Here is a 57671-nt window from a genome sequence, read left to right on the forward strand (position 1 = left end):
GCCCAACATTTAACGAGGAGAGAGAGGATGGATTTCGACACGCGCTACCGGAAGGTGCTCGATTTGCGGGAAAGCCTCAGGCAGCACCGGGAGCAATTGATAGAGCTGGCGGTGCGCAACCTGCAGTTCACCGTCAGAGACACCGAAAAGGAGGTGGATATCACCCTGGAGCGCCTGCAGATGTTGGAGCAAGTCCGAGATGAGCTGGCCCGGCGGGCTCCGCTTTGGGGCTCGGACTCCCAGGTGGCCCTGATGCTGTCCTACAACAGCAGCGCCTGGCTGAATACTGCCATCGCCTCCATCTTCGTGGCAGGAAACCGGGTAGAGGTGAAGTTCTCCTCCAAGGGCCGCGATCTGATGGAACTAACCGCCGCCATTTATGCCCCGATCTTCGGTCGCGAGATCAACTTTGTCAGGGTTCCGGGAAGAGCTTCATGGAGATGGCGCTGAAAGATCCAGCAGTAAGCGCCATCATCGTTTTCGGTTTCGACGCCAATATCTTGCCCTATGAAGATGCGATCAGGCAAAGCGGGAAAAAACTCTTTTTCGAAGGTCCCGGACAGGATCCGTTCATCGTTTTCGCCGATGCCGACATGGAGCTGGCTCTGGAGGATCTCATCGATGCCAAGTTCATGATGTCGGGAAAGACTTGCACGGCCCCCAAGCGGATCTTCATTCAGGCGGAGGTGTATGACACGTTCCTGGATGCGGTGGTGGAACGGGTAAAAAGGCTGGTAGTCGGGGATCCGGCTGACGCGCGCACGGACGTCGCTCCGGTCGCCAGCCTGGTGGCGGTGGAAAGGATCAAGGCCCAGCTCAAGGAAACCGCGGAGCGCGGCGCCGAAGTCATTGCCGGTGGGCGTATTCAGGGCCGCCTGGTAGAGCCAACCGTGGTCAAGAATGCCACTGACGACATGTTGGGGATGCGGGAGGAGGTATTCGGTCCGGTGCTTTTTACCACCAGCTTTCACACTGCAGCAGAGGTGCCGTGCAGGGCCAGGAACCACAAGTACGGGCTGCGAGCGGCGGTATTCGGCGGCGGGGAGGCGGCGTCGGTGGCCCAAGCGATCGCCGGAGAGCCATATTGCCATCAGGTCCCTAGTGATACCTTCGGGCGCTTCGGCACCGTGGCCTACAACCAGACCCGAAGCGAGTCCTGGCGCGGGGCGCTGATCACCAAACCCATCGGCGGCTACGGCTATTCCGGGTGGATCTGGGAGACCGATCCAAGAGGCTTCCGCCTAAAGCAGAGCCCCAAGCTCTTCAGCTTGGAGACGACGAAGCCGGCCTGAAGCGAGGCGCGGCACTATCGGTGGGCACCGACTGCGGGGAGCGACCCCGAGAGGCTTGCCAGCTTGTCCAGTGGAGGCGGATCGACGGTGCCGGACCCAGGTTTTTTCAGGACTGCGCGGCTCATTAATAATCCAGCCTTCTAGTATCACAGACGAACCACAAAGGGCTGAAAATTCATCGGTGGACCGGAAATTGATCGATGCCCATGCGGGCAAAGATTTTTTCCTGGCGGTAAAGAGCGGGGCATTGCAGAACTTTGCGATCACGATGGCCACAAAAGTGGACGCGGTGGCCATGGCCTTGGGAAGGATCTCGGCAGGGGCTGGAGCCATTTTACCGTCGACCCCTGGGTTTCCAGCCCTTCGCAGCCCTTGCAGGCATACCTGCAACCGACCTGTTGGATGGCCTTCACTTGAGCGGGAATGCTCTCCTGGTTTTCCGTAACCTCCTCGCCGACCTTTGTCAAAACGGCCCCACAGGCGCACATTTTTTCTTCTTCGGGAAGATCGTAAACGACCCTTTTGCGGGGCAGATGCTGCAGCAAAGGACGTTTCTTAGGTTTGCGGGATTTGTGGGGTGTGACCGCCACTTTGGGAGGAAGTTCTTTACCCGGAAAGCGGGTCTAACGTCTCCCACAACAATGACTCCGGCCACCTCTACCAGCGCCGAAGCACTTTCCTTTTCCTTGATTCGCCGTTTCCAGTAGCGGAACCGGCTTTCTGTCAAACCTCGCTTTCGGCAAAAAGCCGCCTGACTGAGCCCGCTGACTTGCCATGAAGCCATACGGGCCCGTCGCTGTTTCAGATGTGTGCTCTTGTACTTGCCGTTCCCCTGGTTCCTTGATAACCTTGTTAGGCTTTTCGGCAATCATGAACCAAAAGGCTAGGGACCGGAAGGTAGGATTCCCCGAGCGCCTACGCACAAAACAAAGCTCGGAGTCAAAGAACCCCGGATGATTTTGCCGTCCACAGCTTCGAGACTCTTTCACAACATCTCGGAACCCTTTGTCTGAACACGATCCGCTTCACGATACCAGGAACTTCAGGCTAAAAGGGATCGGGGTGGTGGTGATGGTCACTTCCCTGAGTAAGCGGGAGGGGGAACGGCTTCGAGAAGCCTTGGAGGGAAGAGACTAGGCCGAGGATCGCGACTCGGCGGGTGAACAAGAAGCCATAGGGTTTCAGGGAGGGTTGCATGAGGCATTTGGTGCTTCTCTTTTTGTTCGGTGTCGTTATGACAGGACTGGCGGGTTGCGGCAGTCGTGTGGGTGCTGTGGTGGGCGACGAGGTGAAAGTGGTCGAGGGGGGAGGACCTCCCCCGTGGGCGCCTGCCCATGGCTATCGCGCCAAGTACCGTTACCACTACTACCCCGATGCAGCCGTTTACCTGGATGTGGGAAGGGGCCTGTATTTCTACCTGCAAAACGGCCGGTGGATCGTGGCAGCCGCTCTGCCCAAGGGAATCACCATCGATCCGGGTCGGTACGTGGTTCTGGAGATGGACGCGGACAAACCTTATGTGTATCACCAAGACATCGTCCGAAAATACCCTCCCGGCCAGACGAAAAAGACGGGCAAACCGTCTGGCAAGACAAAGTGGTAGGCCCGGCGGGATAAACCCGCCTTTTCATTCCAGCCGCCGAACAGCCAGGTCTGATATCAGTTCCTGAAAAGATTCGGCGCGGACCTTAACCGAACCGGCCTGAAGCTTTCGTCCTCTCAATCGGTTTGGTGCCGTACTGCCCTACGAGGCGCTCAAAAAGCTGGGTATGGCGGGTCGAGGCGTTGCCGCAATGTTTTGTCCGAAAACACCCTTCGGATGCCCAGTGCCTCCTTGAACCAGTCACCGTCCGTGAATCCCTCTGCGGCTTCAAGGTCACTCCTGCCCAGACACAAGAGACCGAGATGGATCATCACCACATCTCCAAGCAAGACTCTCGGCTGTCTGGAAACTTCCTTTTTCTGCCGTTCGCCCAGGCTTGTGTCCCCGTTGATCAAATATCTTTACAGAGCCAAAATCGAGTGGCTGTTGTAGAAGGCTGCCGAAGACCGTTCGATCACGATTTTGGGCTTTTCGCCGTTTTATGTGGAAATCGCAAAGGAGGGGATCAGGGAGCTCACCATCATTTAGGTTGGGCGATCTCGTTTGGAAAGACGCTAACATGGGCAAAGGTGATGTCAAGAACAAACCTAAAGTAGATTCCATTGTCACGACAGGTATTGAAAAGATTTAAGGTGTCGTCTGGGTTCATGACAATTCCCTTTCCTGATTTTTTTCGGTGGTCACCGATTGAGGACCCGAGTTTTCTGTAGGCCTCAAGGGACCTACCCTTGTCGGAAAACCGAGCTGAGACAATCGGCCCCTGGAAACACTCCCTGAAGGAGCTGTGTGCTGTGCGCCTTCGAAACCAATCCCTGTAGGGGCGGACCTGTGTCCGCTCCTGTGCGATCCCATGCCAAGATTGTGGGGCGAACACATGGGTCCGCCCCTACGGACGAACATACGGCATACTTTTCCATATGGAGCGAGGACACAGGACCGCCCTTGCAGAGCACAATCCGGCATTCATTACCGAACGGACACCTGAAGCCTGTTCGAAGTTTCAGGCTACCAATGTATCGAAGGCCATTGGCACGGAGGGGCGAGGTGCCGCTTCGCCCCTCTTGTGATATGGCATTGAATGAAACGGTCCTTCTCATTTTCGGACAGCACGAGAATACGTGGTGGGTTGAACGCGAGGAACGACCCGTCTTTTTGCTTTCTTCACAAAAAGTGAAAACGTTCCCGAAGTCTTTGGCTCAGCAGTTGAATCACCTCGAAAGCTTTTTCCACCGTGCGCGTGCCGTCAGGGTTCACCAGGCAACAGGTTGCAGGAGACAACAGGCTACGCGAAACCAGCTCCTCTGTTTCAATTCCTCTTCGGGCCAATTTGTCCCACAGGCCCAGCAACCGTGCTTCCAGGGAATCCACCGATTCGGCTTCAAAGGGTTCTACGTTTGTCGGGACCATGCCCCATATCAGGATGCCCCCCCGATCCAGAAACCGACGAATGGCGCTGCTATAGGAAACGAAAATCTCACCGTTGGAATACATGTCCAACGATAAGACGTCCAGATCCAGGCTGAGGAGAAAGTCCCAGTCCGGATTGCCGCAGAGGTGAATGCCGCGCGGCCTTTCGATCCCGGCAAAAAAGGTTTCCATCTCCTGCCGTGCGGTAATGTGATTGTAGCCACTCAAGGCGCTGAAGACAAACTGCAGGCCGGGTTCGTCCACAAACATAAAGGCGTCGGGGTGCAGGGTTTTGAGCCGCCGAAGTTGCACGTTCACCCGCCGGGCCATGAATTCAAAAAGAAAAGGACGAACCGTGTCGTGAAACAGAATGGGACGATCGGATTCATCCTGCACATTGAAACCGAAACTTACGGGCCCTTCCAGTTGGCCTCGAATGGCTGCCCGATCGGAAAAGTCCATCTGCAGAAACCGATGATACACGGCAGAGTATTGAGGGCTGATGTCAAACAGAACGGGGTCGTCAAACCGGTTCAGGACATCCGGAAGTTCTCGAATAAATTTTTCTGTGGAAAACCGAAGGGACCTATTTTCAAGATCCAGAACGATACCCGGAAAATGCTCAGACGCTTGCACGTACATGTCTTCATAATAACTGAGCAAAGGCAGTTGCGGCCAGAATGGAATATCCAGGGACAAGGCCGCCTCGAGGGCACGGTCCACATCCCGATGCGGCATGACGGCCATAGCTGTCGTCAAAAGATTTCCAGGTATGGGCATTGGATTTTTCTCCGGGTTTTCCACAACAGAATCTTCACATTTTCGCACCGATAAGCTTGGCGGACACACAGGTCCGCTCCTACAGAAGGAAACCATGGCTCCCAATGCCACTTCATGGGTAGGGGCACGCCGTGCCCCCTGTGAGAGCGCCGATTTTCGCGGAAGCGCGGGAAGTTGCACTTCATGAGAAGCCGACTAAACGGCCGCACTCCCAGAGAACCATGGAGTGGCCTCGTTGTTGAACCGGCTCTTGAAGGGCTCCATCGCTGATCCGAGATCGGACCGCGAAGGGAGCCCGATTGTTCAAGAGTTCCGATCAGCCTTCCAAAATGGCCTTGAGATCCTCCTCGGGAGTGCTGATGGCTTTGATGTCAAAATTTTGCACCAGCACCTGCAACACATTGGGACTGATAAACGCGGGCAAAGACGGTCCCAATCGAATGTTCTTGATACCGAGGAAGAGAAGACTCAGAAGAATCGCCACGGCCTTTTGTTCATACCAGGACAGGACAAGGGAAAGTGGCAAGTCATTGACACTCACGTTGAACGCCTTGGAGAGGGCCAGGGCGATCTGGACCGCAGAATAGGCATCATTGCACTGGCCGACATCCATGAGTCGTGGCAGACCGCCGATGGTTCCCAGGTCCTTGTCGAAGAAGCGGAATTTACCGCAGGCCAAGGTCAGCACCACACAATCTTGAGGGACCAGTTCCACAAAGCGGGTGTAGTAATTTCGGCCCGGCTTGGCGCCGTCGCATCCGGCCACGAGGAAGAAATGGCGAATGGCACCGCTCTTAACCGCTTCAATGACCTTATCGGCGACCCCGAGCACGGTGTTACGGGCAAAGCCCACCAGAACATGGGTGCCGTTGACATCATCCGTGAATCCGGGAAGTTCCAAGGCTCTTTGAATGACCGGGGAAAAATCCCGACCCTTCACATGGCGCACGCCCGGCCATCCCACCACGCCGCTGGTAAAGATGTTGTCCTTGTAACTTTCCTGAGGCTTTTGAATACAGTTGGTGGTCATCAGAATGGCACCGGGAAAGGCCGCGAATTCCTTGGCTTGATTTTGCCAGGCGGTGCCGTAATGACCGTAAAGATGCTCATATTGCTTCAAGCCGGGATACCCGTGACACGGAAGCATCTCGCCATGGGTGTAAACCGTGATACCTTTACCTTCTGTCTGTTTGAGAAGCTCCTCCAGATCTTTCAGGTCGTGGCCCGACACCAAAACGGCTTTTCCCCGACGATGCCCCAAAGGCACCTTGGTGGGCACAGGATGCCCGTAAGTGCCGGTGTTGGCGGCATCCAACAGTTCCATGGCGCGAATGTTCACTTCCCCTACTCGAAGGACTCGACTAACCCAATCGTTCAAACTCAGGTCGAGGCGGACCGTGTCTGCAAGGATTTCCTGAAGCGCTGCATAAACCGCGTCATCTTCCTGACCGAGAATCTGGGCATGATCGGCGTAGGCGGCCACGCCGCGTAGCCCGAATATAGCCGTGTGCTTCAAGGAACGAATGTCCGGATTCGGTTCGGGATCCTTGTCAAAACCCACGGTTTCCCCTTGGCGTACCATTTCCGCCTGAGTGGATCCCGGCTGCAAAGTGGCAGGACCCTCGGTGAAATCCACGGCCCCACTCGCAGCCTTAACCTGCACTTTTAGCCTTTCACGGAGTTCCACGGTTTTTTGGATAAAGCGGACAAGGTCTTCAGGGTCGAAATTGACGTTGGTAAGCGTGCTGAAAAGAGCTTCACAGGTAAAAACATTGATGTCTCGGTCAATGACGCCGACCTTTCGACCTTCCACCGCCACCTGGCTTAAGCCTTTAAGCGCGTAGGTCAAAAGATCCTGCAAAGCCGCCACATCCGGTTGCTTGCCGCACACTCCCAGCTTAACACACGCTTCATTTTTGGCCGTTTGTTCACATTGATAACAAAACATGGGCGCCTCCTTTCGATTTAGGTTGCTCATGCAGCTGCGGGCAGCCGCCTTTCCTCGTTTCACGATCTCTCCATAAGGCCAGGGGGCACCCAAATCCTTGACCTAGGTCAATAGGCTTTCCTTTTTCACAAATACTGGCCTCCCAACTCCTCGATCACATCATCGATGGGTTTACCCGTTTCCTGTTCCAGGTCTCGACGGGCCCTTTCCAGGCGGGATCGGTAGGCCGAAAGATCTTGCACACATCGAAGGGCTCCCCCGTACCGTCCCAGCCGGTAAAGAATACGGTCATCGTCGGAAAGCGCGAGGTATTCGTCGATGACAGCCAGGAGCTTAGGTTTGTCGTGAGGGAACGTTCCTTCCAAGTTTTCCAATAAATTTCTCATGTGGTCGGAAGTGAGCGTGCTGTGAATGTTGTGAAGATTTTCAATCATGAGCCGAATTTCCTTCACCACGTCGTCGTCATTCAAGGTCTGGAAAGAACCCGAGGCAACATGATGCCAAAGGGGCGTGTTCGGGGGGACTCGCAACGTGCGAAGCCGAATGAAATGGGGATCAATGGCTTCCAACACTCGAGCCGTTTCCAAGGCATGCTCACGACTCCATTGAACACCGCCGAGCCCCGGCATGACATATTCCGAAAGCGTCATTCCCGCTTCCTTGACCTTGAGGCCGGCTTCAATGTGCTGGGCGGCGGTGGCGCCCTTGTCCATGAACTTTAAAACCGTATCGGATCCACTTTCCAGCCCGACATGCATGCGATCCAAGCCGGCCTCACGGATTTCCCGCAACTCCTCCAGACTTTTACGAGCCAGGGTGTTGCTGCGACCATAGGAGGTCACTCGAGTGATTCCCGGAACTCTTTGTCGAAGATAGCGCAAAGCTTCCACCAGATCCTGAGTGCGCATGATGGGATTGTTGGCGTCCTGAAGAAAAACGGTACCGTCTCCATGATAAAGCCATGCGGCTACGTGGCGTTCCCATGGGGTCCGTGTGGGATCCGTCAGGATACGATTGATGACCGGAGCGCTGATGAGCCCGGCTTCACCCATGGACCAGGAAAGGGCTTTGACGTCATCCACAATGGCGCGGACCGTATCAATGTCAGCCTTGATCTCGGCCAAAGATCGACGGCTGAAGGGTTGTCCCTTGTAGACTGGGCAGAAGGCACACCGATTCCAGGGGCAGTTTCTCGTGAAGCGAAGGAGCAGACTACGGGATTCACTGGGTGGTCGAATGGGCCCTTGTTCGAAACGAAAACGCATACCAAAACCTCCATGGCCGAACTGTCATTGCCCGTGGTTGAGATTCCACGACCGGGCGAGTATATTCTTAAGGTGTCGTGTTCGGGGAGACAAGCCCATTGATGGTGAGGAGTTCAGTACATGGCGGAAGAAAAATTCACGGCTGTCTATCTCATGGTTCGGCAAGAGGAACTGCGTCCCGAAGACCAAGGATCCTATGAAAGACCCTTGGCGGCGCAGCGGGAAGCTTGCCTCGCTTGGATTCGGGAAAAACTGCCTTCTGAGGAGCGGGAAAACATCAGTTTTTATACGAGCCGGTCCCAGCTCTTTATGGACATGGATCGAAAAAAAATCCAGAGGCTCGTGGTCTATGAACTGGACCGACTGGCTGCCAGCAAGGAGGAATTGGAAGGCATCCTTTTTGAGTGTCGATCGGCAGGGGTTCCCATCCTGTCCGTGCGCTAAAGGGAAAAGGGCCGGTGGAAACGCCACTGATCTTTTACATGGTGTAGGGGCTGACCTGTGTGTCCGCCCCAATAGATAGTGCCGTTCACAAGGCGATAGAAACCGTTGGAATACCGTTTAAAAGGAGGGTACGGCGCGCCGTGCCGCTACGTCCCAAGGCCCTTGATTTTTTGGCAGTGCAGACCTCTGGCCCGCCATTTGTGCGGCCGGAACTTCCATGCTTCCAGGGATAAATTGTCGGTGACCTTTCTTGGGGCTGCCCATGTGTCCGCCCTTAGGCCGTTGAGGCACGACAATCCTTTGGGGCGGGCACACAGGTCTGACCCTACAGATGGGGTACCGGCAGGAACCTTCGGGTTTGGCCTAGAAAAAAGACCATGGCTTTCCCGGACGATCGATTCCGCCCCGCACTTATTCCGGGCGCCCCGCACATCATGCGGGAGGAATGCCCGCGTTTCCAGGAAAAGACACGGTTTCAAACTCAGAGGGGCGAGGCACCGCCTCGCCCCTGCCATCAAGGGATGCACGCAAGGTTATCGTGTGTTTTAGGACAAAAACATAGGAATCGAAACGACTTAGCCTGTTTTAACTTCCACCTTTCGCGGTTTGGCCTTGTCCACTTTAGGCAGCGTGAGCGTCAAGACCCCGTTTTTCATCGAGGCTTCGATCTTGGATTGATCAATGATGCGCCCTAACGTGAATTGCCGAAAGTAATCGCCGACGCCATATTCCCGTAGCAGCACCGTTTCCCCCTCTCCTTCCAAGGTGACCGTGCCGCGAATGGTGAGCTGATCGTCTCGAATGTCAATGTCCACATTTTCCGGCGAAACTCCAGGCATATCGGCTACCAATGTCAAAGCCTCTTCGGTTTCAAGAATGTCCACCGCCGGCATGTAGACAGGAATGTTTCGAGTGGTTTCCGCTTGGGTCTGCACTTCCTGTTTTTCCCTCACCTGAATGTCCTTGTCGGTCATGCTCGTCACCCCCTTTTTCTTGCCTTGTGGATCATACCCTTAAGCGGTTTTGACCGTAATCTGTTTCGGTCGGGCTTCCTCGGCCTTGGGCAAAGTGATCTTGAGAATGCCGTTCTGGAAAACGGCTTCCACCTTGTCTACGTCAATGCGTGTCGGCAAGGTCAAGCTTCGGCGAAACCTTCCGAATTCCCTTTCACGGCGATGATAACTCACATTCGCCTCAGCCTCGGGACTCTTGCGCTCCCCTCGAAGGGTCAGAGTGTCCCCTTCCACTGAAATTTCCAGATCGCTGGGCTGAATGCCGGGCAGTTCCGCACGGACATGCAGGTTGTCTTTGTCCTCGCTAACATTGAGAAGCGGAAAAACGCCGACCCTCAGCGGCCGAAATCCTCGAAACCCCGTAAACAAGCGGTCCATTTCTCGGCGAAGACGTTCCATTTCCCGTTCCATTTCCTCAAACGGTCGGAAGAGATCCCCCTGGTCGGACCAGCGCAACAATGCCATGGTGAAATCCTCCTTTCCTATCGAATTTATTTACAAAAATCACATTGTTTGGTTCGCTCAAAAACTAAGTTCGGTGGGCAAACGTGTCAAGGTGTCCCTACGGACATTGACAAGGGCGAAGGAATCCTTTACGTGTGGAAGGGATGCGCTGCTGCAGTGAGGAGGGAGAGGGTTCGTGCGAACGTTTGAAAAGGAGGATCCGTGTCTAGAAGGAATAGGGTGGGTTCCCGATTCGGGGCCGTGTTCCGGTGTTTATGTGATCGATCACGGGCGAGTGTTGATTGACGCGGGGAACATGGTGGGGCTAGTGGATCACCTGGAAGAAATGGCCCCTTTGGATAAAGTGGAACGCCTGCTTTTGACGCACACGCATTTTGATCATGTGGGAGGCATGGCGGAAATCTACCAAAGGACAGCCCCCGATGTCCTGGTGCATCCCGTAGCGCGGGAATACGCTCGTTTGTTGAGGCCGCCCTTTCCGGAATTTTTTCAAGCCTTAGAAGATGCCGGTAAAATCCACAGTGTTTTGGACGAGCAGGAAATTGATGGGATCGGGTTGAAAGCTTTGCATGTGCCGGGGCACACGGCTGGAGACCTGTGTTTTTATCATGCGGAGGCCCAGGCCCTTTTCAGTGGGGATGCCGTGCTTCCCTATCAGCTGAGGTTTTCGGCGATTCTCTCCAAGCCGGATGATTTCTGCGGCGGTCGTATGCAGGATAAGCTCCAGAGTCTTCGTCGGCTTCTTCGTTTGCCCGTCAGGCATCTTTTTCCCGGACACGGCGAGCCCGTGCTTCACAAGGGATCGCATCAGATCAAGATCGCTCTTGTGACCCTTTATCAATCTCTTTACGAGAACCTACCCGAGAAAGCGTGGCTGCTCATGGCGCAGGACTTGGCAGCCGCAGGCCAGCCCGAAGAAGCCGAAGAATGTCTCAAAAAGGCGCGAGCCCTGGCTCCCACTTCGGAAGAAGTGGACCATGTGTGTGCCATGCTCGGCCGAAAAGCCTAATCCTGTTTGGGAACTTCTTACATGGCTCCCAGAAGCACAACAATCTGGGTTTTTTCCGAGTCTTTGGTCACCACTACGTGAACCGTTTTATCGTCTTTTTGCCAATGACCCTGAACCCCATCCTTATGGTTCATTTCCATCTGAACTTGCCAGCCGGCTTGGCTTAAGGCCTGCTTATAATAGGCGTAAACCTTTTCAGAGGAGTCTTGGGTGGAGAGCACCACGTGAGATCCCTGCTGTGTTTTCATGGCCATTTCCACTTGGGAACCCGGATATTGAGCCACCACCTTCTTAAGATCCTCGGGGTAGTCCACTTGGGCTGCGGCCGAGACGGCCATGAGAAAACATCCCAAAACCACAGTAATGCACCAAAGCCGACGGTTCATAAAAGCCTCCTGAATCCCGGGTTTTGATGGATTTCGGGCCCGTCTGAAAACGGGCCCTTACGGTCACGCCATCTTAGGATCCAGGAAGACTTCGTGCAATGAAAAACTAGACGGCAAAAGGACTACCTCCACCACAGATCAAATCTGTCAAGATTCATGACCTTGTTCCAAGCCGAAACAAAGTCTTGAACGAATTTCTCTTGTCCATCGGTGCAAGCGTAAACTTCGGCGATGGCTCGAAGCTGCGCGTTATGGCCAAAGATCAAGTCGACCCGAGTGGCCGTCCACTTTGGTTTTCCCGTTTGGCGATCCCGCCCTTCAAACAGGTTCGCGTCTTCTCCTATAGGATGCCATTCCGTACCCATGTCCAGCAAATGCACGAAAAAGTCATTGGTGAGCGCTTCCGGACGATGAGTGAAGACCCCATGAGGCGCCTTTTTGAAATTGGCATTGAGAACGCGCATGCCACCCACGAGCACGGTCATTTCCGGGGCAGTGAGGGTGAGAAGCTGGGCCTTGTCGACGAGAAGATGTTCGGCCGGAATGCTGTATGGGGCTTTGAGGTAGTTTCGAAAACCATCGTAAATGGGTTCGAGCACTGCAAAGGAGGCGACATCCGTTTGTTCTTGAAGGGCATCCATGCGGCCGGGAGCAAAAGGAACCTTCACATCAAAACCGGCATTTCTGGCGGCTTGTTCAATAGCAGCACATCCTCCCAAAACGATCAGATCGGCCAAGGAAACTTTTTTCCCGCCTGAAGCCGAAGTGTTGAACTCTTGCTGAATGCCTGCGAGAACCCCAAGCACCTTAGAAAGCTGTTCGGGCATGTTGACTTCCCAATCTTTCTGAGGCGCCAGACGAATGCGAGCTCCGTTGGCCCCGCCCCGCTTGTCGGAACCTCTAAAAGTGGAAGCCGACGACCAGGCCGTGTAAACCAACTGGGAAACCGTCAAGCCTGAGGCCAGAATTTTGGCCTTAACTGCGGCGATGTCCTTGTCGTCAACCAGAGGATGATCCACTGCGGGAATAGGATCTTGCCATATAAATTCTTCGGAAGGAACCTCAGGCCCCAGGTAGCGGCTGCGAGGGCCCATATCGCGGTGCACGAGCTTGAACCAGGCTCGAGCAAATGCATCGGCAAACTCTTCAGGGTGTTCCATGAAACGCCTTGAGATCTTTTCGTAAATAGGGTCAAACCGAAGAGACAGATCCGTAGTCAACATGGTCGGCGGGTGCTTCTTATTGGGATCATGGGCATCAGGCACCACCGCAGGAGCCCCTTTAGCGACCCATTGGTAGGCTCCGGCCGGACTCTTGGTCAATTCCCACTCATAACGAAACAGATTGAAAAAGAAGTTGTTGCTCCATTTGGTGGGCGAGACCGTCCAGGTGACCTCCAGCCCACTGGTGATCGTGTCGGGACCTTTCCCGGTGCCGAAGCTGCTTTTCCAGCCCAGTCCCTGCTGTTCAATGGGAGCCGCCTCAGGTTCCGGCCCTAAATGGGATGCCGGACCGGCCCCATGGCATTTTCCGAAGGTGTGGCCTCCGGCAATCAAGGCTACGGTTTCCTCGTCGTTCATCCCCATGCGGCCAAAGGTTTCCCGTATGTCCTTGGCTGCCGCGACGGGGTCCGGATTGCCGTTGGGACCTTCAGGATTGACATAGATAAGCCCCATCTGAACGGCAGCCAGTGGATTTTCCAGATCTCCCCGAGTCGAATGACGCCTGTCTTCCAGCCATTGCCCTTCGGACCCCCAATACACACTTTCATCGGGTTCAAACCAATCCACGCGACCGCCGGCAAAACCGATGGTTTTGGCCCCCATGGATTCCAAAGCCACATTTCCGGCCAGAATCATGAGATCCGCCCAAGAAATCTTTCGGCCGTATTTTTGCTTGATTGGCCACAAAAGCCGGCGCGCTTTGTCCAGATTCACATTGTCCGGCCAACTGTTGAGCGGCGCAAAACGTTGCTGCCCGGAACCGGCACCGCCTCGTCCGTCTCCGATACGATAGGTGCCCGCACTATGCCAGGCCATACGAATCAACAGAGGCCCATAGTGGCCGAAGTCGGCAGGCCACCAATCTTGAGAGGTCGTCATCAAATCCCGCAGGTCTTTTTTGACGGCCTCTAAATCAAGGGATAGGAATTCTTGACGGTAGTCAAAGTCTTCCCCCATGGGATTGGCCTTGGGACAATTCTGATGAAGCATCTTCAAGTTCAACTGGTTGGGCCACCACTCTTGAAGGGATTTGGCTTGGCCGGCTGCGACTCCAGAGGCCGAAGGTTTGGATCGATCGTGTTCCATGGTGTCTCCTTTCTTTTCAAAACATTCTTGAGGACGGGAAGACACCTTCGGATGGAATGGTCTCCTTTGAGAAACCCGTTTTTCCACCAAAGGCCTTCCAGTGCCTAGACATCTTCCCGATTTTGACACTCGGGGCAGATGCCGAAAAAATCCAGTCGATGGGAAAGGATGGTAAAGCCCGTTTTTCGAGCCATTTCCTCTGCCAAATCCGCGATGCCGACCAGTTCAGGGTCCATGATCTTTTTGCATCGAAGGCAGATCACATGAGGATGCGGGTAAGGCTTTAAACCGTCGTAGCGGTTGCTCATGTTTGGAAAACCCAATTCCAAAACTTCGTTGAGCTCCTTCAGTAAGGAAACCGTTTTGTAAACCGTGGCCAAACTGGTTGTGGGAAAACGGCGACTCACCTCCGTGTAAATATTTTCCACGCTGGGATGGGCCTCGGTGGACACCAAAGCCTGCACAATGGCCAGCCGCTGCGGTGTCATGCGCAACCCGTGCTCCCTGAGCTTATTCACCATGCATTGAAACCGCTCACCCGGATCATGGCCCAAGGCGGCTGGCATCATCCATCCCATCCTTCCTTGAAAGGCACCAAACATGTGGAGAACGATTGTTAAAAAAGAAAGAACATTTTTGGATAACCAAGTCAAGAAAAAAAACGGGCACGAAACATAGGCAATCGACGAACGAAGCACAGATTTGATAAAAACTTTGCATGCGAATAATATGCGTGCTAAGAGAAAGCCGTGACTTTAAATGGTGAAAGGAGTCGTCATGCTTTTTCAGGATTGCTTGTGTTTTCAGCTGGGTTCCATGAGTCGATCCCTGGCCCGCTACTACCGCGACCGCATCGCGCCCTATGGGCTCACGCACGCCCAGTTTTTTATGCTGATGGCTTTGTACGAAGAAGAAGGAGCCACCTTGAGCACTCTGGCGGAAAAAACCCATTTGGATCGGCCGACCGTCACCGGTTTGGTGGACCGTTTAGAGCGGGACGGGTGGGCGGCTCGGAAACCCGATCCCAATGATCGTCGATCGTCCCGTGTTTTTTTGACTCCCAAAGCCCAAGATCATCGAGAAGCCCTTCTTCGAATTTACCATGAGGTTAATGGGATGCTTTTGGAAAGATTTGGACATGAAGAATGGAGACGCTTTCGTTCTTTATTGGAACGTGTGCTGGGCGAGGACGATTATCAGGGGGCTTAGGAGTTTGTCCTAGTCCTAAAGGAATAACCCGGTTTCGGGATTTTAGGGGCCATGAGCCACCACGCCCAAGCTTTTATAAGGGTATTTAACGTACCGGTCATTGCGAGTTGCGGGACAAGCTCCTAAGAGATCTGAATTGTTGGCCGCTCGTTTGAGAGTATTGGACGACGCGAAAAGTTCTTGGAAAAGAAGGAGGGGTTTCAGAAACCCTTAGGGGCCGAAGGGAGGGTGTGTTCATGAAGATTCTTGCCCTGAACGGTAGTCACCGAAAAGGTGGAAATACAGCCATTATGCTACGAATCGTTCTGGAAGAAGCGCAAAAGGGTGGGGCAGAAACCGAACTTCTTGAACTTGTGGATTATCGCATCGATTACTGTCTGTCCTGTCACTGGTGTCTTCGCGAAGCGCGTTGTTCCATTCAGGATGACGAGATGCTCTTTTTGGCGGAAAAGCTGATGTGTTGCGACGCCTTGGTTCTTGGTTCTCCGGTGTATTTCGGTAACGTGACCGGAAGGATGAAGGTCTTTATGGATCGAACTCGGTTTCTGCATATGAGGGAAAATCTTTTGGCAGGAAAGCTCGGAGCCGCCGTGACTCATGCGGGGCTGCGCAATGGAGGCCAGGAAATGACCCAGATGATCCTCGAACGTTTCTTGGTCTTGCATGGTTTTCGGCTGGTGGAGCCTCGAGAGCCCGGCCGTCCCATTTACAATTCCGGAATTTCGGGAACCTTGTTTGAGACGGTGGATCAAGGACGTTTTCGGTGGAAGAAGAGTGTGCTTCAGGACGAACTTACGGTGGAAATGTGTCGAGCTTTGGGCCGCAATCTGCTTCGCTGCGGCGCCCTCCAACCAATCTGAACCCTGCCATATCGGAGGCGGTCATGGATCCCTTGTTTGATCCGAGATCGGTGGCTGTGGTCGGGGTTTCCCCGTCCCCGGAAAACTTGGGCAAAAACATTATCAAAAATCTGAGGTTGTTCGGGTTTAGGGGAACCATCTATCCCATTGGACCTCGAGGCGGCGTCGTGGAAGGCTACAGAGTTTATGAATCCGTTAAGGAACTTCCCGAACCGGTGGATGTGGCCGTGATTTTGACGCCGGCTCGTTTCGTCCCCGACCTGCTGGCTGAGTGCGGAGAAATCGGGGTGCGATGGGCCGTGATTCAATCAGGAGGTTTTCGAGAATCGGGTTTAGAGAGGATGGATCTGGAAAAGCAGGTTTTGGACACGGCCAGCCGCTACGACATACGCTTTGTGGGCCCCAACTGCCTTGGCGTGATGGACACAACCACGGGTTTTTCGGTTCCTTTCATTGCCCTGCCTGCTGTGTACAGAACCGGGCGCACGGCGATTATGGCCCAGAGCGGTGGCATGGGATTGTCCTTGGCCGAAGCACTGAGCACGGCGGGCGTTGGTTTCGGGAAATTCGTCAGTCTTGGAAACAAATTAAATCTGGACGAGGTCGATTACCTCACCTCTATGGTGGATGATCCCAAGACAGACATCCTTTATTTTTACCTGGAAGATTTCAAGCGAGGTCGGGAATTTTTTGAGTTCGCATCCCGGAGTCCCAAGCCCATAGTTCTCCACAAATCCAATACTTCCCCTCTCAGCCGAACCATCGCCCAGTCCCATACGGCAGCCTTGGCAGCCGATGACCGTCTGGTGGACCATTTGGCCAAGGAAGCCGGGGTTGTCCGGGTTCGTTCGGTGAGCGAAGCTGTCAAGGTTATCAAGGGTTTTTCTCTGCCAGTGCTTCGTGGCCGCAGGTTGGCGGTGCTTTCCCGTTCCGGAGGGCACGCCGTGGTGGCAGCGGACACCTGTGATGCCTTGGGTTTTACGTTTCCGCCTTTGGCCGACGAGGTCCTTAACGAGGTTCAACGACACGCCAGGGCTGGAGTCATCCGGCTTGGGAATCCACTGGATTTGGGTGATATCTATGACCTGAACGTCTATGAAGGTTTGGTGGAAAAGGTCATGAGACAGCCGGACATTGATGGTGTTGTGCACATCCATGTCTCGCACATGGCGGTGGAGCACGACGCCACCATGCGATTGCTGGATGACCTTAAGCGCCACGCCGCGGTTTACCGGAAACCCGTTGCCGTGGTTGTGGAAGTTCCTTTCAAGGATCGCGTGGCTTTGGAGAGAGAGGCTTCTTATCCTTTCTTTACGGATGTTCGTGACGCCCTGGAGGCCTTAAGCGCACAGCACTGGTATTATACGTCTTCAAAGAGGGCGAGACCTTCCATGGGGACGAAAGGGGCGAAACCGCCCTGGTTTGAAACCGCACAGGCATGGATTCAATCCCGAAAAGAGGCGGGGCGACAGCCGTTGCTCCATGAGTGTTTTGAACTCCTTGAAATTCTTGGCATGAGCGTGGCGCCATGGAGGCTGGTTAAATCCTGGAGCGAGGTGCAGAATGCCGCTGAAGCCTTGGGATATCCTGTGGCCCTCAAGGCTGTTGGGAGTGATCTTGTCCACAAGAGCGATCAAGGAGCGGTTGTCCTTGGCATCAACGACGCCACTGCGTTGGACAAGGCGTGGCGAAGCCTCTGGACTCGAGGCTTCAGCCTGGAAGGCATAGTGGTGCAAAAGATGATGGTCGGGAGTCGCGAGATGATTGTCGGAGCTCATCGAGATCCTGTTTTCGGCTCGGTGGTGCTGGTAGGAATGGGCGGCATTCTTGTCGAACTCCTCCACGATGTTTCTGTGTGCTTGACCCCCCTCTCTTCAGCGGAGGCTTTGGAAATGATCCATCATCTGCGAGGCGCTTCCCTTCTCAAAGGCTATCGTGGTCTGCGACCTCTAGATCTGACAGAAGTCGGCGAGGCCGTCTCACGTCTTTCTCTTTTTATGGATTGTTTTCCCGCCGTTCGAGAAATCGACATCAATCCCATTATCTTCGGTGACCAAGGGGAAGCGGGTGTCGCCGTGGATGGGCACCTTCTTCTTGAGAAGGTATGAGGCATGCAGGAATGAGCCAAAGTCGCCTGGGCTCGAAACAAGGAGGAATCCAGTGACCGGTCAACACCGAGATCCCTTAGAAGCGTTCGATGCCATGTTGTGTCCAGGTTCGGTTGCAGTGGTCGGAGCGTCCACCCATGGCGGAAAGGTCGGGAATTTCGTGCTGCGCTCGGTGTTGGCCTCCGGGGTGCAGCATGTCTATGCGGTCCACGCGGGCGGAGCCAAAGAAGTTCTGGGTGTGAAAGCTTACCCGTCCATCGGCACGATCCCCAAAGACAAGGTGGATCTTTTTCTTTTTGCGATCCCGCAAGACCACATCCTTGCTAATTTTCAAGACGCCATTGACAAAGGATGTCGAGGGGCCGTCATCTTTACGGCAGGTTTTCGAGAGGCTGGAGAGGAAGGGCTGCAAAAGCAGTTGGCGCTGCGACGTATGGCCGATGAAGCAGGTGTGAAAATCATCGGTCCCAACACCATGGGGTTCTATCGTTCCCACAGTCGCATGAATGCGACCTTCATGCCGGTTTTGTCAGACTTTTTTAAAGAAAAGGGTCGTATCACAGTCGTCAGCCAAAGCGGTGGTGTCGCAGGTTTTGCAGCCATTCGTTTTCTTGAGGACCACATTCCCATTGGAACGCTCGTGTGTCTGGGAAACCGGGCCAATGTAGAATTTGCCGACATGCTGGATTTTTGCGCTCAAGATACGGAAACTTCTGTGGTGGCACTTTTCATTGAAGGGCTGGACGATGTTCGTCGGTTCTACGAGTCGGCGGCCAATTGTGCTTCTCAAAAGCCCGTGGTGGTTCTCGGAGCGGGCTACACGGCCGCAGGCCAAAAGGTGGCGCGTTCCCACACGGGAAGCATGGCACAATCGGAAGCGATTTACGAAGCGGCTTTTCGTCAGGCAGGTCTGATTCGAGTGCGCACGGTCGAGGAACTGGTGGATACGGCGAAAATTCTGGATCTCAGTCCACGACCTAAGGGAAATCGAGTGGCCATCACCACGCATACAGCCGGACCGGCTGTTCTGGCTTCCGACGTCATGGCTCGAAAAGGTCTCGCCCTTGAGGATCTCAGTGACGAAACCAAGAAAGCTCTGGTGTCCCGGAAGATGCTGGCACCGTTCATGCCGCCGGGAAATCCTGTGGATCTCACCACGTTCGGTTACCTTGACCGACGTCTTTATGTGGAGGTTTTGGACCTTTTGGCGAAGGACCCCAATGTGGATGCCACACTTTCCATATGCATATCAGGTTTGGGGGATCCTCAAGTTGTTCCTTTTCCCATCGAAGCTTATGGTCAGACGCTGAAGACATCGGGCAAACCCGGAGTTTTCGTATGGGGAGCTCCCTCAGGGGCCAAAGAAGAATTTCAAGCATGGATGCGTGCTGGTGTTCCGGCCTATCCCACGGCAGAGCGGGCGGCTGCGGCTCTGGCGAATCTTTACGAGGCGACCCGCCCTAAGGTTCAAACACCTGGGGAGAGTTCTTTTGAACCGTTGCCAAGGGAAGTTCTTGGTCTTGTGGATAATCTTCGGGCTTCGGGACAAAAGTTGGTTTTGGAAGCGGAGGCCAAGCGTGTTCTGGAAAGCGCCGGTTTGCGCACAGCCCGCACACAGGTGGCAAGGAACGTAGATGAGGCCGTCATGGAAGCCGGAAGGACCGGTTTTCCTGTGGTGATGAAAATCGTTTCTCCAGACATTATCCACAAAAGCGATGTGGGAGGGGTTCGCCTGGGAATCGACGATGAGGCAGCTGTGCGACGGGCCTTTCAGGAGATGACCAAACAGGTGAAGGATTGCCTTCCTCAAGCCCGTCTTCTTGGGGTGGGTATTCAGCCCATGGTCCCTGAGGGGACCGAGGTGATTGTAGGCGGTTACAGGGACCCTCAAGCCGGACCGGTGGTCATGTTTGGTTTAGGGGGAATCTGGGTGGAGGTGTTAAAGGACGTATCTTTTCGTTTAGCTCCCGTTTCCGAAGCGGAAGCTTTCAGAATGATTGAAGACATCCGAGGAGCTCGGGTCCTGGAAGGGGTTCGAGGTCGAAAGCCTGTGAACAAAAGAGCCTTGGTTGCCTTGATTGAAACCGTTGGCCGCCTCATGGCTCAGGCACCCATTGCGGAAATCGATTGCAATCCTGTCATTTTTCATGGGGACACGTACACCATTGCCGACGCCCGCATGGTTTTGCTCTAATTCCAAGAACGACATTCTTCCTGGTTCAGGGACCGTGTCTGGAATGGGGCGGAATCGGTGGGGGCATCGAGGCTCTGTGGCCCCTTATTTTCTCGAGGATCACCTGAGGGTTCTGGACATGCCACGCTTACAATGGGAACTTCGCCGATGGAGGCTGGCCGTCAAACTATGGGTGAATCAGCCGGCCCATCGCCTCTGGGCGATTTTCACCGATGTTCGTCTCTGGCCTATGTGGGGTCCCAGCATTCGCGGCGTGAGCATCTTCGGATCGGGCTATGGGGTGTATGAAGGCTTGCAGGGCAGGGCGAAAACGATCCTGGGCTTTTCGGTCCCTTTTGTTATCGACCATGTGGATCCAGGACGTTCTTGGACATGGCGTGTCGCAGGATTTTCGGCCACGGGGCATGAAGTGCAAAGCGCCGGACTTCATGCCTCGTGGCTTGTGTTTACTGTTCCCTTGTGGGCGTTTTTCTATGTTCCCGTATGCCTTATCGCGGCCCGTCGCATTGCCTTGATAGCTCATCGGGGTTCAGGAAAAGACGATCAAGCTGAACCGATCAACGGCAGTTCTTTTTCGACGGTAAAAAACACTGCGAATTCTTTGGTGTCAGGATCTTCGGATCTGGTCGCATAACTTTTTCGACGCAAAGACTCAATCAGTTCGGGATCCTGAGACTCCTTTACCTTTTTTAGAAAAAAGCGCTTTCCTTTGTAGCCTCCGCCATCTTCACGGAAAAGATAAGCGGCTCGAGGATTCGATTGCAGGTTGTGGTGGGTCAGTCGATCTTTCATGATAAAGCCAAGGGTGCCGTCTTCCATGACGTGGGGTCGAGCGTAGACCGCCACATCCACCTTTCCTTCCGCATCCGCCGTCGCCAGAACACCGAAACCTTTTGTCTGATCGAAATAAGCCTTGAGATCCATGGTCTGCTCCTTTCAAAGATCGTGCATCCCAACAAATTGCGTGGTGTTTTTTCAGCTTCACAGAACTCCGCCTGCCATACGCCCCTTCTAAAATAAGGAGCTCTCACCGATGTGCCAGACCTCAAGGCCTTGAAGGAACCGTAGGCCTTCCCCTCAGGCCTATTCCACCTGGATGGGCGTGGCCTTTTTCTCGCCGCACTTTTCGGCTTTTTTCTTTTCCAGGTGATTGATATGTTCATCGATCAGGCTACGCACCGCTCGAAGGACTTCGATGCGTGCATTGATCAAATGATCCCAGAAAGGACCCGCTGGACCCTTGACGCTTCCCAAAGCCCGCATCATTTGGCACATGGGACAACGGCATCGGGTTCCTTGGCTTTGTTCATGTTCTTCATGCCGGCTCATGACCGCCTCCAAAGGTGACCGTCAGGGTTTCATTTTCCAGTCTCGCCTTTTCCGGTTGAAGCCGCGCAAAAGCTCGCGGCAGGATCAGGTTTCGTTTGAACGCCCCCATACGAATAATGAGTTCATCCCCGATCTTGCTTAAAGAAATCTCTTCACGGCTGACAAAGGGAAAATGAATACGAACCATGTGGCATCCATTCTCGGCAAGAAAGCTAACCGGCTGATGGTGATAGAGAATCTCCTGCGGTGGTGTCTCACCGTAAAGAGCCTCACCCAGTGCTTTCAGACGTTCGTAACCCAATGTTTCCTGTTCGTAGTAAGGTGCCGTCAGCAAAGGGATCGGATGAAAAGCTGTGGTGACCAGTTTCAGATAAGACTGTTGCTGTTGATAGAGGGCTTGAAGAAAAGGATCGCTCGAGTTTTCGTTCAGAAGTCGATTGATAATGATGGCATCGATGCCCAATTGGTGCAGAGAAAAGAACATGAAGCTTCTTTGGGTTTCTCGAATGACCATTTTTTCCAGGTTGGTGACGAGACGCACCGAGGTGGTTTGAGTGTCGGTGAGAATGGCGTCCACGCCGCGTAACCGCTGAAAGAGTCTTTCGATGGAGGCAAAGTAGGCGTCTTCGGGTAAAGGTACATCGGAGAAACGGCGAACCACGGGACGCGCCACTCGAAAAAGGTTCCGTTCCATTCGAAAAATCTTTTCCATGTACCATTCCAATGCCTTGGGGACACTCACAAAGCGAATGGATTCGGCCGTCGGGGCGCAATCCAGGATCAAAACATCGTAGGTTTGATCTCTCACATAGCGGTTGACGTAAAGAAGGGCGCTGACTTCCTCCATACCGGGAAGAACCGCCAATTCTTCCGCGAGCACCTGGTCCAACCCCGAAATGTTAAGCAGAAGACTTAGATACTGATGAACTTCTCCCCAGTGTTTTTGAATCTCTTCATGGACGTCCAGCTCTTGAATCCACAACTGGTCGGATATCTCCACAGGTTGACCGCGGTTAACGTCCATGAGACGTCGATCCAGATCAAAAGCGTCGCTGAGGCTGTGGGCGGGATCCAAGGACATCACCAGGGTCTTAAGGCCGCGTTCCGCCAAAAGAACGCCTGTGGCAGCGGCCACGCTGGTTTTGCCCACCCCCCCTTTTCCTGCAAAAAGGAGAAGACGCATGGCTTTGTTCCGATCTTTGAAGTGTGTTTTCGCTGTATAAACAAGATTCATCGTTTTTAAGATTAAATCCGAGGTGCCCACGGTTTCAAGTCCACAGGAGCGGACCTGCATGAAGGGCGTTGAGTTAAAAAGAGCAAAAAACTCTGTCGACAGGGATGCGGTCGGCCATCTTGAAAGCGCTCTGAAAGGGCCATATTTTTTGAATTTGAAAAGATTCCGACACGCTCGGAACACCATACAAAAATCTTTGCTTGAACCCAAGGGTGGGTGTAGAAACGCCATGCCGGTGGGTTCAAAAGGGAAATCCTTTCACAAGGTACCCGTCCGACAATGGGTGATGGCGCGGCTTGCCGCACCTTTACGAGCCTCAAATGGCCATTTATCAAAGGGAACGCGGTTTTCATGGATTTATCCATCGTCATTCCCGTCTACAATGAAGCGGAAAACGTGCTCCACTTGGCCGATGAATTGGAAGAGTCCCTGAAACCTTCAGCCATACTTTGGGAATGCCTTTGGGTTGACGACGGATCCACCGACGGCACCTGGGATAAGCTTCTGGTGGTTGCCGGACGTTCCTCGGGCTCTTTTTTTCATCGCTTGTATGCTCTGGAAAGAAATGCGGGTCAGTCGGCGGCCTTGTGGACGGGATTTCAAAGGTGTCAAGGGCAGATCATCGCGACCTTGGACGGAGACGGACAAAACGACCCACGAGACATTCCCCGCCTTGTCTCGCTTCTCCTTGAAGGCGGCTATGACATGGTTCAAGGGTATCGCGCCGTCAGAAGAGATTCTCTGAAGCGGCGCGTGGCTTCCCGTATCGCCAACACCTTTCGTAATCTCATTACGGGAAAATCCGTTCGAGACGTGGGCTGTTCCACACGCGTCTTTAGACGAGAATGTGTTCCGTATCTTCCGCCTTTTAAAGGGTTGCACCGATTTTTGCCCACACTGATCATGTATCATGGTTTTCGAATCGCGGAGGCTCCGGTGAACCACAGGCCGAGACGTCGAGGCACGACCAAATACGGCATTTTCGACCGGCTCTGGGTCGGCCTTTTGGATCTTTTCGGCGTAAGTTGGTTGCGTCTACGAGGCTTTCGCTGTCATGTCGTGAGAACCTTTCCGGAACACAAAAAACCATGACACAAGAAAAACTATGGCTTGGGATTGGGTTTTTAGCGCAGGGTTTGTTCTCTGCCAGATTCCTTGTCCAATGGATTGCCAGTGAAAGAATCGGCCGAAGTGTTGTCCCCGTGGCTTTTTGGTACCTGAGTTTGGCTGGTGGGGCTCTGTTGTTGGCCTATGCCGTGTGGCGCCGAGATCCCGTATTTATTCTCGGACAAGGGACAGGTCTTATCATTTACGGTCGGAACCTTTATCTGGTTTACAAAGAAAAAAGAGTAAGGGCATGTGGAGCAAAAAGCCCTTAAAGGATTTCGTGCTGTGGAGTCTTCTCTGCGCCACGGTAGGGGTTATGGCTTTTCAGGGGACGCGAGGCCTCTACGAATCCACGGAAGGCCGTTATGCCGAGTGTGCTCGGGAAATGCTCGTCTCGGGGGATTTTCTTAGGCCCACCTTGGATTTTGCTCCCCACTGGACAAAGCCTCCTTTGACCTACTGGGCCGTTGCCGCAGGTGTCCATCTTTTCGGCCGCCATGCTTGGGGGGCTAGAGCTTACCTCATTCCTACCTTTATTCTTACGGTTTGCGCGGTTTATTGGTTGGGACGGTGGATGTGGCAAGCGGAGGCGGGAGCCGTGAGCGCTTTGGTCTACGCCAGCATGTGGGGACCTGTGGGCGCTGCTTTTACGGTCAATGCCGATTCCCTTTTGACACTCTGGGAAACCTGGGCTCTTGCCTGTTTCTGGTGGGGTGTTCGCACGCGTCGTCAATTTCCTATCACCCTGATGTGGTTGTTTTTTGGTTTGGCTTTTTTCACCAAGGGTCCGCCCGGTTTGCTACCGTTATTAGCCCTCGTTGTTTTGAGAGTTTTTGCGAAGAGTTTCGAGGTTCGAAGCACTCGTTTTTGGGTTCCGGCTGGAATGGGTCTAGGGTTGGTGACGGCTTTGTGGTGGTACTTATGGGCCATAGCGCACTACCCGGGTCTTCTTTCCTATTGGCTCAAACACGAAGTTGTCGGTCGGGTGGTTACCGACGAGTTTGAAAGACACCCTCATTGGTATGAAATGTTCACCGTATACTGGCGTTTCCTCTTGGGTGGCTCTTTGCCGTGGCTTGCCGCGGTGCTATGGATGGAGCGACACCGGCTTGTTGCATGGGGTCGAGGGCTTGCCGGTCAGGGATTCAGAACACATCTTGAGGCATGGGCTTTGTTCTGGCGAAACCTTTCGATCCAGGGAAAGTTTCTAGCCTTTGGTTTTTGGGTTCCTTTGGCGGTATTTTCCTTCAGCCGGTCACGGCTTCCCCTGTATGTGCTTCCTTTGATGCCCTTGATCAGCTGCGCCATGGGCCACAGAATAGGGAATCTTTTGAGCCAAGGTCGAATCAGTCAAAAAGGCCTTGTCACTTTGGCTCTTATTGCCACGATGTTTATCGTTTTCGGCAAAGGTGTCATGGCCTACTGGCCTTCAAAAAGGGACATGGGCGCTTTGGCTCGTGCCGTGGAGGCGGTATGGCCTAAAGAGGAGGCTTCGGAATCCAGACCGCTTTATGTTGTTTCCAGGAGCCCGCTCTATGGGCTGCGGTTTTATTGGGGAGATTCACTGATTCGTGTCTATCCGAAAGCGGACAAGGTTCCGCCTCCAGGCTTTCACCCCTTATCGATTTTAACCACGCCCAGTGGGCCCGAACCGATTTCACCCTATAAGGGGAAACGGGTGGTGGCGCAAAGAGGAGATGTTTTGAAACTCCTGGAGCATCTTCAGAGGGAAGGCTACCGGGCGGATTCACGGCCCTTGACGCGCTATTGGAGCCTCCTTGAGGTGAAACGCGTTACGGAAGACAACCCCGGGAGAAGTATCGGGGCGAGCGGGGCCTCGCCCCGATCGGCTCTGGTCTTTTAGGGTTTCGGCGATTGAGGCATGGGAAAGTCTTTACCCAATGGACCGGAGGCGCGCTCCTGCATCCAAGCTTGCACCTTGGACCGTTGCTCTTCGGTCAGTAAAGGCATGATCTCTCGACGCACCTTGGCCCTCAGGACAGCCAGATCTTCTTGAGCTGCCGCGGCGGCTTTATGGGCTTCTCTTACGGCTGCTTCCGTGGAGTTATCCTGTGAGATGACATCGTTGAGTTTTTTATGCGCCGCGCCCACACGCTGAAAAGCCCCTTCAAATTCGTTTCGATGTTTTTTGAGCACCTCTAGAATTTTTTCCTGTTGTTCCGGAGTCAGCTTCAGTTCCACGATTTTTTCGAGAAACTGAAAAAACATACCGCCTCTGTCCGGACCAAAGATTCCAGGCCCATGCCCTCGAAAGCCGAAAGCGTAGCCCTCTGCTCTCAAACCGAAAACGACCAGAAAGAGGACCCCTAACAGACCAAGTATCTTCGTTTTCCCTTTGTTCATATCCAGCTCCTTTTTTGTTCTTAACTATGCTTTTCCCGTTCATGTCCATGAAAATCCATTGTGATGAAACACTTTCTGGAATCTGGCTGTTTTCTCTGTACAGCTATCACCCCCTTTCTTTCGGCGCTGGGAATTGGAATCAAAGGCCGACTCTACCCCCGAGATTCGAGAAACCTTGACCCGTCCAGGTCATGGATAACCCGTAGCATTCCTAATGTGTTCGAAGATTGAGCCAACAAATGTTAAATTTTGTAAAAAGGTTTCAATCCCTGGTTAACAAATTTTGACATGCGCAAGGTGAACCTCCTGGAGTATTTTTAAACACCTGGCACGCCTAACCCCCCATGAGGAGTCGACAGTATGGAAAGGAAAGTTCGACTTCTGATCATTGATGATGATTGGGAGTTATGCACGCTGTTACAGGAGTATCTTGAGCCCTTTGGGTTTACCGTCGCGTGTGTTCACGACGGCGAAGAGGGAATGCGAGCTTTGGAGGAACATTCCTTTGATCTGATTATTCTTGATGTGATGCTGCCTGGTCGGGATGGATTAGAAGTTTTGCGCTCCTTACGAACCCGAAGCGATGTGCCCGTGCTCATGCTGACAGCTCGGGGTGAGGATGTGGATCGTATCGTAGGGTTGGAGCTCGGAGCGGATGATTACCTTCCCAAGCCTTTCAATCCAAGGGAGATTCTAGCCCGGTTACGGGCGTTGCTTCGGCGAACCCAGCGATCCATGCCAGGTGGAATGCTCTCGGTATCGGAAGCTTTGGACCGACGCTCGGATCTTTTGACCGTTGGGGATGTGGAATTATCGCCTTCCACGCGCACGGTGCGGCGTCAGGGTGAGTTGGTGCCCTTGACGGCGGTGGAATTCAATCTCTTGGAAGTTTTGATGGCATCCGCCGGAAAGGTTGTGAGCAGGGAAGAATTGAGCCTCAAGGTTTTGGGTCGAAAGCTTCAACCCTATGATCGAAGTCTCGATGTTCATGTAAGCAATTTACGAAAAAAGCTAGGGGATCTTCCTGACGGCATGGAGCGGATCAAGACGATTCGCGGCGTGGGCTACCTTTACGTGGCTCTGTAAAGAAACCGCCTTGAAAAGGTCGTAAAAGACACCTTGGAAGCTGAGCGAGGAAGGCCGATGAAAGGCGTCTTTGGAAAAATTTTTTTGGCCTTTTGCGGTACGATTTGTGCCGGAGTCCTTTTATCAGCCCTGGTTCTCGGCTGGCTGTTTCCCCGAAAAGATTGGCTGGAAGGCTGGAGGCAAGCTTCGCACCACATGGTCATCCTCGCGGCCGTCACAGGGGTTCAGGTTTATGAAGAACACGGTCCGGACGCTCTAGCCCGTTTCGTGCAGGAGCTTGAAAGAGATCGCTTGGTTCGCTACTTTTTCCTTGATGCTTCCGGCAGAGAGCTCCTGGGACGTTCCCTTCCTCAAGATTTCCTTGAGAATCCCTACAAACCGTTTCCTTTTGCCACAAGGCTTCGTCAACGGCTCTTGCCTTCCCCCATCGAAATCATAGATATTCCTGGCACCTTCGGAACTCGTTACACGCTTGTTCGGCACCTTCTTGCGCCCATGCCCCCTTTGCCCCGATCTCGGCTGATTCCTCAGGTCGTGAGTCTAGGTGCCTTGGTTGCCGTAGCTTCGATTCTGTGCTTTTTCTTAGCCAGGCACTTTGTGGCACCTCTGCGAACGCTGCAACAAGGTGCGTGCCTTTTAGCTTCCGGCGATTTCAGCATTCGCGTGGGCCCGAGCCTTCATCGACGTCATGATGAATTCGGCGCATTAGCTCGGGACTTCGACCTTATGGCCGAAAAACTCGGCCGACTCGTCGAAGCCCAAAGACAGCTTCTTCGAGACATCTCGCATGAGTTGCGCTCGCCTCTGACACGCCTGGGTGTTGCCTTGGAACTGACCCGAAAACAAGCGCCCCGAGAACTCTCACCTTTTTTCGACCGCATTGAAAAGGAATCGGAAAGGCTCAACACCTTAATTTCTCAGGTGCTGATCCTGGCTCGACTGGATCATGGCGAATCAACGTTTTCCTTTGATCGTGTGGCTCTGGACCAAATTGTGGAAGAAGTGGCAAGGGACGCTGATTTCGAAGCGCAAGGAAAGGGTTGCACCGTGCGGTGGTTCCTGGAACCGGCAGAAGTGCTCGGTTCTGCGGAACTTCTGAGAAGCGCCGTTGAAAATGTTCTTCGCAATGCTGTGAGGTATTCTCCGCACGGTACGGAAATTACCGTCACCGTGAACCGGGTTGTCGCCAAGGAAGATGAGTGCGTGGAGATTCGCGTGGAAGACCAGGGCCCAGGGGTTCCTGAAAGCCGTCTGGAAGAAATCTTTCGTCCGTTTTATCGAGTGGCGGAAGCTCGGGATCGCGGCTCAGGAGGTGCCGGTTTGGGTTTGGCCATTGCCCAAAAGGCCGTGCAACGGCACGGAGGGAAAATGCGCGCCGTGAATCGACCCGAGGGTGGTCTATGTGTCCTCATGCAACTGCCCATCGCACCTCAGGGTCGTGCCTAAAGACATGGACGAGCAGGAGCTGGTGGCTTGGATCACCATGCCTGGAAGGTCTCATGTGCGGCGATACCAGTACCAGGCCGAAGGGTGTCCTTTTTCTTCGCCGATGACGTAGCGTTCCCGTGTAAATGCGGAACTGAAAAGACTGTGCACTTCCTCTACGGAAATGCCCCAAAGGCTCCCGCGCCAAGGACGCGGAAGCCATGCGTAAAGCATGTACCAGGAGGAAGGGGCGGTAAGACGTTCCAGTTCCCGCGCGTATCGACGGCGCCCCTCACGGCTCAAAGCGAACAGGCAACCGATATCGAGGACATATTCGTAAGGTCCGTGAAGCATGGAAAGGTTGGTGACATCCGCAACATGAAAAGCGATGGAAAGGCCTGCGGACGCGGCCTTTTGACGCGCTTTTTGAATGGCTCGAGGTGAAAAATCCACGGCGGTCACCTGCCAGCCATGCCGTGCCATGGTGATGGCATTGGTCCCGGTTCCGCAACCCAGGTCAAGGGCTTTGCCCGGAGGGGTGTGTGCGAGAAATTCCATCACCTCGGGAGGCGTGATGCCTGTGTCCCACGGAGTTTGGCCCCGAAGATAACGCCATTCAAAGGCCCATCGGCTTCTCATGAATCGATCTCGCAGGCGCTCCCACATGGTTTGCCTCCCGGGTTTCTTGTGGAAGAGGATCCCGACATGTCCTGTATGCCCAAACGCCGAGCCATGACAATTTACCCACCTCATGAGGTCGCGTCAAAGTCTCAGCGATCCAGCCAAACAAGATGGTGTCCTCAAGGTGGATTCTGAGCATGCCGATGGTTTCCAAGCCGAAAACCCTAGGGCTTATAAGGGCGCACCGGCGTGTGCGATCCGTATGCACACACCTGACCTTGTGTCTTGGGGCGGATCTACAGGTCTAACCGGACGAAGCTCCCGGTTCATATCCTTGAATCGTGTCGGAAGGGCCTCAAGAAAGGGATAGGCTTTGAGGGTTCTTCTGCAGGCAACTTTAAGAAAAACCTGCCTCCTATGCTGTGGTTTCCAAAGCTTCTCTTGATGTGCAATGTGTGTTCTGAGAAAAGCACCTGGGAAGTGTTTCTAGATGCTTCCGGGTCCATGAAGGCTGCATTTCTTCACAAGTGCTTCAAGGTATGCCATAGTGCATGCCTAAACATCGGGCGTGGACACGCAGCGGGTTTGTAAGGAAAGGAAAGGGTGGTGTCGTTACGCAAGTGGGCTTTTGTGCTGGCTGCGCCGCACAGTGGTTCTGGGAAGACAACGGTGACTCTGGCGATTCTGGCAGCGCTTCGAAAGCGTGGTCTGACAGTTCAGCCCTTCAAGGTCGGTCCGGACTTTATCGACCCCGGTCTTCATACCCTTGTCACAGGAACCGTTTCCCGCAATCTGGACGGATGGATGCTATCCCGAGACGTGAATAGGTCCATCTTTGCCCGCTGGCTCCAGGCCGCTCATGGTGCGGTGGTGGAAGGGGTCATGGGGCTTTTCGATGGTTACGATGGTGCAACAGAAGCGGGCAGCACCGCCGAAATGGCCAAATGGCTAGAGATTCCCGTCGTCCTTGTGGTGGATGCCCGAAGTATGGCTCGAAGTGTCGCCGCCCTGGTTCATGGTTTTTGTTCTTTTGATCCGGATATGCGTTGTGCCGGGATCATATTTAATCGCATAGGGAGTGAAGCGCATTTGGAGTTTCTGCGAGAAGCCATGACGGTGTCTCATCCGAATCTTCCGGTCTTAGGTGGGCTTCCCCGCGAGGATACTCTTAAACTACCTGAGCGGCACCTGGGGCTAGTCACCGCCGAAGAAATTCCATTGGATCAAGCCTTTGTGGATCAAGCAGCCCGTTGGGCTGAGACACACCTGGATCTCAACCGATTGCTGACCATCACCACTCTGGAAACCGGGGACTTGGAGTCCATCGCGTCACAGGCGGAAGCCTTGAATCCTATTCCCGCAGTGCCTAAAAGGGGCCTAACAGAAAGGCCGGTGATCGCCGTCGCACGGGACGCCGTCTTTTGCTTCTATTATCAGGACAATCTGGACCTTTTGGAAAGCTTTGGAGCCAGACTGCGCTTCTTTTCGCCGCTTGCCGGAGAAACGATTCCCGAAGACGCTTCGGCTCTTTATCTCGGGGGTGGCTATCCGGAAGTTCATGCAAAGGCTTTACGAAATAACCAGCGTTTTTTTAACGATCTTCAAGATTTTGCCGCATCCAATCGACCCATTTACGCTGAATGCGGCGGCCTCATGGTTCTCAGTCAATCCATAGAACTTCTTTCCGGGGAAAAAGTGCCGATGGCAGGGCTTTTACCCTTTGGTGTTCGCATGCTTTCAAGACGCAAGGCTCTCGGTTACGTGGAAGTGGTTCTGACGCGTTCGTGCCTTTTGGGAGAACCGGGCATGAAGGTGCGCGGTCATGAATTTCATTACTCTGAAATTGACCACCTCAGTAACTCCGCGAACCTATCCTATTGCTATCGACTGCAAGCGCGAAAATACCGCCTGGAACAAGATGAAGGCTACCAGGTGGGATCGGTGCTTGCCAGTTATGTGCATCTGCATTGGGGCAGTGCTCCGCAGGCCGCAGCTTTCTTTACAGAAGCGGCCCGAAAGGTTTTCTGTTCATGAAGTCTCGATCCGCAAAGACCCTTATGTTTCTGGGGACAGGTTCCGACGTGGGCAAGAGTGTCTTGGCGGCCGCCTTTTGCCGCATTTTCAAGCAGGACGGCTATGGGGTGGCGCCTTTTAAAGCTCAGAATATGGCACTCAATTCTTATATCACACCTGAAGGCGGAGAAATAGGGCGCGCCCAGGCGGTGCAGGCGGAAGCCGCTGGTATTGCTCCGCACGTGGATATGAATCCCATTCTGTTAAAACCCACTTCGTCCATGGGTTCTCAAGTGATTGTTCTGGGCAAAGCCATCGGGAACTTTTCCGCGAAGGAATACTACGCTTACAAAAAAGAATTGGTTTCCGTGGTTCAAAAGGCTTTCGAGCGGCTTGCTGCATGCTATGACATCGTGGTTTTGGAAGGTGCCGGCAGCGCTGTGGAACTCAATCTCAAAGAGCATGACCTGGTGAACCTGGCGATGGCCCGTTTGGCTCAATCTCCCTGCCTTCTGGTGGGAGACATCGATCGCGGCGGTCTTTTCGCTGCTCTTCTTGGTTCTCTCATGCTCATGGAAAAGGAAGAGCAGGCCCTCATTGCGGGATTTATCGTGAACAAGTTTCGTGGGGATCCCGATTTGTTTCAAACCGGGGTGCGCATCCTCGAGGAACGTTCCCATCGGCCGGTTCTTGGAGTTATTCCCTACTTTCAGCATATTGCTGTTCCCGAAGAAGACAGTGTGGCTTTGGCCAGGCGTGTGAAAAAAAGATCGGAGGTGCAGGAGTGTTCGGAAAGATACCGCATCGGCGTGGTACGGTTGCCTTACATTTCCAACTATACGGATTTCGACTGCCTGGAGCGGGATTCACGAGTGGATTTGGTCTATTTTGAAAAGCCCCCCGATGTTTTTCGCTGCGATGCCGTGATTCTTCCTGGAAGCAAGAACACCATAGAGGACATGCTGTCTTTGGAGCGCTCCGGCATGGCTGATGCCCTTCGTGCCTACCACAAGTCCGGTGGGATCCTTGTTGGGATTTGCGGAGGCTATCAGATGCTGGGCCGACGTATTGTGGATCCTTTGGGAACGGAAAGCCGTGTGCAGGAAACTCAAGGTTTGGGGCTTCTTCCCATGATCACGGAAATGGCTTCGGAAAAAATCACCAGCCAGGTCATTGCCCGTTTGCGTCTACCCAGCCCTTTAGGTTCCGAGGATCTTTTTCCTCTGCACGGCTACGAAATTCACATGGGTCGATCCCGTTTTGAAGACGGGGCTTTCACGCAGGCGCTTCTAGAAGTCGTGCAGCGAAACGGCCTGGACGTGCCTTTTCATGAAGCGGCCGACGGCGCTTGGACCGATGATGGACGTGTGTGGGGCACCTATCTTCATGGCATCTTTGACAACGACTCCTTTCGCGATAGGTTTCTGGCCTTTGTCGCCGCTCGCAAAGGAAAGTCTTCAGATGGTCAAACATCCCAGCCTTTTCAGTTTTTTCGGTGGAAAGAGGAGCAGTACGATCTTTTGGCGGATTTCGTTCGCCGTCACTGTGATGTGGACCGCATCTACCGAATCATGGGCTTGAAATAAGGAGCGCCGTGCCGGGATTGAGCTCTTTTTCTCCTGTTTCTCTTGGGCTGGCTTTCGTCTTGGACCTCATTTTTGGAGATCCACCCACGTGGCCCCATCCGGTGCGCTGGATCGGGCGTGTCCTGGAAAAGACGGAACCTTTTTTTTATGGAAAACGAAGCGGAGCAAAGGCGCAGCGTTTTCGGGGCGCCTTGTATTGGTTCTTTCATGTTTCGTGGGTCCTTTCTTTTGTGAGTCTTCTGCTTTTGGCCGTTTCCTGGATCCACGAAGGTCTTGCGGCTTTGTTGGGTATTTGTTTGGCTTACACGACTCTGGCCACTCGAAGCCTTTACGATGCGGCTCACTCTGTGGCCGTGGCCTTGAAAGCCGGGGACTTGGAGGAAGCACGACGACGTCTCTCGCACATTGTGAGCCGTAACACCGAGCACTTGGATGAAGAGGGTATCTGGCGGGCGCTGCTTGAGACGGTTTCCGAAAATTTTTCTGACGGCGTTATAGCTCCCCTTTTTTACTTAGCTATTGCCGGTCCTGCCGGAGCCATGCTCTACAAGGCCGTCAACACCATGGATTCCATGGTAGGCTACAAAAATGATCGTTACCTGCATTTCGGATGGTGGGCAGCACGAGCCGACGACGTCTTTAACTGGATTCCTGCACGGTTGAGTGCTCTTGTGCTTTTGACGGCCGGCGCTTTGTGCGGCATGGATTGGCGACATGCCAAGGCGGTCATGAAACGGGATGCTCGAAAAACTTCAAGCCCCAACGCCGGTTACCCGGAAGCGGTTGCGGCCGGGCTTTTGGGAATCGAGCTGGGAGGTCCGGCTGTCTATTTCGGTAAACCCGTGATGAAACCTACCTTGGGGGATCCTTTGAGAGAACCCGATCTAGAAGCCTTTCGGCGCATGATTCGTTTGCTTTTTGTGGGAGCAACCTTGGGGGCGATGCTGGCCGTTTTTGTGCGGTTTAGTCTGTCCAGATGAGGAGCCTGGTTGCATGGAAATGTCAGGAACTGACCCTTTATCGATTCATGGTGGTAATGTCTTCGAAATGGCACGGCGATTGGGGTGTGCTCCCGAAGACATTATCGATTTCAGTGCCAGTATCAATCCGCTAGGGCCCCCCGATGGGCTCTTGGAAGTCCTGATCGAGGCATACCATAGCGTGCAGCATTATCCCGACATCGCCAATAAAACTCTGGTGGATGCCATCGCCGCCCGTTACGGTCTGGATTCCACCAGCGTTGTTGTGGGCAATGGGTCCACGGAGCTTATCTATCTCCTTCCCAAGGTCATCGAAGCGTCTTCAGTGCTGGCGGTGGTGCCGACTTTCAAGGAATACCTGAAAGCCTTTGCGCTTCATGGATGCCGAATGCACTTGTGCGAGGCTGAAGCTCAGTACAACTTTCAGCCTACCGTGGATCAGCTGCGTCGGGCCATGGATACTTTGGCTCCGAAAGCGCTATTGATCACGCATCCTGGCAGTCCGTGTGGATCCTTGATTCCTCGGGACGTGCGTTGTTTCCTCGTGGAAGAAACACGTCGTCGAGGCATGACCCTTGTGGTTGACGAGGTTTTTATAGACTTTTGTGAAGAAGAATCCTTCCTTGAAGCGTTGGCACAGCATGAGCGTTTAATACTGATACGGTCCATGACCAAGTTTTACGGTATTCCGGGATTACGCTTAGGATATGTGCTGACTTCTTTCGATTGGGCCGCTCGGCTGCGAGACCAGGTGCCTCCATGGTCCGTGAACACTCTGGCTCAAGCCGCTGGGGTGTATTGTCTGCGGCAGGATTTTTATCGTCAAGAGACATTGAAACTGGTCAGTGCCGAAAGAGGGCGTTTGAGCGAGGTCTTGGGTCGAATATCAGGCTTCAAGGTTTTTCCTTCGGCAGCTAATTACCTGCTTGTGCGCCTCGAGTCCACGCTTTCCACAGCGGCCCAGCTCAAGGAAGAACTCCTGGTGCGTCATCGGCTGCTTATTCGAGACTGCGCCAATTTTGACGGCTTGACGCCCCAGGATTTTCGTGTTGCCGTGCGATTACCTCACGAGAACGACCGCCTCATTGAAGCCCTGAATCAGTGGCGTCAGACAAGTGTCTAGAAGCCTGGGCGGGAATGTGCACGCCGAAACATCTGATGGCCAAGACAGGGGCGAGGCGCCGCCTCGCCCCTACAAGCGTGGAACTGTGTCTTTTCTGGGGCGCGGGCTTCTGCCTTCCATGTGTGCGGTGGGATGCCCGCGCTCCCGTGAAAGGGCGTTTTTCAGGTATGCTTCTCGCTTTCAGGGTCAGAGTGAGTTTCCTCTTTAAGAAAGTACCTATGGTACTCTTTATCGGTCAGATATTTTCGCATCAGGTTGGAGATGGTATCGAACAGTTCGGTCAATTCCCGATCCGATAGGCGTGGCACAAGGATATTTAAAAGGCCGTCGTCCGAGAACTTTTGAAGGTAGACCATAAGAGATTTCTCGTCGACGTCCCGCGAAAATCCAAAAGCCACAAGGCCGTCATAGGTTTCCACGAAGCGGTGGGAATGTTTGGCGCCCATACCGCCGTCACCTCCCTTTAGGTCCTTCATGCCAAGTCGTTCATGTAGTAATCTAACCCAAAATGGGTAATTTGCTCTTCCCCCATAAGGTAGCGAAGGGTATTTTTCAATTTCATGAGCTGGATGAAAAGATCATGTTCAGGATACAGCCCTTCCTTGTGCATGGGGCTCTTGAAATAGAAAGACAGCCATTCCTGAATGCCATACATGCCTACACGTTGAGCCAGATCGGCGAAAAGGACCAAGTCCAGACACAAAGGAGCCGCCAAAATGCTATCGCGGCATTGAAAATCCACCTTGATCTGCATGGGGTAACCCATCCAGCCGAAAATATCGATGCAGTCCCAGCCTTCCTTATTGTCTCCACGGGGCGGATAATAATTAATGGTCACTTTGTGGTAGTAGTTTTTGTACAGGCTCGGATAAAGCTGCGGCTGAAGGATATATTCGAGAACCGAGAGTTTACTTTCTTCCTTGGTTTTGAACGAATCCTTGTCGTCCAATACCAGTCCGTCCCGGTTTCCCAAAATATTGGTGGAATACCAGCCTTCCAAGCCCAGCATGCGTGCTTTAAGTCCTGGGGCCAGAATTGTTTTCATCAGAGTCTGACCGGTTTTGAAATCCTTGCCGGCGATGGGAACTTTCTTTTCTTTGGCCAAGCTCACCATCGCGGGAATATCCACCGTGAGATTGGGAGCCCCGTTGATAAAGGGAATACCGCTTTCCAGGGCTGCCAGGGCATAGATCATACTAGGGGAAATGCGCGGATCGTTTTTTTTGACCGCATCCAAAAAGGCGTCCAGGGATTGATGCGGTTCTTCCGGCTTGAGGTAGACTTCCGTGCTGCCGCACCAGATCATGACGCAACGGTCGATGCCGTGAGCCTGTTTGAAATGCTGAATGTCTTCTTTGAGGGCTTCCGTGAGATCACGCAGGCTGGATCCCGATTTGACATGGTTGCCGTCGAGGTTTTTGACGAAACGGCGGTCAAAGACCGCTTTCATGGGCTGAATGGTTTGCAGAAAATCACGAATGGGTTCTAAATGTTCCCTGCGGAGCACCTTGGCAAAAAGGGCGGCGTCATAACCATTGGCTTCGTAGATGTCCCAACCGGCAAAAACAATGTCATCAAGAGAGGCCAGAGGGACGAAGTCTTTGATGCGCGGAACGCGATATTCATCGCGTTTGCCCAAACGAATGGTGCCCATTTGCGTGAGAGAGCCGATGGGTTCCGCAAGCCCTCGGCGAATGGCTTCCACGCCGGCCACAAAGGTGGTGGCCACAGCTCCGCCGATTCCTGGAATGAGCACGCCCAGCTTGCCTCGGGGCGCCTCGATGTCTCCTTTACGCTTGAGCTCTTTTTCCAGCACGGTTTCCCTCCGATGTGTGCAAGAGTTGATGACTTACTTGATCAGGCCCGCGCACCCTCATGCCATGGCTATGAAGCGCGTTTCCTAATAGGCCTTGGCTTCTTCACGTGTCAAGGTAAACGCCGAATTTCGGGCCAGGCTTCTTCCAGGGCAAGCAAGGCCTTTTTGATATGGACTCCTCCTGAATAGCCTCCCAAAGAACCGTGACGACCCACAACCCGATGACAGGGAACAAAAATGGCCGTGGGATTCTTGCCGCAAGCTTGTCCTACGGCTCGAGCTCCCTGAGAAAGGCCGAGACGGTTCGCGACGTCCCCATAACACAGGGTGGCCCCGTAAGGAATGCGGCAAAGTTCTTGCCAAACCTTGTGTTGAAAGGGGGTTCCGGAAATCCAGTGCACAGGGACGCGAGGGTGTTCCCTGGATCCTGAAAAATAGGCCATCAAGGCTTCACGAGCTGCCATAGACACTTCATTGGGTTTCCATATCGGTTTCCAGTGTGGAAACAACCTGAGCAGGAACGCTTCCGCCGCCTGTCGCACATGGAAAGGTTGCGAGCTTGCGGTATCTTTTTGAGAACTCAGGCTCAAGATATGACAGGCGCACACACCTTTGTCGGTGGCTGCCGTAAGAATCCATCCCCAGGAAGAAAGAAAGAAGAGATCGACCCAAAAAGAAGACATAGTCATTAAGCCTCTTCATCTATAAGAAAATCCGTGATGTAAGGATTGGTTTCCATTTCCCGGCCAATGGTGGACGTGGGCTGATCGCCATAATCATGCCCAGGCCAGACGATGGTTTCCGCAGGAAGACGAGTGAGTTTTCGAAGGGATTCCAAAAGTTGTTCAAAAGAGGCGCCGGGAAGATCGGTTCGTCCGACGGCGCCCACAAAAAGAGTGTCCCCGGTGAAAAGGTGACCGTCAATGAGAATACAGCAGGCTCCCGGTGTGTGCCCCGGTGTGTGAATGAATTTCATGGTCAAAGAACCAAAAGTCAAAGAGTCGCCGTCCTGAACCCGCACATCGGCGGGCGGACTGATGGGAAAGCCCATGGCTCGAGCAAAAGCTTGATTCTCCGGCATCTGAAAGAAGTCGTCATCCAAAGCGTGCATGACGATGGGAGCGCCCGTAAGTTCCTTCATGCGCCGGTTGCCGCAGGTATGATCCGCATGCCCATGCGTGTTGACAATGTAGCGGCAAACGGCTTTATTTTCTTGAAGCCATGTCGCCAGTTCCTCTTCATTTCCTGCCGGATCGATGAGAATGGCATCTCCTGTGGTCTCGTCCATGACCAGGTAACAGAACACTTCCATCATGCCGACCGGTTTTTGCAAGATCTTCATGGCGCTCCCCCCTGAAAACGGTCTTCGTACAACGTGGCGTGGCAACCCTTGGAGCATCCTTAACAAGCTTCCAGGTTGTCCTTCTTTTGGAACTTTTCAGAAAACAGATTTCTTCCTGGAAACACGGGCGTCCCGCCCGCACAAACGGCGGGTTGGAGGCCGGCGCTTTCAGGAAAACCATTCTATGTCGTTATTGTCAGACAATCCCTTCCTAGGCGACTCCATCAAACGTTTGGCGTCCCCTGGGACCAAAGGATCAATAAAATGGCTCAGGATTGCCCGAAAGTCAAAAGATCTCCCAACCCTTCACCGGCATCTTCCTTGGATACCCAGGACAATCCTCCCGATCGGCTGTACGTGCTGGAGTGCCTGGAGAAACATGGACGAATCGTTGATATTTTGTGCGAAGGGTTGATGGGCTGCTGGCGGGAGCCACCTTATGTGTATTGCTTTTTCGATCGTGTCCCATCGGATCTTGCGATCTCGCATCTTGAGGCCAAGGGGTTTCATGTGACCGGCCGTTATGATCTGAGTTATGGCCAATGGCAGAGATTGCCAAATCAACTTCTGCACATAGGTCCTTTTCAAATCCTTTTTACATCGCAAGACACCCACAACCTTCCACTTCATGCCCTCAGCATCGTCCTGCGTCCTGGCTTGGTTTTTGGTTCCGGCATGCACCCGACGACACGATTATGCCTGAAACTTTTAGCACAGGTCTATGTGTCGGAGTCCATGAGGACGGTGGTGGATGTGGGGACAGGAACAGGTATTCTTGCAATGGCGGCAGCTCGACTGGGAGCTCGCCGGGTGCTGGCCTTGGATGTGAACCCCCTCGCCGTTGAAGAAGCTGGGGCTAATGTTCGAAGAAACGGCTTGGATCAAAAAATCCTTCTGGTGATCGCAGCCGGTTTGGAGGCCGTGGGACCGTTCGGAGAATTGCTTCTGGTGAACCTGGAATGGCCTAGCTTGAGGGTCTTCTTGCAAAAGGACGGGTGGAAACGGTTTCGTTGGATCATCTGCAGCGGCTACTTTGAGTCCCAGGCCGAAACGCTGAAAAGCATGTTTTTGGGGACACATTCTCCAGAGGGCTACTTGGTTCAGGAGGATTGGGCCGCTTCGTTTTGGAGGCGTACCTGATCCGTAAAACCTGGGCGGACACATCGATCCACACTTCCACGTCTTGAGGAATGTCCTCTAGAGGTTGTTGCCATGCCTCTTGCTGCTTCGGTTGTATTTGGCGGCCCTGTCGGTCCGGTCCTGTAGTTTAAAGAATATAAAAGGGCGGACACAAGACCGCCCCTAACCGTTGGGCATGGAGGTGGAATGAATTCCTTTTGTCGGTGCGCAACGGTGTGTGTCCCATAGCCGCCCCGTTTCCGACGCTTCTTCAGGGGCGGACACATGGGCCCGCCCCTACAGCAGCGGCTCCATCTATGGACCATGCCTTGCGTGCCTGATATGGTGAAGATTCCTGGCCTCAGGGGTACGATCTAGGCTGATTTACCGATGGTTGGTTCGAAACCCTCCAGGAAGCAGGTAGATTTGCGGGCACTTGGTTCCAAATCGCTGCCGAAACCGGGTTTTTTGTAGGGGCGCTCCGGTGTGTGCGTCCCAAAATTCTTTGGTGAGGGGGAGAACTTGGGGTGGACGCATCGGTTGGTTCCTTCAAGACCTTCGGCTCCAGGATGGACACATGAGGCCGCACCCCCAAGCCTGGTGACATTTGGGCGGACACGTGGGGGGCGCCTCAACCAATGGATAGCTTTGCCTTTCAGCGTTCGGTATTGACAAACTTTGGATGATCCAATAAAAACAACTGACCCCGACTGCGGAGAAACTGTCCTGTTCCTCAGACCTTCCTTCCAGCGCCTGCGCCTCCGGCACCGGGATCCACTCCGCTCATGCGCCGTATGTTCAGACGAAAAGGGTGGAGCGTTTGGTTGCTTCACGATGGATTTCGCAAACAATCCTTTGGGGTGCAAAGTGAATGATGGACGGATTTCACTGGGCTAACGTCAGGAGAGTGTTATGGATTTTCAACTGAGCGACGAACAGCGCATGATCAAGGAAACGGTGTACAAATGGTCCGTCAATGAGTTGGGTCCCATTCAGGAAAAAGTGGACGACGAAGACTGGTTTCCTCCCGATTTTTTCAAAAAATGTGCGGAAATCGGTATTCTCGGGATCACCATCGACGAAAAATACGGCGGTCTTGGCGGCGACGTTTTGATGCAAACCTTGGCCGTTGAAGAAATGAGCCGCATTTGCCCCGGGCTTGCCATGACCTACGCCGCTCATTCCAACCTGTGCATGCACAATATTCACAAGAATGCCAGCGAGAAACTCAAGGAAAAATATCTTCCCCCCATGGTTCGAGGAGAAAAAATCGGGGCTTTGGGGCTCACCGAACCCAATGCAGGTTCCGATGCCATGAGTCTGCGCACGCGCGCGGAAAAGAAAGGCGACAAGTATATTCTTAACGGCACGAAGATGTTTATCACCAACGGTCCCATTGCGGATGTGATTTTGGTGTATGCCAAGACGGCTCCAGAAAAAGGTGCCAAGGGTATCAGCGCTTTTATTGTGGAAAAGGATTTTCCGGGCTTTTCCGTGTCACGAAAGCTTAAAAAATGCGGCATGCGGGGTTCCCCGACAGGGGAACTGGTTTTTGAAGACTGCGAAGTGCCCGCGGAAAATCTTGTGGGTGAGGAAAACAATGGGGTGCATGTCATGACCAGCGGGCTGGATGTAGAACGTATTGTTTTAGCCGGCGGCTCGGTAGGCATGGCCCAGCAGGCTTTGGACTATTCCATCCGCTACGCAGCGGAAAGGGAACAGTTCGGGCAGCCCATCGGCAAATTTCAGATGATTCAACAAAAGCTTGCGGACATGTATGCCCGCACCGAAGCCGCCCGTCTTCTGGTTTATCGGGCGGCCCACGTGGCTCAAAACGCTCCTCGAGGCGGCAAGGGCACAGAACTGACTCGCCAAGCGGCGGCTGCCATCCTTTTTGCTTCCGAAACCGCCACATGGGTTTGCAATCAAGCCATTCAGATTCACGGCGGGTATGGGTATTGCTTGGAGTTTCCCGTGCAGAAACTATGGCGCGATGCCAAACTGTACGAGATTGGAGCGGGGACCAACGAGATTCGGCGAATTGTGGTGGCTCGAGAACTTCTTCGAGAGGCCTTGGCTCGAGCTGGCAAGGCCTAGGAGGCGTTTCCGTAAGACCTTGTGTTTCCTAAAGCTTCAAGTGCTTAGCAGAAGGCAAGGAGGGGGCGATGGAACAGCCTGTGGTGTTGGAAGAACGAAGGGATCAGGTCGCCATTCTCACGCTGAATCGACCGGAGGTGATGAATTCTTTTAATTTCGCCATGCTTCGTGGGCTTCAGGAAAAGATTGAATCTCTGCGTTTTGATGGGGACATTCGAGTGGTGATTGTCACCGGGGCTGGAGACAAGGCCTTTTGCGCCGGAGCAGACCTGAAGGAACGGGCGACTTTGTCCGAGGTTCAGGTGAAGGAATTTATTTTTACGATCCGCAATCTCTTTACCGCCATAGAAGACCTTCCGAAGCCGGTTATTGCGGCGGTCAACGGGGTAGCTTTAGGAGGCGGCACGGAACTGGCTCTGGCCTGCGATATTCGCATCGCCTCGTCAAAGGCGACCATGGGGCTTACGGAAACCCGGTTGGCCATCATACCCGGAGCCGGGGGCACGCAACGCCTGCCGCGTCTTGTCGGGCGTGGCAAAGCTAAGGAACTCATTTTCACCGGCCGACGTGTGGACGCTGAAGAAGCCTTGCGTATCGGATTGGTCAACAGCGTGGCTCCCCCGGAAAAGCTCATGGATGAATGCTTGGCCATGGCCGCCATGATCTGCGAAACAGGTCCCATCGCCATTCAGCAGGCCAAGTACGCCATCAATTACGGTTTGGAAACGGACCTGCACACCGGCTTGGCTATTGAATCCAATGCCTACTGGATCACCATTCCCACGGAAGACCGTCTGGAAGGGCTTGCGGCTTTTCGGGAAAAACGCAAACCCGTCTACAAGGGCAAGTGAAGCGTGAGAGATCGGGTCATCCTGTGGGAAGGGAAAAAGGTGATACTATGAGCGATGCTCGAGCGGAAAACAGAGCTTTTTGGGAAAATGAAGAACTTAAGCTGGATGAAAGGGTTTACCATGCCATGTGGCCCGGCGGAGAAGCTGCAGTGCAACGCTTGGCCAAACAGGGCAAACAGCCGGTTCGGCAGCTCATTCAAAAGCTCATCGATCCGGGAACGGAATTTTATGAGCTGAGCCGTTTGGCAGGTTTCGGCATGCATTATCCCGAGGTGGATGATGTCCCATGCGGCGGAATCGTCACGGGAATCGGCAAGATCTACGGCAATTGGACCATGATCATTGCCAATGACAGCCGAGTCAAAGCCGGAACCTATTTCCCTATCACTCTCAAGAAGCACATGCGCGCTCAGGCCATTGCCGAACAATGCGGCCTCAATTGCGTTTATATCGCAGACTCAGGGGGCGCTTTTCTGCCCATGCAGGCCGATGTTTTTCCTGACGACGGCCATTTCGGCTCCATGTTTTACAACATGGCGCGCATGTCCGCTAAAGGGTTAAAGCAGATCACCTTGAGCACCGGGGGCAACACGGCCGGAGGCGCCTACATTGTCTTTATGGCCTGTCAGGCCGTCATGATCGAAAAACTGGCCTATTCCTTTTTAGGGGGGCCTCCTTTGGTGAAGGCGGCGACGGGCGAGGTCATTTCCGCAGAGGATCTTGGAGGTGCCCGTGTGCACACCCAGATTTCCGGTGGGGCGGACCATTTCTGCCGGACCCAAGACGAAGCCATTGAAAAGGTTCGAGAGATTCTGTCACTGGAACCCCCGCAAAAGCTTCATATTCACCGTTATGCCGAATCCCCGCCGATGGTGCCGGTGGAAACCATTTACGAAGAGCTTCCGGCCAAGATTCATCAAGGAATCAACGTGAGAGCGGTGATTCAGGCTTTTGCCGACGACAGCCATTTCATTGAATACAAGAAAAACTATGCTCCCGGACGCGGCGACAACATCGTCACAGGAAAGATTCGCCTCAAGGGCATTCCCGTGGGAATCATTGCCTCCAACGGTTTGGGAATCATTTTTGTGGAGGCGGCCCGCAAAGCTACCGAATGGATTGTGCGGTGCTGTCAGGAAAAGGTGCCTTTGCTGTTCATTCAAAGTTCTCCAGGCTACATGGTGGGTTCTGAATCGGAACACATGGGAATCGGCAAGTACGGCGCCGACATGGTGCGCGCCGTCTCCTGTGCTCAGGTGCCGCGTATTCAACTGGTTATCGGGCCGGACAACGGAGCGGCCAATTACGGCATGTGCGGCCGAGCCTACAGGCCTCATTTTCTTTTCGCCACCATGAGGGCTCGAACGTCGGTGATGAGTGGACGCTCCGCAGCCGAGGTGCTTTTGTCCATTGAAGAGCGTAAGAGGGCCGCGGAAGGCAAACCCATGAGTGATGGAGAAAAACAGGCCTTTCGCATGCAAATGATTGAAAAATATGATGGGGAGGCTCATCCCTTTTTCTGCGGGGCTCGACTCTTGAACGACAGGGTCCTCAAGTTTCGCGAGATTCGTGACTGGCTGGCCATGGCTTTTGAGGTCAGTCTGCTTAAACCCATTGGAGATCCGGCTTTCGGTAACCTGAGGTTTTAGCGGCTGGGACGAGAAGCCTGTGTGGTGAATGCCCCCGTGCCGAGGGCCTATGCCTTGCTGAAAAACATGAATACTCGATCCTCGAGCAAATCAAGAAGCCTCTGAACATGTTCAGGGATTGCTTCACGAGGAAGAGAAAAAAGCAAGGCGTCGGGTCCGTCTCAAAAGGACGGATGCAGGGATGAAAAATCCGGGTTTCTTTAAACGGCACACTCAGGTGCCGAATGTGTGACCGCCTCACCTGCCGCCCAAGGAAGGAAGCAGTGCATGGCGAACATTCTAACCTCTTATGGACTCCCAACAAGGAGGAAGCAGCATGGCGACGATGAATTATCCAAAGAAAGTGGTTTTGGGCGACATTACGGTTCGAGACGGCTTTCAGCACGAAGAGAAATACATACCTCTTGAAGCCAAATTATGGGTGGCTGAGCAGCTGGTGCTGGCTGGATTCCGCCGCATTGAACTGACCAACCTGGGGAACCCCGTAGGGATGCCTCAGTTCAAGGACGCCGATGAGCTGTTAAAGCGTTTTCGTAACAGCAAGAAAATCGCGCACTTGATCAAAGACGTGGAAGTCACTGCCATTACCATTCGAGAAAAGGCCGTGGAACGCGCCATCAAAGCCCGTCAAGAGGGCTACGGACCGGATCGTATCCTTTTCATGGTGTCCACCAGCGAATCGCACCACAAGAAAAACTCCGGGACCACCTTGGCCGAGTACTGGAAGATGTGCGAGGAATACATTCCCAAGGCCCATGCAGTCGGCATGAAAGTCTGCGGAACCGTGAGCACCATCTGGGGATGTCCCATCGAAGGCCCTACGGAACTGAAAAAAGCCGTGGAATTTACTCGACGCTGGTTGGATATCGGGGCCGACGACATTGAACATGCCGACCACGACGGATCGGCTCCTCCCAACAAGGTCTATGAATATTTTTCTATGATTCTGGATGCCATTCCGGATACTTCCAAACACATCGCCCATTTTCATGTAACCCGAGGTTGGGGTCTGGCCAATGTTTTGGCGGCATTGCAGGCGGGCATCACCCATTATGAAGGCACCATGGGCGGCATCGGCGGACAACCGGCCAACTTCGTGGACGGTGTTCCCGTGGCCGGCACAGGTTCTTATTACTATGTGGATCCTTCCATCGTCGGTCTGGTGTGCATGGAAGACATGGTGGTGATGATGGATGAGATGGGTATCGATACCGGCGTGGATGTGGACAAGGTTTTGGAAATCGGCCGATGGGTGGAAAAGATTGTGGGTCGGCGTCTGCGATCCGAATGTGTGCGCACGGGACGCATTCCCAAGTCCATGACCGGCCGCGGCTAGCTTTGATTTTTTCCAAGCGTGGGGGCCGTTCGGCCCCCTTTTCGTGCGGGTTTTCCGGATACCTTCATGACTTAGATCCACGGCTTGATCTTTGATGCCGTGCTTTTTCCCAAGATTGTCATTGCCTTCCTACCTCAGCGTGCCGTATTCATGGATCCACATTGTCTCAAGGGGGGACATCCATGGAATACGGTATTCGTCGTTACGAATCCTCGCAGAGGCTATGGTGGTTTACCTTCCTGCTAGCGTGTCTTGCGGCGGGATTTCCGGCTTCCGGTCTGTTGCGCTCGGCTCTTGGCGCCTCTTCGCTGAACACCACCTTAAAGCCTCAAGAAGCCCTTCAAGGGATGGATTTTTGGTTGAGCACGCCCTGGGCCAACCAAGGCCTTCTGGGATCGGTGATTTTCTACCTGGTGGGTGTGTTGTGCGTCTGCCTTGTTTTAAGAATTCTGTGGCTTCTTTTTCAGGTTTGGGGAACCTTCATGGTGGCTCGCGCTTTGAGAAAGCATGTGGGCTTCGAAATGCCGGAAAAGAATGCGAAACGGCTTGAGTGGTTCACGGAAAATGCTTCCAAGGCTCTTCCCTTAAAGGCCCTGGCACGGGATGCCGCTCGTTTGCCCTGGTCCCTTTTTTCTTTGGCCCACAAGAGGCTGCGTCTTCTTGTTCTGGAAGGTCAAGGAACACCGTCTTCCGACGAGATGGTGCATCGGGAACAAAGGCTGGAAGGGCTGGATTGGCACCTTGTGCCTTCGTCCTGGGATGCCTTTCGATCCATCAGTCGTTTCCTGCCACTCCTGGGCTTTGTGCAGTCCGCGTGGGTTTTTTACCTGTGGGTTCAGCCAGTGATTGACGGCACGCAGGATGCGGCAAGTACGGCCGTGATGGGTATCGCCAGCCTTTTGGCATTGGTCCAATCCGTTTCCGTCACCCTTGCCTTTGCTTTGGCATCCGGATTCCTATCGCGCTTGGAAAACCTTTATCTTTCCCGCTTGGACGGCCTCTTTTACGACCAGCTTCTTTCCAGGGTGCCGCTGCACAATGCGGACACCCTCGTGATCCTTAAAACCCTCACCACGCACTTTCAAGAACTGCAGGCACGTTTGAAAAGGTTAGAAGAGGCCCTGCTTCGAAACCGACAGTAAACCTCAGGGCTTCAGTGCAAAATATTGGATGAAGATTCATCGATGGGCATGATGCCCATTTGCCGAAGCAGCCTTCGATCACGAGGGCTCTTGGTTTTAAGCCATCTTTCGTAAATCCTCAGAATACCACCGGCATGCTGCCGACCAGAGGTGTCTCCGATTTCGGCAAAAAGATCTACCAGCCGAAGGAATTTTTCGCTCAGTTCTTGAAAAACCCCTTCAAAACCCCAGTCCACGATTCGGGCAGCCAAAAGGGATTCCAAAGATCGATAAGCCGTGCTGCCGATGGCGGCATAATAGTCAATGTCCACCAAACGACGCTGGAAGCTGTCGGAAAAGAATCCGGAAACAAAAAGGGTTGTGTCTCCGATCTGCCTTAAAATGCGCGCCCTTTTTTCGCTGGACACTCCATAGCTTTCCAAGAGGGCTTGGGCAAAAGACTTGTCCCTTTCTCCCCATTCCGGTTCCTGCAGGGGGGAAGCGTGGGCGTAGCGGGACAACAGATCCACCAGATAGAACTGAGCCAATTGCGAGATTTCCACATCCAGGTCCTGCGACGCCTTTTCCACGGCATCCTTAAAGTATTCCAAGAGACTGCGGGTTTCCAACATGGCCATGCCCACCTCCTCTCAAAGATGCCAAAACACCTCAACTAAAAGTTCTTGGAATTCCCAAAGGCTGTTGAAGTTTTCCAATCGCCCTTACCATATCCATCGGCATTTTAGGTTTCCCTCACAAGCCTTTTCTCGTTGCAGGTGGTGCCGTGAGCGCTACAGGCGAGCGAAAGGCAAAAATACCGGTTTTCTCGGTCTTGTGATCGACATCCATGGTTGATGTGTTACACGGAATCGGTGAAATGACGGAATGGATTTCTTTGACCTTGGCCCGGAGCGCCGAAGGCGACCGACAATTGAATTATGATCGAAAAATGGCCTAAGGATCAAGGTGGGATTTCAGACCCATGGTTTTCGGGCCGCATCCTTTCCCCGTTGACGGTGGCATTGAATGCCGGCCATGGGGAATGACATTGTAGGGACGGACCTGTGTGCCCGCCCCAGAATTTCCGGGCTTGGGTCGTGATGTGGGCGCCTCCATCGGTGCGCCTCTCTAGAAAGGGGTTGGTCCCGAAGCCCTCTGGATTGGTCACGATGTTTAATGCCGGCCGTGGGGAATGAAGCTGTCGGGGCGGAGCTATGTGTCCGCAATCAGGCGCATGGGCCTTTTCTTCAAGAAAAATGAAGCCCTGTGCTTTTCTTTCGGCGTTGACGCCCCATGACAAGGCCGATCAGCCAACCGCACAAGAGCACCAAGGCGCCGGTGACAAACCATTTTATGTGTTGGGAAAAGCGAAGGCTTTCATTTTCCTGAGCGAGCCTTTTGGCCAAGGCCTGGCTTTCTGCGAGCGCCGCCTGCGTTCGATCGAATTCTTCCTTAAGTTTGAGATAATCGGAAGCCCCTTCCCGAAGCGCTTGGTGTTCTTTCTTGAGAGTTTCCAATTCGCGCGTGGTTTTTTCCAGGGTTTCGGTCAATTCCTTTTCCCGCGTCTGATAGCGCAGCCATTGGGAGTCATTGGCTGATAAAGAAGACTTGATGGCATTGTTTTCCTGACGCAGTTGAGCGGCCTGCTTTTCCCATGGCACTCGATCCATGAGATACCGGCTGATCACCCAGCCTTCCTTGTCTTTGTGAGGCCCGTCCAGAACACGCACAAAAGCCCAGCCGGCGTCGTTTTTCTGAAGCACTTTCACTTCTTGCCCGGAATTCAACATGGCAACGATTCTATGGGATTGGCTCGGCCCGCTGCGAAGTGTGATTTCAAAAGTATCCGTCACATAGGCCGCCTGAACCGTGGCCGAAACCCAAAAAAGGCCGATACAAACCAGCCATACCGGTCGCAACTTCGCACGATTCCTCAAAACGACACCCCCTTTTCGCCGTGCCTTGGTTCTTTCAGGCAAGGAAAGTTCTTTCAAACGGTTCACTATAGAGGCATTTTACAAAGTTCGGCAAGAAAAAGACGGAAGACTTCATGGAAGCGAAGAGAAAGTGACAAAATTGTTCTCACCGACTGGCGTTGACATTATGGATGATTAAATTAATAGACGAAACGCATACCATCGAAATACTTCGGTTTGCGACATCTCTTCGCATGAAGGAGGATCAAGCATATGGCGAAAGCAGTGGGCATCGATCTTGGGACTACCAACTCCGTGGTAGCCGTTTGGGAAAACGGAAAGGCGACGGTGATTCCCAATGCTGAGGGATCACGGACGACGCCGTCGGTGGTGGCCTATCTTGAAGACGGTCAACGGCTGGTTGGTCAGGTGGCTCGCCGTCAGGCTATTTTGAACCCGCAGGCCACGGTGGCGTCCGCCAAGCGTTTTATCGGCCGTCGCTGGGACGAGGTCGAAGAGGAATCCAAGATTGTTTCTTACAAAGTGGTCAAAGGGCCCAACGATGCGGTGCGTTTTGATATTCGTGGCAAGCTGGTAGCTCCTGAGGAAGTGTCGGCCCAGGTTTTGCGGAAACTGGTGGAGGATGCTTCCAAGTATTTGGGAGAAAAGGTTACGGAAGCGGTAATCACGGTTCCGGCCTATTTCAACGATGCGCAGCGGCAGGCCACGAAGCAGGCTGGAGAAATCGCCGGATTGAAAGTGCTTCGTATCATCAACGAACCCACGGCGGCGGCCTTAGCCTACGGATTGGAAAAGAAAAAAAATGAGACCATTCTTGTCTTTGACTTGGGTGGTGGAACTTTTGACGTGTCCATTCTGGACGTGGGTGACGGGGTGTGTGAAGTGAGGGCTACCGCTGGTGATACGCACTTGGGTGGCGATGACTTTGATAAGCGCATCGTGGATTGGCTGGCGGACGAATTCAAAAAGGAAACCGGCATTGACCTCAGAAAGGATCGCCAGTCTTTGCAGCGGCTTTACGAAGCGGCCGAGAAAGCCAAATGTGAGCTTTCGTCGACCATCGAAACGGACATCAATCTGCCTTTCATTACGGCGGATGCTACGGGACCCAAGCATCTGGTGAAGAAGCTGACGCGAGCCAAGTTCGAGGCTTTGACACAAGATCTGGTGGAACGATGCATGGGGCCGGTCAAGCAAGCCCTTGCGGATGCCAAGCTCACGGCCGGTGACATCGACGAAGTGATTCTCGTGGGTGGATCCACGCGTATTCCGGCGGTTCAGGAGCTGGTCAAAAGGCTTACCGGCGGGAAGCAGCCCAACATGAGTGTCAATCCGGACGAAGTGGTGGCTGTGGGAGCTGCCATTCAAGCAGGCATCATTAAAGGGGATGTGGATGATGTGCTTCTGTTGGACGTGACGCCTTTGTCTTTGGGTGTGGAAACCCTGGGTGGTGTCATGACCAAGCTCATTGAACGCAACACCACGATCCCGTGTCGGCGGGAAGAAATCTTTTCCACGGCGGAAGACAACCAAACGGCGGTGGACATTGTGGTGCTGCAAGGGGAACGGGAGATGGCTCGAGACAACCGAGTCCTCGGCCGTTTTCGCCTTGAAGGCATTCGACCCGCACCGCGGGGTGTGCCGCAGATCAAGGTGACCTTTGACATAGATGCCAACGGTATTTTGAACGTGACAGCTCGCGATGAAGAAACAGGCAAAGAACAGAAGGTGACCATTTCCGATTCCACCAACTTGGACAAGAGCGAAGTGGAACGCATGCTGCGGGAAGCTCAAGAACATGCAGCCGAAGACCGTCGACGCCGTGAAACCGTGGACGCTCGAAACCAGGTGGATTCCTTAGCTTACCAATTGGAACGAACCTTGAAAGATTTGGCGGACAAGGTACCGGTCCACGAAAAGGCTCGTTGCGAGACCCTGATCGAGGAGGCTCGAAAAGCCGTTGCCGATGAAGCGACCACCAAGGAACGTTACCAGTCCTTGGCGGGGGATTTGCAGCAGGCGTTGCATGGCCTGGCGGCCGCAGCCTATCAGCAGGCCGGAGCGTCGGCCACGGAGAGCTCGCGACGTGCCAAGGACGACGATGTCATAGATGCGGAATTTACGCAGAAATGATCTCGTCGTAGATGCTAAGCCTCTGGATGTGGCTTGGGTGTGGGGCGCACAAGGGTGCGCCCCGTTTTTTGAGCTTTTTTTTTCGAAGAATGCTAAAGAAGAACAAGATACGGAGGGTCTCAGCCCGAATCGGGCGATGCTGAGAAAAACGGAAGGATCGAGGTGACATCGCATGGCGGTCAAGTTTCGAGATTACTACGAAATCCTCGGGGTTTCTCGAACGGCGGGTCAGGAAGAGATTCAAAGAGCCTATCGAAAATTGGCACGCAAATACCATCCGGATGTGAACAAAGAGCCGGGCGCCGAGGAGAAGTTCAAGGAAATCAACGAAGCCTACGAGGTGCTCAAGGACCCTGAAAAACGTGCCAAGTATGACCAGTTGGGAAGCCACTGGCGTGCCGGCCAGGATTTTCGACCGCCTCCAGGATGGGATGTGCATTTCGATTTCGGAGGCGGTCCCGGACAACAGGAATTTTTCTGGTCAGGAAGCGGGGATTTCAGTGACTTTTTTGAAATGCTTTTTGGAGGGCAAGGCTTTCGCCGAGCTCAAACCTCGGGGCGGACACGTTCGGGTGCCACATGGCGGCAGCCGGGAGCGGACCGTCATGCCACACTGCGCATCAGCCTGGAAGATGCTTTCCATGGAGCGACCAAGACCATCTCTTTACAGGCGATGAGCACCGCCATTAACGGGATGGTCCGGCCTGAGGTCAAGAATTTGGAGGTCAAGATCCCCAAGGGGATCTTGCCGGGCCAAAAGATTCGTTTGGCTGGTCAAGGTCATGAGGGAGTGGGCGGAGGATCTGCGGGGGATCTCTATCTTGAAGTGGAGATTGAACCCCATCCCGTCTACCGCCTGGAAGGCCGGGATCTTTATATGGATCTTCCCGTATCCCCATGGGAAGCGGCCTTGGGAGCTGAAGTTCCCGTGCGCACCTTGGGCGGTACTTACTCCCTCAAGGTTCCCCCTGGATCCCAGTCGGGACAAAAATTAAGGCTGCGAGGACAAGGCATGCCTAATCCAAAGGGAGCGGCGGGGGATCTGTACGCCGTGTTGAAGATCATGGTTCCGAAGCGCCTGACTCGAGAAGAAAAGACCTTGTTTGAAAAGCTTCGGGAAGTTTCCACCTTTGACCCTCGATCCTGAGCCGTCGGAAGGATTTTCCCTTTGTATCGGCAACATTCAACTTGGAGGAAGCAAAACTCCTTGGAGCGCCGTCACAGAAAGCACAAGGAGGTTGTGTGAAGTTGGATTTTCCCGGTCGAGGCTGTCAGAGAACTCAATAGACCTATGGAAGCAACGCCATTTCGATTGCTTAGCGCTGCCTCATCAGTCGAAACCGGCGTTTTCGGAAAAGATCCCGCAAGCGCCGACGTCCCGCTTGCACAAATGTTGGGCCCGCGACTTGCACCTCCAATAGGGGCGAGGCGGTGTCTCGCCTCCACTTTGAAAAGGCATGAAAGACCTTGGTAGTGCGAGTTCTAGGACGGGCTTCCAGGTAAAAGGAGCGGGTTCAGGCTTGTAGGGGGGAGGAGGCGTCTCGCGCTCCTTAAAAATGGCGTTCGAGGCAACGGTCATTGTGCGTTTTCGAAGAATCCCTGGTTGACCTTAGAGAAGAGACTCCCTGGCTGAAACCGGCCGCAGAGATCAAGGCTTTTCAGCAATGAGGGGTGGGTTCGAAGAAAGAAAGAGCGTTCAAGCATTTTCGAAAAAGATTGTCCGCCAGGAAACGAGGAGGCTGGCGTCATGGTGGAAAGACGCTACGGCATTGTGCGTAGGACCGCTTTTTGTGAATCCCGTCTTCTTGGATTGACCTTGTCCGAGTTAGCGTCCTTATGTGGCGTGCATCCGGATCTTATCGTGCGTTTTGTAAGACTGGGTCTTCTGGATCCCCTGGAAGAAACAGCGGGAATTCCAAGTCTTTTTGAACGCTCGGCCGTTCATGTCGTGCACAAAATTTTGAGGTTACGTCGGGATCTTGGCATCAACTACGTGGGTATCGGCGTGGTGTTGGAATTGATGCGCCGCATCGAAACACTGGAATCTCGTGTGCGGGAATTGGAAAGAGAAGTCCTCGGCCTTATTTCAGAACGGCCGTGAACATAAAATTGACGGAGGAACAATCATGGATCTCAATAAATTCACCATAAAGTCACAGGAAGCTTTGCAATCCGCTCAGGCTAAGGCTGTCAAGTACGGCCATGTGGAAGTGGATGGAGAACACCTTCTGGCGGCCCTCCTGGAACAGCCTGAAGGATTGGTTTCTCGACTTCTGAAAAGGATGGACATTCCGCTGTCTGCGGTCCAGGAAGATTTGGTTCAGGCTTTGGAAAAGAAACCGCGTGTGAGCGGTCCCGGGGCGGAACCCGGCAAGGTTTACATTACACAGCGATTGAACAAACTCTTGGTCAAGGCGGAAGAAGAGGCTCGGCACCTCAAGGATGAATATGTTTCCGTCGAGCACCTGCTACTGGCTTTTGTGGAAGAAGGTCCCTCGACCCCTGCGGGACGCATTCTGCAAAAACACGGGGTCACACGAGATGCCGTGTTGAAAGCCCTGACGACGGTTCGAGGGCACCAGCGCGTGACATCAGCGGCTCCGGAATCCACCTATGAAGCACTGCAAAAATACGGTCGAGACCTGGTGCAGGAAGCCCGAAGCGGGAAATTGGATCCTGTTATCGGTCGAGACAGTGAGATTCGGCGTGTCATTCGCATCCTCAGTCGAAAAACCAAGAACAATCCCGTGCTCATCGGGGAACCCGGTGTTGGGAAAACGGCCATCGTGGAAGGGCTGGCTCACCGAATCGTGCGAGGCGATGTTCCGGAAGGACTCAAAGACAAAACCATTTACGCTCTAGACTTGGGGGCGTTGGTGGCCGGAGCCAAGTATCGCGGGGAGTTTGAAGAACGTCTCAAGGCCGTGCTTCAAGAAATCAAGGAATCCGAAGGCCGCATTTTGCTTTTTATCGACGAACTGCATAACATTGTCGGGGCCGGTAAGGCGGAAGGTGCCATGGATGCCGGCAATATGCTTAAACCCATGCTGGCTCGCGGGGAACTTCACTGCATCGGCGCCACCACCCTGGATGAATACCGCAAGTACATCGAAAAGGATGCCGCCTTGGAACGTCGTTTTCAGCCGGTGCTGGTGGATCAACCGTCCGTGGAAGACACTATTTCCATTCTTCGAGGTCTCAAGGAACGTTTTGAAGTTCATCACGGTGTAAAAATTCAGGACAGTGCTCTGGTAGCTGCAGCTGTGTTGTCCAACCGTTACATTTCCGACAGGTTTCTTCCCGACAAGGCCATTGACCTGGTGGATGAAGCCTGTGCCATGATTCGAACGGAAATCGATTCCATGCCGGCGGAACTGGATGAAGTGACTCGACGCGTGATGCAGCTGGAAATCGAGGAGGCCGCTCTGAAAAAGGAAAGGGACAAGGCCAGCCAGGAACGCCTGGAAAACCTTCGCAAGGAATTGTCTGAATTGCGGGAAAAAGCCAATGCCATGAGGGCTCAGTGGGAGGCGGAAAAGGAAGCCATCAAGAGAGTCCAGGCGCTTCGAGAAGAAATCGAAAAGGTACGGCATCAGATTGAAATCGCCGAGCGACAGTACGATCTGAATCGAGCGGCGGAATTGAAACATGGTCGCTTGCCTGAATTGGAACGGCAGCTCAGGGCCGAAGAGGAGCGTTTGAGCGCCCAACAAGGCGGCAACCGGCTCCTGCGAGAAGAAGTGACAGAAGAAGAGATTGCGGAGATTGTTTCCCGCTGGACAGGAATTCCGGTCACGCGCCTGGTGGAAGGAGAAAGGGAAAAGCTGCTGAAACTGGACGAGATCCTTCACCGCAGAGTGGTTGGTCAGGATGAAGCGGTGCAGCTGGTGGCCGATGCGGTTCTTCGAGCCCGTTCCGGGATCAAGGACCCTCGACGTCCCATCGGATCCTTTATTTTTCTGGGTCCTACTGGTGTGGGCAAAACCGAATTGGCCAAGACTTTGGCGGAAGCCCTCTTCGATTCCGAAGACAATCTGGTACGCATCGACATGAGTGAATACATGGAAAAGCATACGGTGTCCCGCCTCATCGGAGCGCCTCCGGGCTATGTGGGTTATGAAGAGGGAGGCCAATTGACGGAAGCTGTGCGCCGCAAGCCCTACAGCGTGATCCTTTTCGACGAAATCGAAAAGGCGCACCACGATGTCTTCAACGTGCTTCTCCAGATCCTCGACGATGGTCGTCTCACGGACGCTCAAGGCCGCACGGTGGATTTCAAGAACACGGTTATCATTATGACCAGCAATATCGGATCCCAATATCTTTTGGATGGTGTAACCGAGTATGGAGAAATTAGAGAACACGCTCGTGAAAAAGTGATGGCGGACCTAAGACGCCACTTCCGGCCTGAGTTCTTGAACCGTGTGGATGATATCGTTCTTTTTAAGCCCCTGACCTTGGAAGAGGTGAAAAAGATCGTGAGTCTGCTCACTCGGGATTTAGAGCGACGCCTTAAAGATCGTCGCATTCGTTTGGAAATGAGCGAAGAGGCTCGTGAATGGCTGGCGCGTACCGGATACGATCCGGTCTACGGTGCTCGACCGCTCAAAAGGCTTCTACAGAGGGAACTGGAAACCCGAATCGGTCGAGCTCTTATCGCCGGGGATATTCTGGAAGGGGCAACAATTCACGTGGGTGTTAAAGACGGTCGTTTAGCCGTCTCCCATGTGAATCCGATGAATGCCGACGCCGCTTAAGCACTTTTGGCGGCTGTCGGTCCATCGCCAGGGATGAAATCTTTCATGAAGAGGATTTCATCCCGTGCTCCTTAAAAAAGTGAGCCTAGAGAAGACTTGGCCTATGTCGAAGGGGGCGCGGCATGAAAGATCTTTCTTTGCCTTTGAACGCAACGTACTTTGCACAACAGTATCAACGATGGAAAGCTAATCCTCAGAGTGTCCCCGAAGACTGGCAGTGGTTTTTTGAAGGTTTTGATCTGGGCATAGCTTCAAGAATCGAAGTGCCTGAAGAAAGCCGGCTCGATGTCGAGGACATCCTGCGTCAGGTTCACGTGGCGGAATTGATTCGGCGATATCGAGAATTGGGGCACCTTCTCTCCTGCCTAGACCCTCTGGAACCATGCCCCCTGGAACATCCTCTTCTGACCCTGGAAGCATGCGGGTTGGATTCGGCGGATCTGGACCGGGTTTTTTTGACGCCTGACATCCCCTTTTGGGCCAAGGCTCCCTTACGGGACGTGCTGGCCTTGCTAAAGGAAACCTATTGCGGGTCGGTGGGCGCGGAATTCATGCACCTTCTGGATCCTGAAGAGCGGCACTGGTTGCAGGAACGTATGGAATCCACCCGCAATCATCCTTCTTTTTCCGTGGAAGATCGGTTACGCATCTTGGAAAAACTGTGGCAGGCCAATCGATTCGAGCAGTTTTTGCACAAGACGTATCTTGGGCAAAAAAGGTTCTCTTTGGAAGGGGCTGAGACGGTGGTTGCCATGCTGGACAGCTTGATTCCCTACGCGGCCGCTCAAGGCTGTGACACCTTGGTTTTGGGCATGGCACATCGAGGCCGCCTGAACGTGCAGGTGAATGTTTTGGGGAAAACCGCTGCCGCCGTTTTTTCCGAATTTGAAGAAAGCTGCGACACGGAATCGGAAACCGGCAGCGGAGATGTCAAGTATCACAAGGGCTTTATGGGTTGGGTCAATCTTTCTGAAGACGGCCGAAAAAAAGTGCGGACCCTGCTCTTGCCCAACCCCAGCCACCTGGAATCCGTGGACCCTGTGGTGGAAGGCTTAGCAAGGGCTTTGCAAGATCTGCACGGAGAAGATGGAAGGAAAAAGGTTTTGCCGGTGCTTATCCATGGAGACGCCGCTTTCGCCGGCCAGGGTGTGGTCTATGAAACCCTGAATCTTTCACAGCTTGCCGGGTATTGCACGGGAGGCACCCTTCATCTGGTGATCAACAACCAGATCGGCTTTACCACTGTTCCCCAGGAAGCCCGATCCACCCGCTATGCCACCGATGTGGCCAAGATGCTGCCGGCTCCCATCTTTCACGTGCACGGGGAAGATCCGGAAGCGGCCGTCCATGTCATGCATTTGGCCTGCGACTACCGTTACCGATATGGCAAAGACGTGATCATCGACGTGGTGTGCTATCGCCGCTACGGGCATAACGAAGGAGATGAACCGTATTATACGCAGCCGACCATGGTGGAAAGAATTCGAAAACGTCCTCCGGTCAATGAACTTTACGCGGCACGATTGCAAAACGATGGTGTTCTTTCGGCTGAGGAACTTCAGGCCTTAGAAAAAAAGACTCTGGAAAACTTGGAAAATGCTCTCAAAGAAGCTCGAAGTGCCGGCTGTGTTCTAGCTCAGGATTTTAGACTAGAGGCATGGGAGGAAGGAGAAAAAACCCCAAAGAATCCCGAAACCGTAGAAACCGCCGTTTCCGCGGAAAGACTTCTGAGCATTGTTCGGGCTGCACATACATACCCTTCTGGGTTTCATGTTAATCCGAAATTGGAAAAAATCCTTGAAAAGCGCCGTGAAAAGGTGGAAACGGGAAAGGATCTGGATTGGTCCACCGGAGAGCTGCTTGCCCTGGGATCCCTGCTTTTGGAAGGCTATCCCGTGCGCCTTAGCGGCCAAGACAGTGGGCGAGGCACCTTCAGTCATCGCCATGCCGTCTTGTATGATGTTGAGACGGAAGAGACCTTTGTGCCCCTTAACCACTTGTCGCCGACGCAGGCACCCTTTGTGGTCGTCAACAGCAGTCTGTCCGAATACGCCGTTTTGGGGTTTGAGTACGGTTATTCCTTGCGTGATCCGTCCACACTGGTTTTGTGGGAGGCTCAGTTCGGGGATTTTGCCAATAACGCCCAAAGCGTCATCGACCAATATATCAGCGCCGCTCAGGCCAAATGGAAATTAACCAGCGGCCTTGTGATGCTTCTTCCTCACGGCTATGAAGGCATGGGGCCGGAACATTCCAGCGCTCGGTTGGAACGCTACCTGCAACTATGCGCCGAAGACAACCTACGGGTCTGTCAGCCGACCACCCCGGCACAGTTCTTTCACCTGCTTCGCCG

48 protein-coding genes (1 of these 48 only partly in view) are annotated in these 57671 nt (G+C 53.6%); 29 read left to right on the forward strand and 19 right to left on the reverse strand.

The features are described from left to right. Nucleotides 1-27 precede the first annotated feature (27 nt). The 3 genes from WHS46_12500 to WHS46_12510 all read left to right on the forward strand — a co-directional run bounded on the left by WHS46_12500 (nucleotide 28) and on the right by WHS46_12510 (nucleotide 2895). Nucleotides 28-450 carry a hypothetical protein gene (locus tag WHS46_12500; protein MEJ5349495.1) on the forward strand — a complete coding sequence of 141 codons (423 nt, stop codon included), beginning with the start codon at nucleotides 28-30 and terminating at the stop codon, nucleotides 448-450. Then, nucleotides 435-1292 carry an aldehyde dehydrogenase family protein gene (locus WHS46_12505; protein MEJ5349496.1) on the forward strand — a complete coding sequence of 286 codons (858 nt, stop codon included), beginning with the start codon at nucleotides 435-437 and terminating at the stop codon, nucleotides 1290-1292. Before WHS46_12500 ends, WHS46_12505 begins: the two co-directional genes overlap by 16 nt. Nucleotides 1293-2487: 1195 nt before the next feature. Beyond that, entirely contained in the window at nucleotides 2488-2895 is a 408-nt protein-coding gene (locus WHS46_12510; protein ID MEJ5349497.1) for a hypothetical protein, read from the forward strand. 1161 nt (nucleotides 2896-4056) lie between these two features. Here WHS46_12510 and WHS46_12515 read toward each other — a convergent pair. The 3 genes from WHS46_12515 to WHS46_12525 form a co-directional block, all read right to left on the reverse strand. Then, nucleotides 4057-5082 carry a hypothetical protein gene (locus WHS46_12515; GenBank protein MEJ5349498.1) on the reverse strand — a complete coding sequence of 342 codons (1026 nt, stop codon included), beginning with the start codon at nucleotides 5080-5082 and terminating at the stop codon, nucleotides 4057-4059. A gap of 316 nt (nucleotides 5083-5398) precedes the next feature. Next, nucleotides 5399-7030: a hydroxylamine reductase gene (hcp, locus tag WHS46_12520; GenBank protein ID MEJ5349499.1), complete on the reverse strand. Its 1632-nt coding sequence runs from the start codon at nucleotides 7028-7030 to the stop codon at nucleotides 5399-5401. A 125-nt stretch (nucleotides 7031-7155) separates the two neighbouring features. Then, the gene (locus WHS46_12525) at nucleotides 7156-8295 is read right to left on the reverse strand and encodes a radical SAM protein (protein ID MEJ5349500.1); all 1140 of its coding nucleotides are present in this window, start codon (nucleotides 8293-8295) and stop codon (nucleotides 7156-7158) included. Nucleotides 8296-8415: 120 nt separating this feature from the next. Here WHS46_12525 and WHS46_12530 point away from each other — a divergent pair, with 120 nt between their 5' ends. Then, nucleotides 8416-8739, forward strand: coding sequence for a recombinase family protein (locus WHS46_12530; protein ID MEJ5349501.1), 324 nt, complete (start codon nucleotides 8416-8418; stop codon nucleotides 8737-8739). 575 nt (nucleotides 8740-9314) lie between these two features. On the opposite strand, the gene WHS46_12535 is transcribed toward WHS46_12530, so the two are convergent. Both WHS46_12535 and WHS46_12540 read right to left on the reverse strand, forming a co-directional pair. Next, nucleotides 9315-9713, reverse strand: a complete 399-nt coding sequence (locus tag WHS46_12535) for an Hsp20/alpha crystallin family protein (protein MEJ5349502.1) — start codon at nucleotides 9711-9713, stop codon at nucleotides 9315-9317. Nucleotides 9714-9752: 39 nt separating this feature from the next. Further along, nucleotides 9753-10217 carry an Hsp20/alpha crystallin family protein gene (locus WHS46_12540; GenBank protein MEJ5349503.1) on the reverse strand — a complete coding sequence of 155 codons (465 nt, stop codon included), beginning with the start codon at nucleotides 10215-10217 and terminating at the stop codon, nucleotides 9753-9755. A 175-nt stretch (nucleotides 10218-10392) separates the two neighbouring features. On the opposite strand from WHS46_12540, the gene WHS46_12545 reads away from it, so the two are divergent. Then, nucleotides 10393-11226, forward strand: a complete 834-nt coding sequence (locus WHS46_12545) for an MBL fold metallo-hydrolase (GenBank protein MEJ5349504.1) — start codon at nucleotides 10393-10395, stop codon at nucleotides 11224-11226. A gap of 17 nt (nucleotides 11227-11243) precedes the next feature. Here the strand turns inward: WHS46_12545 and WHS46_12550 are convergent, their stop codons facing one another. From WHS46_12550 to WHS46_12560, 3 genes are all read right to left on the reverse strand, one after another. Then, a complete protein-coding gene (locus WHS46_12550; GenBank protein ID MEJ5349505.1) occupies nucleotides 11244-11612 on the reverse strand; it encodes a hypothetical protein in 369 nt (122 codons plus the stop codon). Nucleotides 11613-11734: 122 nt separating this feature from the next. After that, a complete protein-coding gene (katG, locus tag WHS46_12555; GenBank protein ID MEJ5349506.1) occupies nucleotides 11735-13921 on the reverse strand; it encodes a catalase/peroxidase HPI in 2187 nt (728 codons plus the stop codon). A gap of 104 nt (nucleotides 13922-14025) precedes the next feature. After that, a complete protein-coding gene (locus WHS46_12560) occupies nucleotides 14026-14490 on the reverse strand; it encodes a Fur family transcriptional regulator (protein ID MEJ5349507.1) in 465 nt (154 codons plus the stop codon). A gap of 208 nt (nucleotides 14491-14698) precedes the next feature. Between WHS46_12560 and WHS46_12565 the strand changes: the two genes are divergently transcribed. From WHS46_12565 to WHS46_12580, 4 genes are all read left to right on the forward strand, one after another. Then, on the forward strand, nucleotides 14699-15130 hold the full coding sequence (locus WHS46_12565) for a MarR family transcriptional regulator (protein MEJ5349508.1): 432 nt from the start codon (nucleotides 14699-14701) through the stop codon (nucleotides 15128-15130). A 236-nt stretch (nucleotides 15131-15366) separates the two neighbouring features. After that, the gene (locus WHS46_12570; GenBank protein ID MEJ5349509.1) at nucleotides 15367-15990 is read left to right on the forward strand and encodes a flavodoxin family protein; all 624 of its coding nucleotides are present in this window, start codon (nucleotides 15367-15369) and stop codon (nucleotides 15988-15990) included. A gap of 23 nt (nucleotides 15991-16013) precedes the next feature. Next, nucleotides 16014-18098, forward strand: a complete 2085-nt coding sequence (locus WHS46_12575) for an acetate--CoA ligase family protein (GenBank protein MEJ5349510.1) — start codon at nucleotides 16014-16016, stop codon at nucleotides 18096-18098. A gap of 52 nt (nucleotides 18099-18150) precedes the next feature. Then, a complete protein-coding gene (locus tag WHS46_12580; protein ID MEJ5349511.1) occupies nucleotides 18151-20292 on the forward strand; it encodes an acetate--CoA ligase family protein in 2142 nt (713 codons plus the stop codon). Nucleotides 20293-20835: 543 nt separating this feature from the next. Here WHS46_12580 and WHS46_12585 read toward each other — a convergent pair. From WHS46_12585 to WHS46_12595, 3 genes are all read right to left on the reverse strand, one after another. Further along, nucleotides 20836-21216 (reverse strand): pyridoxamine 5'-phosphate oxidase family protein, encoded by a 381-nt coding sequence (locus tag WHS46_12585; GenBank protein MEJ5349512.1) that lies wholly within the window; start codon nucleotides 21214-21216, stop codon nucleotides 20836-20838. Between the two features lie 159 nt (nucleotides 21217-21375). After that, complete coding sequence (locus WHS46_12590; protein MEJ5349513.1) at nucleotides 21376-21621, reverse strand: hypothetical protein; 246 nt, start codon at nucleotides 21619-21621, stop codon at nucleotides 21376-21378. Next, the gene (locus WHS46_12595; GenBank protein ID MEJ5349514.1) at nucleotides 21608-23086 is read right to left on the reverse strand and encodes a TRC40/GET3/ArsA family transport-energizing ATPase; all 1479 of its coding nucleotides are present in this window, start codon (nucleotides 23084-23086) and stop codon (nucleotides 21608-21610) included. Before WHS46_12595 ends, WHS46_12590 begins: the two co-directional genes overlap by 14 nt. Before the next feature lie 120 nt (nucleotides 23087-23206). Here WHS46_12595 and WHS46_12600 point away from each other — a divergent pair, with 120 nt between their 5' ends. The 3 genes from WHS46_12600 to WHS46_12610 are packed head-to-tail and all read left to right on the forward strand — an operon-like array spanning nucleotide 23207 to nucleotide 25826. Continuing rightward, nucleotides 23207-23947 carry a glycosyltransferase family 2 protein gene (locus tag WHS46_12600; GenBank protein MEJ5349515.1) on the forward strand — a complete coding sequence of 247 codons (741 nt, stop codon included), beginning with the start codon at nucleotides 23207-23209 and terminating at the stop codon, nucleotides 23945-23947. Continuing rightward, nucleotides 23944-24234: a lipid-A-disaccharide synthase N-terminal domain-containing protein gene (locus tag WHS46_12605; protein MEJ5349516.1), complete on the forward strand. Its 291-nt coding sequence runs from the start codon at nucleotides 23944-23946 to the stop codon at nucleotides 24232-24234. Before WHS46_12600 ends, WHS46_12605 begins: the two co-directional genes overlap by 4 nt. Beyond that, nucleotides 24213-25826 (forward strand): glycosyltransferase family 39 protein, encoded by a 1614-nt coding sequence (locus tag WHS46_12610; GenBank protein MEJ5349517.1) that lies wholly within the window; start codon nucleotides 24213-24215, stop codon nucleotides 25824-25826. The genes WHS46_12605 and WHS46_12610 overlap by 22 nt, the downstream gene beginning before the upstream one ends. On the opposite strand, the gene WHS46_12615 is transcribed toward WHS46_12610, so the two are convergent. Beyond that, the gene (locus WHS46_12615) at nucleotides 25823-26326 is read right to left on the reverse strand and encodes a Spy/CpxP family protein refolding chaperone (GenBank protein MEJ5349518.1); all 504 of its coding nucleotides are present in this window, start codon (nucleotides 26324-26326) and stop codon (nucleotides 25823-25825) included. The genes WHS46_12610 and WHS46_12615 overlap by 4 nt on opposite strands. 360 nt (nucleotides 26327-26686) lie before the next feature. Between WHS46_12615 and WHS46_12620 the strand changes: the two genes are divergently transcribed. Both WHS46_12620 and WHS46_12625 read left to right on the forward strand, forming a co-directional pair. After that, nucleotides 26687-27412 (forward strand): response regulator transcription factor, encoded by a 726-nt coding sequence (locus tag WHS46_12620; GenBank protein MEJ5349519.1) that lies wholly within the window; start codon nucleotides 26687-26689, stop codon nucleotides 27410-27412. 57 nt (nucleotides 27413-27469) lie between these two features. Next, nucleotides 27470-28858 (forward strand): ATP-binding protein, encoded by a 1389-nt coding sequence (locus tag WHS46_12625; GenBank protein ID MEJ5349520.1) that lies wholly within the window; start codon nucleotides 27470-27472, stop codon nucleotides 28856-28858. A gap of 51 nt (nucleotides 28859-28909) precedes the next feature. Here WHS46_12625 and WHS46_12630 read toward each other — a convergent pair whose 3' ends face one another. Next, nucleotides 28910-29503, reverse strand: coding sequence for a methyltransferase domain-containing protein (locus WHS46_12630; protein ID MEJ5349521.1), 594 nt, complete (start codon nucleotides 29501-29503; stop codon nucleotides 28910-28912). Nucleotides 29504-30064: 561 nt separating this feature from the next. Here WHS46_12630 and WHS46_12635 point away from each other — a divergent pair. Genes WHS46_12635 through cobD form a run of 4 tightly spaced genes read left to right on the forward strand, consistent with a single transcriptional unit; the run spans nucleotide 30065 to nucleotide 35160 of the window. After that, the gene (locus WHS46_12635; GenBank protein ID MEJ5349522.1) at nucleotides 30065-31492 is read left to right on the forward strand and encodes a cobyrinate a,c-diamide synthase; all 1428 of its coding nucleotides are present in this window, start codon (nucleotides 30065-30067) and stop codon (nucleotides 31490-31492) included. Then, a complete protein-coding gene (locus WHS46_12640; protein ID MEJ5349523.1) occupies nucleotides 31489-33057 on the forward strand; it encodes a cobyric acid synthase in 1569 nt (522 codons plus the stop codon). Before WHS46_12635 ends, WHS46_12640 begins: the two co-directional genes overlap by 4 nt. Before the next feature lie 8 nt (nucleotides 33058-33065). Continuing rightward, nucleotides 33066-34037: an adenosylcobinamide-phosphate synthase CbiB gene (cbiB, locus tag WHS46_12645; protein MEJ5349524.1), complete on the forward strand. Its 972-nt coding sequence runs from the start codon at nucleotides 33066-33068 to the stop codon at nucleotides 34035-34037. Nucleotides 34038-34050: 13 nt separating this feature from the next. Further along, the gene (gene cobD / locus WHS46_12650; protein MEJ5349525.1) at nucleotides 34051-35160 is read left to right on the forward strand and encodes a threonine-phosphate decarboxylase CobD; all 1110 of its coding nucleotides are present in this window, start codon (nucleotides 34051-34053) and stop codon (nucleotides 35158-35160) included. 161 nt (nucleotides 35161-35321) lie between these two features. On the opposite strand, the gene WHS46_12655 is transcribed toward cobD, so the two are convergent. From WHS46_12655 to WHS46_12670, 4 genes are all read right to left on the reverse strand, one after another. Beyond that, on the reverse strand, nucleotides 35322-35636 hold the full coding sequence (locus WHS46_12655) for a cytoplasmic protein (protein MEJ5349526.1): 315 nt from the start codon (nucleotides 35634-35636) through the stop codon (nucleotides 35322-35324). Beyond that, entirely contained in the window at nucleotides 35633-36976 is a 1344-nt protein-coding gene (locus WHS46_12660) for an inositol-3-phosphate synthase (GenBank protein ID MEJ5349527.1), read from the reverse strand. Before WHS46_12660 ends, WHS46_12655 begins: the two co-directional genes overlap by 4 nt. Before the next feature lie 110 nt (nucleotides 36977-37086). Then, on the reverse strand, nucleotides 37087-37659 hold the full coding sequence (locus WHS46_12665) for a methylated-DNA--[protein]-cysteine S-methyltransferase (protein MEJ5349528.1): 573 nt from the start codon (nucleotides 37657-37659) through the stop codon (nucleotides 37087-37089). A 5-nt stretch (nucleotides 37660-37664) separates the two neighbouring features. Further along, nucleotides 37665-38318 (reverse strand): MBL fold metallo-hydrolase, encoded by a 654-nt coding sequence (locus WHS46_12670; GenBank protein ID MEJ5349529.1) that lies wholly within the window; start codon nucleotides 38316-38318, stop codon nucleotides 37665-37667. A gap of 264 nt (nucleotides 38319-38582) precedes the next feature. Here WHS46_12670 and WHS46_12675 point away from each other — a divergent pair, with 264 nt between their 5' ends. The 6 genes from WHS46_12675 to WHS46_12700 all read left to right on the forward strand — a co-directional run bounded on the left by WHS46_12675 (nucleotide 38583) and on the right by WHS46_12700 (nucleotide 46512). Continuing rightward, nucleotides 38583-39458: a 50S ribosomal protein L11 methyltransferase gene (locus WHS46_12675; protein ID MEJ5349530.1), complete on the forward strand. Its 876-nt coding sequence runs from the start codon at nucleotides 38583-38585 to the stop codon at nucleotides 39456-39458. 891 nt (nucleotides 39459-40349) lie between these two features. Further along, on the forward strand, nucleotides 40350-41534 hold the full coding sequence (locus WHS46_12680) for an acyl-CoA dehydrogenase family protein (GenBank protein ID MEJ5349531.1): 1185 nt from the start codon (nucleotides 40350-40352) through the stop codon (nucleotides 41532-41534). Nucleotides 41535-41602: 68 nt separating this feature from the next. Then, a complete protein-coding gene (locus WHS46_12685; protein MEJ5349532.1) occupies nucleotides 41603-42385 on the forward strand; it encodes an enoyl-CoA hydratase in 783 nt (260 codons plus the stop codon). 47 nt (nucleotides 42386-42432) lie between these two features. Next, nucleotides 42433-44034: a carboxyl transferase domain-containing protein gene (locus WHS46_12690; protein MEJ5349533.1), complete on the forward strand. Its 1602-nt coding sequence runs from the start codon at nucleotides 42433-42435 to the stop codon at nucleotides 44032-44034. Between the two features lie 316 nt (nucleotides 44035-44350). Then, entirely contained in the window at nucleotides 44351-45370 is a 1020-nt protein-coding gene (locus WHS46_12695; protein ID MEJ5349534.1) for a hypothetical protein, read from the forward strand. Between the two features lie 182 nt (nucleotides 45371-45552). Then, a complete protein-coding gene (locus WHS46_12700) occupies nucleotides 45553-46512 on the forward strand; it encodes a hypothetical protein (protein MEJ5349535.1) in 960 nt (319 codons plus the stop codon). Nucleotides 46513-46523: 11 nt separating this feature from the next. Here the strand turns inward: WHS46_12700 and WHS46_12705 are convergent, their stop codons facing one another. Together WHS46_12705 and WHS46_12710 are read right to left on the reverse strand one after the other, a co-directional pair. Further along, complete coding sequence (locus WHS46_12705) at nucleotides 46524-47129, reverse strand: hypothetical protein (protein MEJ5349536.1); 606 nt, start codon at nucleotides 47127-47129, stop codon at nucleotides 46524-46526. Between the two features lie 609 nt (nucleotides 47130-47738). Then, the gene (locus WHS46_12710) at nucleotides 47739-48428 is read right to left on the reverse strand and encodes a TIGR04211 family SH3 domain-containing protein (protein ID MEJ5349537.1); all 690 of its coding nucleotides are present in this window, start codon (nucleotides 48426-48428) and stop codon (nucleotides 47739-47741) included. 252 nt (nucleotides 48429-48680) lie between these two features. Between WHS46_12710 and dnaK the strand changes: the two genes are divergently transcribed. The 5 genes from dnaK to WHS46_12735 all read left to right on the forward strand — a co-directional run. Then, on the forward strand, nucleotides 48681-50561 hold the full coding sequence (dnaK, locus tag WHS46_12715) for a molecular chaperone DnaK (GenBank protein MEJ5349538.1): 1881 nt from the start codon (nucleotides 48681-48683) through the stop codon (nucleotides 50559-50561). A gap of 172 nt (nucleotides 50562-50733) precedes the next feature. Next, entirely contained in the window at nucleotides 50734-51708 is a 975-nt protein-coding gene (locus tag WHS46_12720; protein MEJ5349539.1) for a DnaJ C-terminal domain-containing protein, read from the forward strand. A 600-nt stretch (nucleotides 51709-52308) separates the two neighbouring features. Beyond that, nucleotides 52309-52662 carry a chaperone modulator CbpM gene (locus WHS46_12725; GenBank protein ID MEJ5349540.1) on the forward strand — a complete coding sequence of 118 codons (354 nt, stop codon included), beginning with the start codon at nucleotides 52309-52311 and terminating at the stop codon, nucleotides 52660-52662. A 25-nt stretch (nucleotides 52663-52687) separates the two neighbouring features. Further along, entirely contained in the window at nucleotides 52688-55318 is a 2631-nt protein-coding gene (gene clpB / locus WHS46_12730) for an ATP-dependent chaperone ClpB (protein ID MEJ5349541.1), read from the forward strand. A 122-nt stretch (nucleotides 55319-55440) separates the two neighbouring features. Continuing rightward, nucleotides 55441-57671: the 5' portion of a 2-oxoglutarate dehydrogenase E1 component gene (locus tag WHS46_12735; GenBank protein MEJ5349542.1), read on the forward strand. The gene runs 502 nt beyond the window's last position; 2231 of the gene's 2733 nt are visible here — the first part of the coding sequence; its start codon is at nucleotides 55441-55443; the stop codon falls past the right edge of the window.

This window comes from Desulfosoma sp. (genome assembly GCA_037481875.1).
Classification (GTDB): domain Bacteria; phylum Desulfobacterota; class Syntrophobacteria; order Syntrophobacterales; family DSM-9756; genus Desulfosoma.

Excerpts from the sequence above, each read along its gene's own strand:
- WHS46_12500 (MEJ5349495.1), top strand. The coding sequence starts at position 28 with ATGGATTTCGACACGCGCTACCGGAAGGTGCTCGATTTGCGGGAAAGC.
- WHS46_12505 (MEJ5349496.1), top strand. The coding sequence starts at position 435 with ATGGAGATGGCGCTGAAAGATCCAGCAGTAAGCGCCATCATCGTTTTC.
- WHS46_12510 (MEJ5349497.1), top strand. The coding sequence starts at position 2,488 with ATGAGGCATTTGGTGCTTCTCTTTTTGTTCGGTGTCGTTATGACAGGA.
- WHS46_12515 (MEJ5349498.1), bottom strand. The coding sequence starts at position 5,082 with ATGCCCATACCTGGAAATCTTTTGACGACAGCTATGGCCGTCATGCCG.
- hcp (MEJ5349499.1), bottom strand. The coding sequence starts at position 7,030 with ATGTTTTGTTATCAATGTGAACAAACGGCCAAAAATGAAGCGTGTGTT.
- WHS46_12525 (MEJ5349500.1), bottom strand. The coding sequence starts at position 8,295 with ATGCGTTTTCGTTTCGAACAAGGGCCCATTCGACCACCCAGTGAATCC.
- WHS46_12530 (MEJ5349501.1), top strand. The coding sequence starts at position 8,416 with ATGGCGGAAGAAAAATTCACGGCTGTCTATCTCATGGTTCGGCAAGAG.
- WHS46_12535 (MEJ5349502.1), bottom strand. The coding sequence starts at position 9,713 with ATGACCGACAAGGACATTCAGGTGAGGGAAAAACAGGAAGTGCAGACC.
- WHS46_12540 (MEJ5349503.1), bottom strand. The coding sequence starts at position 10,217 with ATGGCATTGTTGCGCTGGTCCGACCAGGGGGATCTCTTCCGACCGTTT.
- WHS46_12550 (MEJ5349505.1), bottom strand. The coding sequence starts at position 11,612 with ATGAACCGTCGGCTTTGGTGCATTACTGTGGTTTTGGGATGTTTTCTC.
- katG (MEJ5349506.1), bottom strand. The coding sequence starts at position 13,921 with ATGGAACACGATCGATCCAAACCTTCGGCCTCTGGAGTCGCAGCCGGC.
- WHS46_12560 (MEJ5349507.1), bottom strand. The coding sequence starts at position 14,490 with ATGATGCCAGCCGCCTTGGGCCATGATCCGGGTGAGCGGTTTCAATGC.
- WHS46_12565 (MEJ5349508.1), top strand. The coding sequence starts at position 14,699 with ATGCTTTTTCAGGATTGCTTGTGTTTTCAGCTGGGTTCCATGAGTCGA.
- WHS46_12570 (MEJ5349509.1), top strand. The coding sequence starts at position 15,367 with ATGAAGATTCTTGCCCTGAACGGTAGTCACCGAAAAGGTGGAAATACA.
- WHS46_12575 (MEJ5349510.1), top strand. The coding sequence starts at position 16,014 with ATGGATCCCTTGTTTGATCCGAGATCGGTGGCTGTGGTCGGGGTTTCC.
- WHS46_12585 (MEJ5349512.1), bottom strand. The coding sequence starts at position 21,216 with ATGGATCTCAAGGCTTATTTCGATCAGACAAAAGGTTTCGGTGTTCTG.
- WHS46_12590 (MEJ5349513.1), bottom strand. The coding sequence starts at position 21,621 with ATGAGCCGGCATGAAGAACATGAACAAAGCCAAGGAACCCGATGCCGT.
- WHS46_12595 (MEJ5349514.1), bottom strand. The coding sequence starts at position 23,086 with ATGGCGTTTCTACACCCACCCTTGGGTTCAAGCAAAGATTTTTGTATG.
- WHS46_12600 (MEJ5349515.1), top strand. The coding sequence starts at position 23,207 with ATGGATTTATCCATCGTCATTCCCGTCTACAATGAAGCGGAAAACGTG.
- WHS46_12605 (MEJ5349516.1), top strand. The coding sequence starts at position 23,944 with ATGACACAAGAAAAACTATGGCTTGGGATTGGGTTTTTAGCGCAGGGT.
- WHS46_12610 (MEJ5349517.1), top strand. The coding sequence starts at position 24,213 with ATGTGGAGCAAAAAGCCCTTAAAGGATTTCGTGCTGTGGAGTCTTCTC.
- WHS46_12615 (MEJ5349518.1), bottom strand. The coding sequence starts at position 26,326 with ATGAACAAAGGGAAAACGAAGATACTTGGTCTGTTAGGGGTCCTCTTT.
- WHS46_12620 (MEJ5349519.1), top strand. The coding sequence starts at position 26,687 with ATGGAAAGGAAAGTTCGACTTCTGATCATTGATGATGATTGGGAGTTA.
- WHS46_12625 (MEJ5349520.1), top strand. The coding sequence starts at position 27,470 with ATGAAAGGCGTCTTTGGAAAAATTTTTTTGGCCTTTTGCGGTACGATT.
- WHS46_12630 (MEJ5349521.1), bottom strand. The coding sequence starts at position 29,503 with ATGTGGGAGCGCCTGCGAGATCGATTCATGAGAAGCCGATGGGCCTTT.
- WHS46_12640 (MEJ5349523.1), top strand. The coding sequence starts at position 31,489 with ATGAAGTCTCGATCCGCAAAGACCCTTATGTTTCTGGGGACAGGTTCC.
- cobD (MEJ5349525.1), top strand. The coding sequence starts at position 34,051 with ATGGAAATGTCAGGAACTGACCCTTTATCGATTCATGGTGGTAATGTC.
- WHS46_12655 (MEJ5349526.1), bottom strand. The coding sequence starts at position 35,636 with ATGAAGGACCTAAAGGGAGGTGACGGCGGTATGGGCGCCAAACATTCC.
- WHS46_12665 (MEJ5349528.1), bottom strand. The coding sequence starts at position 37,659 with ATGTCTTCTTTTTGGGTCGATCTCTTCTTTCTTTCTTCCTGGGGATGG.
- WHS46_12670 (MEJ5349529.1), bottom strand. The coding sequence starts at position 38,318 with ATGAAGATCTTGCAAAAACCGGTCGGCATGATGGAAGTGTTCTGTTAC.
- WHS46_12675 (MEJ5349530.1), top strand. The coding sequence starts at position 38,583 with ATGGCTCAGGATTGCCCGAAAGTCAAAAGATCTCCCAACCCTTCACCG.
- WHS46_12680 (MEJ5349531.1), top strand. The coding sequence starts at position 40,350 with ATGGATTTTCAACTGAGCGACGAACAGCGCATGATCAAGGAAACGGTG.
- WHS46_12685 (MEJ5349532.1), top strand. The coding sequence starts at position 41,603 with ATGGAACAGCCTGTGGTGTTGGAAGAACGAAGGGATCAGGTCGCCATT.
- WHS46_12690 (MEJ5349533.1), top strand. The coding sequence starts at position 42,433 with ATGAGCGATGCTCGAGCGGAAAACAGAGCTTTTTGGGAAAATGAAGAA.
- WHS46_12695 (MEJ5349534.1), top strand. The coding sequence starts at position 44,351 with ATGGCGACGATGAATTATCCAAAGAAAGTGGTTTTGGGCGACATTACG.
- WHS46_12700 (MEJ5349535.1), top strand. The coding sequence starts at position 45,553 with ATGGAATACGGTATTCGTCGTTACGAATCCTCGCAGAGGCTATGGTGG.
- WHS46_12705 (MEJ5349536.1), bottom strand. The coding sequence starts at position 47,129 with ATGGCCATGTTGGAAACCCGCAGTCTCTTGGAATACTTTAAGGATGCC.
- dnaK (MEJ5349538.1), top strand. The coding sequence starts at position 48,681 with ATGGCGAAAGCAGTGGGCATCGATCTTGGGACTACCAACTCCGTGGTA.
- WHS46_12720 (MEJ5349539.1), top strand. The coding sequence starts at position 50,734 with ATGGCGGTCAAGTTTCGAGATTACTACGAAATCCTCGGGGTTTCTCGA.
- WHS46_12725 (MEJ5349540.1), top strand. The coding sequence starts at position 52,309 with ATGGTGGAAAGACGCTACGGCATTGTGCGTAGGACCGCTTTTTGTGAA.
- clpB (MEJ5349541.1), top strand. The coding sequence starts at position 52,688 with ATGGATCTCAATAAATTCACCATAAAGTCACAGGAAGCTTTGCAATCC.